Source organism: Arthrobacter globiformis (genome assembly GCF_030818015.1).
Classification (GTDB): domain Bacteria; phylum Actinomycetota; class Actinomycetes; order Actinomycetales; family Micrococcaceae; genus Arthrobacter; species Arthrobacter globiformis_C.
Genome location: NZ_JAUSZX010000001.1, coordinates 850829 through 907213, shown reverse-complemented (window position 1 = coordinate 907213; position 56385 = coordinate 850829). Strand labels below are relative to the sequence as shown.

General features: G+C 66.3%; 51 protein-coding genes, 1 tRNA gene, 1 other RNA gene and 1 pseudogene (1 of these 54 running past the window's edge). 19 read left to right on the top strand and 35 right to left on the bottom strand.

What is annotated here, in order from left to right:
* Window positions 1–10: 10 nt before the first annotated feature.
* A complete protein-coding gene (locus tag QFZ23_RS04275; protein WP_306926656.1) occupies window positions 11–922 on the bottom strand; it encodes a phosphodiesterase in 912 nt (303 codons plus the stop codon).
* Between the two features lie 670 nt (window positions 923–1592).
* Window positions 1593–3188 (bottom strand): M23 family metallopeptidase, encoded by a 1596-nt coding sequence (locus QFZ23_RS04270; RefSeq protein ID WP_306920702.1) that lies wholly within the window; start codon window positions 3186–3188, stop codon window positions 1593–1595.
* Window positions 3189–3384: 196 nt separating this feature from the next.
* Here QFZ23_RS04270 and QFZ23_RS04265 point away from each other — a divergent pair, with 196 nt between their 5' ends.
* Entirely contained in the window at window positions 3385–4293 is a 909-nt protein-coding gene (locus QFZ23_RS04265; protein ID WP_306920700.1) for an oxygenase MpaB family protein, read from the top strand.
* A gap of 78 nt (window positions 4294–4371) precedes the next feature.
* Here QFZ23_RS04265 and QFZ23_RS04260 read toward each other — a convergent pair.
* A tRNA-Ser gene (locus QFZ23_RS04260) sits at window positions 4372–4459 on the bottom strand.
* A 76-nt stretch (window positions 4460–4535) separates the two neighbouring features.
* Between QFZ23_RS04260 and QFZ23_RS04255 the strand changes: the two genes are divergently transcribed.
* The 5 genes from QFZ23_RS04255 (at window position 4536) to QFZ23_RS04235 (ending at window position 10815) form a co-directional block, all read left to right on the top strand.
* Entirely contained in the window at window positions 4536–4859 is a 324-nt protein-coding gene (locus QFZ23_RS04255) for a hypothetical protein (RefSeq protein WP_306920699.1), read from the top strand.
* A gap of 72 nt (window positions 4860–4931) precedes the next feature.
* Window positions 4932–5028, top strand: an RNA gene (ffs, locus tag QFZ23_RS04250) — signal recognition particle sRNA small type.
* Window positions 5029–5060: 32 nt separating this feature from the next.
* A complete protein-coding gene (locus QFZ23_RS04245) occupies window positions 5061–8603 on the top strand; it encodes a DNA polymerase III subunit gamma and tau (RefSeq protein ID WP_306920696.1) in 3543 nt (1180 codons plus the stop codon).
* Window positions 8604–8733: 130 nt separating this feature from the next.
* Complete coding sequence (gene recR / locus QFZ23_RS04240; RefSeq protein WP_190604438.1) at window positions 8734–9333, top strand: recombination mediator RecR; 600 nt, start codon at window positions 8734–8736, stop codon at window positions 9331–9333.
* Window positions 9334–9456: 123 nt separating this feature from the next.
* Window positions 9457–10815, top strand: coding sequence for an aspartate kinase (locus tag QFZ23_RS04235; RefSeq protein WP_306920691.1), 1359 nt, complete (start codon window positions 9457–9459; stop codon window positions 10813–10815).
* 103 nt (window positions 10816–10918) lie between these two features.
* Here the strand turns inward: QFZ23_RS04235 and QFZ23_RS04230 are convergent, their stop codons facing one another.
* The 3 genes from QFZ23_RS04230 to QFZ23_RS04220 form a co-directional block, all read right to left on the bottom strand.
* A complete protein-coding gene (locus tag QFZ23_RS04230) occupies window positions 10919–11128 on the bottom strand; it encodes a hypothetical protein (protein ID WP_306926654.1) in 210 nt (69 codons plus the stop codon).
* A 165-nt stretch (window positions 11129–11293) separates the two neighbouring features.
* Entirely contained in the window at window positions 11294–11488 is a 195-nt protein-coding gene (locus tag QFZ23_RS04225) for a hypothetical protein (RefSeq protein WP_373427921.1), read from the bottom strand.
* 204 nt (window positions 11489–11692) lie between these two features.
* Entirely contained in the window at window positions 11693–14137 is a 2445-nt protein-coding gene (locus tag QFZ23_RS04220; protein ID WP_306920687.1) for a S8 family serine peptidase, read from the bottom strand.
* A gap of 241 nt (window positions 14138–14378) precedes the next feature.
* Here QFZ23_RS04220 and QFZ23_RS04215 point away from each other — a divergent pair, with 241 nt between their 5' ends.
* Genes QFZ23_RS04215 through QFZ23_RS04205 form a run of 3 tightly spaced genes read left to right on the top strand, consistent with a single transcriptional unit; the run spans window position 14379 to window position 16379 of the window.
* On the top strand, window positions 14379–15017 hold the full coding sequence (locus QFZ23_RS04215) for an SSI family serine proteinase inhibitor (protein WP_306920686.1): 639 nt from the start codon (window positions 14379–14381) through the stop codon (window positions 15015–15017).
* Window positions 15018–15021: 4 nt separating this feature from the next.
* Window positions 15022–15978, top strand: coding sequence for a 3-methyladenine DNA glycosylase (locus tag QFZ23_RS04210; protein ID WP_444861244.1), 957 nt, complete (start codon window positions 15022–15024; stop codon window positions 15976–15978).
* Window positions 15975–16379: a serine protease inhibitor gene (locus QFZ23_RS04205; RefSeq protein ID WP_306920684.1), complete on the top strand. Its 405-nt coding sequence runs from the start codon at window positions 15975–15977 to the stop codon at window positions 16377–16379. Before QFZ23_RS04210 ends, QFZ23_RS04205 begins: the two co-directional genes overlap by 4 nt.
* A gap of 154 nt (window positions 16380–16533) precedes the next feature.
* Here the strand turns inward: QFZ23_RS04205 and QFZ23_RS04200 are convergent, their stop codons facing one another.
* Together QFZ23_RS04200 and QFZ23_RS04195 are read right to left on the bottom strand one after the other, a co-directional pair.
* Complete coding sequence (locus tag QFZ23_RS04200; RefSeq protein WP_444861243.1) at window positions 16534–19851, bottom strand: S8 family serine peptidase; 3318 nt, start codon at window positions 19849–19851, stop codon at window positions 16534–16536.
* Between the two features lie 126 nt (window positions 19852–19977).
* The gene (locus QFZ23_RS04195; RefSeq protein WP_306920682.1) at window positions 19978–20193 is read right to left on the bottom strand and encodes a hypothetical protein; all 216 of its coding nucleotides are present in this window, start codon (window positions 20191–20193) and stop codon (window positions 19978–19980) included.
* A gap of 255 nt (window positions 20194–20448) precedes the next feature.
* Between QFZ23_RS04195 and purS the strand changes: the two genes are divergently transcribed.
* The 3 genes from purS to purL are packed head-to-tail and all read left to right on the top strand — an operon-like array spanning window position 20449 to window position 23799.
* On the top strand, window positions 20449–20700 hold the full coding sequence (gene purS / locus QFZ23_RS04190; protein ID WP_003798434.1) for a phosphoribosylformylglycinamidine synthase subunit PurS: 252 nt from the start codon (window positions 20449–20451) through the stop codon (window positions 20698–20700).
* Between the two features lies 1 nt (window position 20701).
* Window positions 20702–21472, top strand: a complete 771-nt coding sequence (gene purQ, locus QFZ23_RS04185) for a phosphoribosylformylglycinamidine synthase subunit PurQ (protein WP_306920680.1) — start codon at window positions 20702–20704, stop codon at window positions 21470–21472.
* On the top strand, window positions 21472–23799 hold the full coding sequence (purL, locus tag QFZ23_RS04180; protein WP_306920679.1) for a phosphoribosylformylglycinamidine synthase subunit PurL: 2328 nt from the start codon (window positions 21472–21474) through the stop codon (window positions 23797–23799). The genes purQ and purL overlap by 1 nt, the downstream gene beginning before the upstream one ends.
* 73 nt (window positions 23800–23872) lie before the next feature.
* Here the strand turns inward: purL and QFZ23_RS04175 are convergent, their stop codons facing one another.
* The 6 genes from QFZ23_RS04175 to QFZ23_RS04150 all read right to left on the bottom strand — a co-directional run bounded on the left by QFZ23_RS04175 (window position 23873) and on the right by QFZ23_RS04150 (window position 27223).
* On the bottom strand, window positions 23873–24814 hold the full coding sequence (locus tag QFZ23_RS04175) for a hypothetical protein (protein ID WP_306920677.1): 942 nt from the start codon (window positions 24812–24814) through the stop codon (window positions 23873–23875).
* 117 nt (window positions 24815–24931) lie between these two features.
* Window positions 24932–25225 (bottom strand): DUF503 domain-containing protein, encoded by a 294-nt coding sequence (locus QFZ23_RS04170; RefSeq protein ID WP_306920675.1) that lies wholly within the window; start codon window positions 25223–25225, stop codon window positions 24932–24934.
* Between the two features lie 24 nt (window positions 25226–25249).
* Complete coding sequence (locus QFZ23_RS04165; RefSeq protein WP_306920673.1) at window positions 25250–25567, bottom strand: putative quinol monooxygenase; 318 nt, start codon at window positions 25565–25567, stop codon at window positions 25250–25252.
* A gap of 73 nt (window positions 25568–25640) precedes the next feature.
* Entirely contained in the window at window positions 25641–26264 is a 624-nt protein-coding gene (locus QFZ23_RS04160; protein WP_306920672.1) for a hypothetical protein, read from the bottom strand.
* Between the two features lie 13 nt (window positions 26265–26277).
* Window positions 26278–26826 carry a DUF1990 family protein gene (locus QFZ23_RS04155; RefSeq protein ID WP_306920669.1) on the bottom strand — a complete coding sequence of 183 codons (549 nt, stop codon included), beginning with the start codon at window positions 26824–26826 and terminating at the stop codon, window positions 26278–26280.
* The gene (locus tag QFZ23_RS04150; RefSeq protein ID WP_306920668.1) at window positions 26819–27223 is read right to left on the bottom strand and encodes an MmcQ/YjbR family DNA-binding protein; all 405 of its coding nucleotides are present in this window, start codon (window positions 27221–27223) and stop codon (window positions 26819–26821) included. Before QFZ23_RS04150 ends, QFZ23_RS04155 begins: the two co-directional genes overlap by 8 nt.
* 45 nt (window positions 27224–27268) lie before the next feature.
* Here QFZ23_RS04150 and QFZ23_RS04145 point away from each other — a divergent pair, with 45 nt between their 5' ends.
* Complete coding sequence (locus QFZ23_RS04145; RefSeq protein ID WP_306920667.1) at window positions 27269–28297, top strand: isopenicillin N synthase family dioxygenase; 1029 nt, start codon at window positions 27269–27271, stop codon at window positions 28295–28297.
* 5 nt (window positions 28298–28302) lie between these two features.
* Here the strand turns inward: QFZ23_RS04145 and QFZ23_RS04140 are convergent, their stop codons facing one another.
* Window positions 28303–28728, bottom strand: coding sequence for a CoA-binding protein (locus tag QFZ23_RS04140; RefSeq protein WP_306920666.1), 426 nt, complete (start codon window positions 28726–28728; stop codon window positions 28303–28305).
* A 106-nt stretch (window positions 28729–28834) separates the two neighbouring features.
* Here QFZ23_RS04140 and QFZ23_RS04135 point away from each other — a divergent pair.
* Window positions 28835–28921 (top strand): annotated as a pseudogene (locus QFZ23_RS04135) (CoA-binding protein); the annotation flags it as partial.
* Window positions 28922–29112: 191 nt separating this feature from the next.
* Here the strand turns inward: QFZ23_RS04135 and QFZ23_RS04130 are convergent.
* From QFZ23_RS04130 to QFZ23_RS04115, 4 genes are all read right to left on the bottom strand, one after another.
* The gene (locus QFZ23_RS04130; protein WP_306920665.1) at window positions 29113–29889 is read right to left on the bottom strand and encodes a hypothetical protein; all 777 of its coding nucleotides are present in this window, start codon (window positions 29887–29889) and stop codon (window positions 29113–29115) included.
* Entirely contained in the window at window positions 29886–30434 is a 549-nt protein-coding gene (locus tag QFZ23_RS04125; protein ID WP_306920664.1) for an RNA polymerase sigma factor, read from the bottom strand. Before QFZ23_RS04125 ends, QFZ23_RS04130 begins: the two co-directional genes overlap by 4 nt.
* 102 nt (window positions 30435–30536) lie before the next feature.
* Window positions 30537–31076 carry a hypothetical protein gene (locus QFZ23_RS04120; protein ID WP_306920663.1) on the bottom strand — a complete coding sequence of 180 codons (540 nt, stop codon included), beginning with the start codon at window positions 31074–31076 and terminating at the stop codon, window positions 30537–30539.
* Between the two features lie 250 nt (window positions 31077–31326).
* Entirely contained in the window at window positions 31327–32616 is a 1290-nt protein-coding gene (locus QFZ23_RS04115) for an adenylosuccinate synthase (protein WP_306920662.1), read from the bottom strand.
* 408 nt (window positions 32617–33024) lie between these two features.
* Between QFZ23_RS04115 and QFZ23_RS04110 the strand changes: the two genes are divergently transcribed.
* Both QFZ23_RS04110 and QFZ23_RS04105 read left to right on the top strand, forming a co-directional pair.
* A complete protein-coding gene (locus QFZ23_RS04110) occupies window positions 33025–34236 on the top strand; it encodes a cobalamin-independent methionine synthase II family protein (RefSeq protein WP_306920661.1) in 1212 nt (403 codons plus the stop codon).
* A gap of 221 nt (window positions 34237–34457) precedes the next feature.
* Complete coding sequence (locus QFZ23_RS04105) at window positions 34458–35093, top strand: uracil-DNA glycosylase (protein WP_306920660.1); 636 nt, start codon at window positions 34458–34460, stop codon at window positions 35091–35093.
* Between the two features lie 94 nt (window positions 35094–35187).
* On the opposite strand, the gene QFZ23_RS04100 is transcribed toward QFZ23_RS04105, so the two are convergent.
* From QFZ23_RS04100 to QFZ23_RS04085, 4 genes are all read right to left on the bottom strand, one after another.
* Window positions 35188–35610 carry a DUF3151 domain-containing protein gene (locus tag QFZ23_RS04100; RefSeq protein ID WP_306920659.1) on the bottom strand — a complete coding sequence of 141 codons (423 nt, stop codon included), beginning with the start codon at window positions 35608–35610 and terminating at the stop codon, window positions 35188–35190.
* Window positions 35611–35612: 2 nt separating this feature from the next.
* Window positions 35613–36632 carry a class II fructose-bisphosphate aldolase gene (gene fbaA, locus QFZ23_RS04095; RefSeq protein WP_306920658.1) on the bottom strand — a complete coding sequence of 340 codons (1020 nt, stop codon included), beginning with the start codon at window positions 36630–36632 and terminating at the stop codon, window positions 35613–35615.
* Window positions 36633–36780: 148 nt separating this feature from the next.
* Window positions 36781–37989, bottom strand: coding sequence for a M20 family metallopeptidase (locus tag QFZ23_RS04090; RefSeq protein WP_306920657.1), 1209 nt, complete (start codon window positions 37987–37989; stop codon window positions 36781–36783).
* Complete coding sequence (locus QFZ23_RS04085) at window positions 37986–39404, bottom strand: MFS transporter (RefSeq protein WP_306920656.1); 1419 nt, start codon at window positions 39402–39404, stop codon at window positions 37986–37988. Before QFZ23_RS04085 ends, QFZ23_RS04090 begins: the two co-directional genes overlap by 4 nt.
* Window positions 39405–39531: 127 nt before the next feature.
* Between QFZ23_RS04085 and QFZ23_RS04080 the strand changes: the two genes are divergently transcribed.
* Both QFZ23_RS04080 and QFZ23_RS04075 read left to right on the top strand, forming a co-directional pair.
* A complete protein-coding gene (locus tag QFZ23_RS04080; RefSeq protein ID WP_306920655.1) occupies window positions 39532–40536 on the top strand; it encodes an Lrp/AsnC family transcriptional regulator in 1005 nt (334 codons plus the stop codon).
* A gap of 45 nt (window positions 40537–40581) precedes the next feature.
* Window positions 40582–41439: an IclR family transcriptional regulator gene (locus QFZ23_RS04075; protein WP_306920654.1), complete on the top strand. Its 858-nt coding sequence runs from the start codon at window positions 40582–40584 to the stop codon at window positions 41437–41439.
* A gap of 160 nt (window positions 41440–41599) precedes the next feature.
* Here the strand turns inward: QFZ23_RS04075 and QFZ23_RS04070 are convergent, their stop codons facing one another.
* Window positions 41600–43003 (bottom strand): purine-cytosine permease family protein, encoded by a 1404-nt coding sequence (locus QFZ23_RS04070; RefSeq protein WP_306920653.1) that lies wholly within the window; start codon window positions 43001–43003, stop codon window positions 41600–41602.
* Window positions 43004–43145: 142 nt separating this feature from the next.
* Window positions 43146–43817, bottom strand: coding sequence for a TrmH family RNA methyltransferase (locus tag QFZ23_RS04065; RefSeq protein ID WP_306920652.1), 672 nt, complete (start codon window positions 43815–43817; stop codon window positions 43146–43148).
* Between the two features lie 52 nt (window positions 43818–43869).
* On the opposite strand from QFZ23_RS04065, the gene QFZ23_RS04060 reads away from it, so the two are divergent.
* Window positions 43870–44700 (top strand): HAD-IIA family hydrolase, encoded by an 831-nt coding sequence (locus QFZ23_RS04060; protein WP_306920651.1) that lies wholly within the window; start codon window positions 43870–43872, stop codon window positions 44698–44700.
* Window positions 44701–44742: 42 nt separating this feature from the next.
* Here the strand turns inward: QFZ23_RS04060 and QFZ23_RS04055 are convergent, their stop codons facing one another.
* The 10 genes from QFZ23_RS04055 to QFZ23_RS04010 form a co-directional block, all read right to left on the bottom strand.
* Complete coding sequence (locus tag QFZ23_RS04055) at window positions 44743–45792, bottom strand: thioesterase domain-containing protein (protein ID WP_306920650.1); 1050 nt, start codon at window positions 45790–45792, stop codon at window positions 44743–44745.
* Between the two features lie 136 nt (window positions 45793–45928).
* A complete protein-coding gene (gene pyrE, locus QFZ23_RS04050; protein WP_306920649.1) occupies window positions 45929–46510 on the bottom strand; it encodes an orotate phosphoribosyltransferase in 582 nt (193 codons plus the stop codon).
* Window positions 46511–46550: 40 nt separating this feature from the next.
* On the bottom strand, window positions 46551–47798 hold the full coding sequence (locus tag QFZ23_RS04045) for an FAD-dependent oxidoreductase (protein ID WP_306920648.1): 1248 nt from the start codon (window positions 47796–47798) through the stop codon (window positions 46551–46553).
* Between the two features lie 141 nt (window positions 47799–47939).
* Window positions 47940–48434 carry a gluconokinase gene (locus QFZ23_RS04040; protein ID WP_306920647.1) on the bottom strand — a complete coding sequence of 165 codons (495 nt, stop codon included), beginning with the start codon at window positions 48432–48434 and terminating at the stop codon, window positions 47940–47942.
* 53 nt (window positions 48435–48487) lie between these two features.
* On the bottom strand, window positions 48488–49717 hold the full coding sequence (gene manD, locus QFZ23_RS04035; protein ID WP_306920646.1) for a D-mannonate dehydratase ManD: 1230 nt from the start codon (window positions 49715–49717) through the stop codon (window positions 48488–48490).
* Window positions 49718–49803: 86 nt separating this feature from the next.
* Window positions 49804–51192: a glucuronide transporter gene (uidB, locus tag QFZ23_RS04030; RefSeq protein WP_306920645.1), complete on the bottom strand. Its 1389-nt coding sequence runs from the start codon at window positions 51190–51192 to the stop codon at window positions 49804–49806.
* Window positions 51193–51248: 56 nt separating this feature from the next.
* Window positions 51249–53072, bottom strand: a complete 1824-nt coding sequence (gene uidA / locus QFZ23_RS04025; protein ID WP_306920644.1) for a beta-glucuronidase — start codon at window positions 53070–53072, stop codon at window positions 51249–51251.
* Window positions 53073–53327: 255 nt separating this feature from the next.
* Window positions 53328–54749 carry a mannitol dehydrogenase family protein gene (locus QFZ23_RS04020; protein ID WP_306926651.1) on the bottom strand — a complete coding sequence of 474 codons (1422 nt, stop codon included), beginning with the start codon at window positions 54747–54749 and terminating at the stop codon, window positions 53328–53330.
* An 8-nt stretch (window positions 54750–54757) separates the two neighbouring features.
* The gene (gene uxaC, locus QFZ23_RS04015) at window positions 54758–56197 is read right to left on the bottom strand and encodes a glucuronate isomerase (protein ID WP_306920643.1); all 1440 of its coding nucleotides are present in this window, start codon (window positions 56195–56197) and stop codon (window positions 54758–54760) included.
* 69 nt (window positions 56198–56266) lie between these two features.
* Window positions 56267–56385: the 3' end of a LacI family DNA-binding transcriptional regulator gene (locus QFZ23_RS04010; protein WP_306920642.1), read on the bottom strand. The gene runs 943 nt beyond the window's last position; 119 of the gene's 1062 nt are visible here — the last part of the coding sequence; its start codon lies beyond the right edge, outside the window; the stop codon is at window positions 56267–56269.

Genomic DNA, 56385 nt, shown 5'->3' with positions numbered 1-56385 from the left:
TGTACTGACGCTACTTCCGTGCGAGCATTGGGCGTTTGGCCCCTTCGGGGATGCGGATTCCGGCTGCTGCCAGACGGCGTTCCGTCTCCTCGGGGCTGACATACTCGCCCACGGTCGGAGTTGCGCCCAGCGGCACTACTGAATGCACCACCGTGTGCTCATAAACGTGCACCAGGTTGAAGGCCTGCCCGCCGTCGCGGCCGCGCGTGCCGCCCACCGGAACGTTCAGGTCCTGGGTGTAGCACGTCGCCGAGGCCACAGACACGGGGATGCCGGCGAAGCTCGCCGTCGTGGAGTAATGGAGGTGCCCGGCGAGGATGCTACGGACATCCGAGTTCCGGACTACGGCTGCCAGGGACGCCTGGTCGCGGAGCTCCACCAGCACGGACAGGTCCAGCACCGACGGAACCGGCGGATGGTGCAGGGCCAGGATGGTGCCGTCCGGCGCTGGGGTCTCCAGCTGCCCGGCAAGCCAGTCCAGCTGGTTGTCACTGAGTTCCCCGTGGTGGTAGCCGGGCACGGACGTATCCATGGTGATGACGCGCAGCCCGTTGACGTAGTAGCTGTGGTCGACGGGATCGTCGTTGCCCGGCTGATCGAACAGGCCGGCCCGGAAGTTGGCGCGGTTGTCATGGTTGCCCATGGCCCAGATGACCTGGGCACCGAGATCCCGGCACGCGGGCTCCACGATCGCGCGGAGCTTTGCGTACGCCTCGGGATCACCTTTGTCTGCCAGGTCGCCGGTGAATATTACGGCTTCCGGGCGCGCGCCCGAGGCCTGAACCTCGTCGAAGAGCTGGATCAGGCGGGCTTCGCTGTCAACTGCGCCGTATAGGGGGTCCGGACCTCCCAACAGGTGGGGGTCACTCAGGTGGAGTAGAAAATGGCGTGGCCGGGGATGCTCGGCCTCGATGAGCTCCATTGCTGCCTTCGCGGTAGTTAGGAAGCGGGCGCCTCCTGTGTCCCTCTCAGTACGTTCCATCCAACCAGATAAAAAGCGAACTATGGGGAAACGGGAGTTTGCATGTTGAAAAATTACAACACCGCCGCCGCTTTCGGGCTACCTTCCTCGCTTTCGTTTCCTCGCACGGTCATCACCCGATGACCGCTTCATTTCTTTGCCGCGCATTGTTTGATTTGCCGCATTCCGCAGGTACCTCACGGACAGTGGGCTATGCGCCCGGCAGCTTCGCCGCAGAGATGAAGGGGGAAATCCCCCGGGCAGTTCCGGGCGGAATGCTCTTCCGGAAAGTGCCCGGCTTACCGTGCCTGGGGCCGCTGGCAACGCGGACGACGGCGTGCTGCAGCGCTGGGCAGGCCAGCCACCCAGCAAATCTGGTACAGCCCGCACATCCGCCGTCGGCGGACGCATCCGCCGCCAGACCTGCATCACCCGTGGGGCATCCGAAACCCGGGCGTGTTCCGTCGGGTGTCGGCGGAATCGTTTGGAGGGAAGTCACAGTGTGCTCTCTCGCCGGGTGCATAGCTGTCACTAATGACAACGGCATTGGCCTCTGTTGCATTCCCTGGACCTCCTCACCATTTGGCTTCCCCGGTAAGCGAACAGCCCGACGTCGGCTGCCCGCCACCATTTACGGCGCCGCCGTGGGCTCCGCCGTCGGAACGGCTTCTGCCGCGGCAGAATCCCCGGTTGGCGCGGCACTTGGCGACGTCACGGCTGCCGGTTCCGACGTGGGAACTGGCGCCGGTGCTGGCCCAGCCGGAACCGTGGTTACGGGGGCCGCCGGCGTGGGGACCGGATCCTGCACAGGTGCCGGAGCGGGCTCGATGGGGGCAACTTCCGTCGGGGCAGGCGTGATCGGCGCGGGAGGTGCGACCGGCTCGGTGGGTGCCGGGGGCACGGGGTCCGCCGGGACCGCCGGGACCGCCGGCTCGATGGGGGCAACTTCCGTCGGGGCAGGCGTGATCGGCGCGGGGGGTGCGACCGGCTCGGTGGGTGCCGGGGGCACGGGGTCCGCCGGGACCGCCGGCTCGGGGGGAGTCGGATCAGCCGGAGCCGGGACCGCCGGCGGCGTGGTGGGAGTCTGCGTCGGAGTGGGTGTGGGGGTAGGAGTCGGCGTCGGTGTGGGAGTTGGCGTCGGTGTGGGAGTCGGCGTCGGCTTGGGTTTGGCCGTCGCAGGAGGCTTCGGCGGCGTTGGCGTGGGGCTTGTCGTACTTGTCGTAACAGTCGGAGTTGCCGCCGTGGGGGAGGTCGATGGACCGGACGAGGTTGGACCGGAGGTCGACGAGCTGGCAACGAGGGTGGTTCCCACGGAGGTTGACGGGCCGCTGCGCGGGTTGGCCACTGCGGCTGCGGTGACCGGCGTCAGGCCGTCATCCGTGTTGCCCGGTCCGCTGTTGCCTGGGATGTTGGGGATGGCCCACCCGGAGGTGGTGGCCGAACCGCTTTCGAAGCTGGTAAAGACGGCGGGCGCCAGTGCGTCGGTCTGCCGGATGGGCAGGAGGGTCCACTTCATCGGGTCCTCGTGCTGACCGTTCTTGATCACCTCGAAGTGCAGGTGGCAGCCGGTGGAGGATCCAGTGGTGCCTACCTCCGCGATGATCTCTCCTACCCGCACCTGGTCGCCCTTTTCGACGGCGATGCCCTGCAGGTGGTTGTACGTGGTGATCAGGCCGTTGCCGTGGTCAATTTCCACCCTGTTGCCGCCGCCCCAGGGGTGCCATCCGGCGGCTCGCACCACGCCGGCGTCGGCTGCGTAGACACGGGTGCCACAGGCGGCGGAGAAGTCCTGGCCCCAGTGGAACTCTCCAGCTTCGCCGGTGATCGGGCTGTGCCGCAGGCCGAACGGGGAACTGGGAGTCAGCACCTCCAGGGGTGCCATGAGGAAGCCTGCCCCGGGCCGCTTCAGCGCGGTGGAAGCCACACCGGGAGATTTGGCGGTGCCCGTCTTTATTGCCTTGACGGCGGTATTCGACACGGTGCGTCCGGTGGGAGCCTTCGCCGGTGCGGCGATGCCGGAGCCGCTGATCGGGTACCCGGGCGGGGTGGTGTCGGGATCAAGGAGTTCCGGCCCGACAACTCCCGAGGGAGGGGCAATTGGGACGGCAGCACCCACGGGCTGCTGGATCGGGGCAGCGGGCCCCTGGAACCCGAAGGCAAAGACGGAGAAGCCGACAACCACCGCCGCGGATAGGCTCCGCAAGGCGATCCGGCCAGGGCCGGTCACCCTCGGTGTATGCTCGGGTCCCCCATGATTTGCCACAGAATTCTCCTGGATCAGTACCCGCCAGACTTCCTGTCTCGACGAGCGTGTCCTCCATTGTGGCCACAGGCTCTAGCACGGCGAAACCCCTAAAACGGGGGGGTCACGTGGCATGCATCCATAGGCTTAACCGGCCAGCCTCGACGCGCGAGAATGAAACATGCGGACTTTCCTGAGGAAATGGCAGGCGGAACTGAAACGCACACTGACCGGCAGCCCGGATGCGCTGCCGGACTGGGTCCGGAAGTTTGCCCAGGGAGACGACGCCGGGTACTTCCTCCCCGGCTCTGCGGTCTGGGCCGTCCACGCCGGCATGCCCACCATCATCGGCGGCATCCGTGCCCTGCTGATGCAGACCCTCCACCCCGGCGTCCTCGCCGGTGTCCACGACCACTCAAATTTCCGTGAGGACACGCTGGGCCGACTGGCCCGGACCACGGCGTGGATCCACGCCCTCACTTACGGATCCACAGCTGTTGCCCAGGCGGCAACCGCGAGGGTGGTCCGGCTGCACGAGTCCGTTATCGGCAAGTACGTCGACGGCGGCGGCACCGTCATCGAGTACTCCGCCAACGATCCTGAACTTCTCCGCTGGGTGCACATCACGTTCACGGACTCGTTTCTGCGCGCGCATGAGCTGTGGGGCGGCACCATTCCGGGCGGCCCGGACGCCTATGTGCGCGAATGGGCGCAGGCTGGCAGGCTCATGGGCGTGGAGTTCCCGCCGGAGAGCAAAGCCGCCCTCGACCGGGAGCTCGGAAAATGGCTTGCTTCCGGGATTCTTCGCGGCGATAACCGGGTTGCCGAAACAGTCGCCTTCATCCGGGATCCGCCCCTTCATCCCCTGCTGAAGCCGGGTTACCGAGTGCTGTTCGAGGCCGCCGTCCTGAGTCTGGAGCCTGAATACCGCCGGCTGCTCGGACTGCATACTGCCCGGCTGGGTCCCCTGCCGCTGCCCGTGAGGCCGGCCGCCAGGGCGACCCTCGCCGTCGTCCGTTTGGCCCTGGGCAGGGCCAGCCCCAGCGAGCTCGCCGCCCGCCAACGGCTCCGCAGACTTGGCGTGGCCTAGCCCCCGTACTCGACGTAGAAAAAAGGACGCAGAAAACAGAAAACCCGGTCCTGACGAAGTCAGAACCGGGTTTTCCGTTGGCGGAGAATGGGGGATTTGAACCCCCGAGGGCGTTAACCCAACACGCGTTCCAGGCGTGCGCCATAGGCCGCTAGGCGAATTCTCCAGCTGCTCTTGAACCAAAAGCAGATACTAGAATACCTGAACTTTCCGGCATCTCCCAATCGGCCGAAAATGGTGCCATGTCCCAGCTGCATGCGCTCGTGGTTTACGTTCCCGAATCCCACGCCGAGGCGGTGCTCACCGCCATTGGAGATGCCGGCGCCGGGAGGCTGGGTGACTACTCGCACTGCTCCTTCACGTCGCCGGGTACAGGACGATTTACCCCCTTGCCCGGAGCCCGACCCTACATCGGCACCGCCGGCGAGCCGGAGGAAGTTTCCGAGGTCCGGATCGAGTGCATCGTGGAAGAGGACGTGCTTGACGCCGTCGTGCAGGGATTGCGGCGGGCCCACCCCTACGAGGAGCCGGCGTTCATGAGCTGGCGCGTGAACGGGCACCGCTAAGACGACGGCGGCGGCCGCCCCAACCCCAGGGGAGCCGATTCGGGCCACGCCCAAAGTTCGGGTAAAGTATCTGACGGCCCCTCATGTGGCGTCATCCTGTTGAACTCCCCCAGGACCGGAAGGTAGCAAGGGTAGATGGGCTCTGGCGGGTGCATGAGGGGTCTCTTATTTAATGTCAGTCCCTATAGGTAGGTTTTCCCTGTGACTGTTACAACTGCCCTTTACCGCAGGTATCGCCCGGACTCGTTCGCGGACGTTATCGGGCAGGAACACGTCACGGAGCCGCTGATGACGGCGCTGCGCAAGAACCGCGTGAACCACGCCTACCTTTTCTCCGGCCCGCGCGGCTGCGGCAAGACCACGTCTGCGCGCATCCTGGCGCGCTGCCTTAACTGCGCGAAGGGCCCCACAGACACCCCGTGCGGCGTCTGCCCCAGCTGCGTCGAACTCGCCCGCGGCGGTGCCGGCTCCCTCGACGTCATCGAGATCGACGCCGCCAGCCACGGCGGCGTGGACGACGCCCGCGACCTCCGGGAACGCGCCACCTATGCTCCGGTGCGGGACCGCTACAAGATCTTCATCATTGACGAGGCCCACATGGTCACCTCGGCGGGCTTCAACGCCCTGCTGAAAATCGTCGAAGAGCCGCCGGAACACATCAAGTTCATCTTCGCCACCACCGAGCCGGACAAGGTCATCGGGACCATCCGGTCGCGCACGCACCACTACCCGTTCCGGCTCGTTCCGCCGGAGCCGCTTATGGCTTACCTCGAGCAGCTCTGCCAGCAGGAAAACGTCCCCGTGGCCCCCGGTGTGCTGTCGCTGGTGATCCGCGCAGGTGCTGGGTCCGTGCGGGACTCGTTGTCCGTGCTGGACCAGCTCATGGCAGGCGCCGGACCCAACGGCCTCGATTACGAACTCGCCGTGGCACTCCTCGGTTACACACACGCCTCGCTTCTGGACGACGTCGTCGAGGCAATCGCCGCTTCCGATGCCGCCACGGTCTTCCGTGCCGTGGACCGCGTCATCCAGACGGGGCACGATCCCCGCCGCTTCGTGGAGGACCTCCTGGAGCGCTTCCGCGACCTCATCATCGTGCAGGCCATGCCGGAAAGCGCCCAGGCCATCCTCCGCGGCATGCCGGCCGACCAGATCGCCCGGATGCAGAGCCAGGCACACAATCTCGGCGCAGCCGAGCTGTCTCGCGCGGCCGACGTCACCAACACCGCGCTGACGGAGATGACGGGTGCCACGTCGCCGCGGCTGCACCTGGAACTGCTCTGCGCCCGCATCCTGCTGCCCAGTTCCGAGCAGACCGAACGCGGCATCGCTGCCAGGATCGACCGCGTGGAGCGTCGCCTGAACTACGGAGGGTCCGACGCCGGTGTTCCCGCCACCGCGTCAGTTGCGCCGGCCGTGCCAGCGCCTGCGGCAGCCGCGCCTGCTCCTCCTGCCACTGCTGCACCTGTTCCGTCTGCCGCTCCTTCCCTGAACGCTCCGGCAGCTTCGGCGAGAGTTCCCGCCGCTCCGGCAGAGGCCGCTCCGGCGTCCGCCCCGGCTCCGGCGCAGGGCGCGCCGCAGAGCCCGCCCAGCATCCAGGACGCACCCGGACGGGAAGCGCTGGCCGCACCACGGATCACCACTGGTGACTGGCCCATGGATGACACCGCCGCACGCGACCACCGCCCGGCCTCGGGCTCACACGACGGCCAGGGCCGGGACTTTGTTGACCAGCGTCCCGCGGCTTCGCAGGCACCGGAGTCCGCCCCGCGGCCTGAACAGGCCCCGCGCCAACAGGCCCAAGGCCCCCAGCTGCTGGCGGCACAGGCAGCCCCTTCGACTCCGGCCCCGCAGTCCCACGCCCAGCCCTCTTCGAGTACAGCCTCTGCCGGTGCAACTCCCGCCGGTGGGCACGCCGACGTGGAGGTACTCCGCCGCGCCTGGCCTGAGGTCCTGCAGACCCTGGCAAGAATCAAGCGGAGCACGTGGGCGCTCGTGGAGCCCAATGCCCAGGTCGGCCAGTTCGACGGCCAGGTCCTGACGCTCGTCTTCACCACCCCCGGGCTGGCCGGTGCCTTCGGCAGGGCAGACCACTCCGAGAATCTGCGCCAGGCCATCCACAAAACGATAGGCATCGACTGCCAGATCACCGCCGTGGCAGGCGCCGGCAGCTCAGCGAGCTCTGAACCAAACCCAAAAGCGCCTACTAGCCGGGATATTCCGGCTGCCACTACGGACGCGGATTGGGGCCTGGCCCCTGCCCCGGGTGGCTCCGGCGAGCCGGAGTCCGTCCCTGCCCGTCCTCCGGCAACAGGTTCGGCTCCGGCGTCGCCAACTGCGTCCACTGCGCCCGCGGCGGGGCATGCCTCTCCTTCTTCGCCGGAGGCTCGAGCGGTTTCCGCGCCGCAATGGTCAGGACCGACCATCACGGCGTCCCGGTCGGACACCGCAGCCCCCGCCGGCGTCGGAAGCGCTACCGCCGCATCAGCCACTACCGCACCCGCTCTCCCTGCCGCACCTGTCGGCGCCGGCGGCGCTGCTGGAGCATCCGGCCATGCACCGACCGTGTCGCCCCAGCAACCCGCCACACAGCCGGTGGCCACGGAGCCGGCTGCTTCACAGGTGCCTGTCCCCCAATCCTCTGCAGCACAGGGGCAGGCACGTGGACCGCAGCAGCAAGCCGGCGACTATTCCCATCCGGATGACGACTGGGGCCCTCCGCTGGACGAGGACGCACCTCCGCTGGAAGAAGAGCCTCCCATGGACTGGGAGCCGCCGCGCCAGTGGCAGGGCAGCCCTGCGCCGTCGTCGGGGCCGGAGATGTCGTCGGCGCCGGAGATAAAGGCACCGGAGGTAACCCAGACTGCCGAGTCCGCACCGTCCGCTCCGCAGACCCGTGCAAAAAATGCTGCTCCGGCACAGGCGGAGCGCCAGCCTGCTCCAGACACCTCGGCTGATCCGTGGTCCCGTGCTGTCGAGCAGACACCTGGCGTTTGGGCTCTCGGTTCAGAAAGCAACGTGGGCAAATACCCGGGCGTGGCTGACGATGGGCGAGACGAGGAGTCAAACGGGACGGCTGCACCGGTGTACGCACCGGCCGCCGCCCAGCCGCCGCACCCCGGCGGTCCCGCCGCTGAAGGCCCGCCGTCCACTGCGCCGGGTGGGAGCGCCCCCGGTGAAGGCGCCCCGAGGGTGAGCGCCCCCGCTGAGACCCCGCCGGAAACTGCCGAGCGCAATGTGCCGGAGTTCGAGCCTGCCTACGCCATGGCATCCGCCCCGGCAGCTCCCAGCCACGAGTACGGAGCACCCACCCCACCCCAGGGTGTCCGCCCACCAGCCGTGACTACTGCCACCGATGCCGCCCCGGTCCGGGTTCCCGTGTTCGCATCACGCCCCGGACCCGCTCAGGCCGGACCAGCAGTTCAGGCCGGACCAGCGGTTCAGGCCGGGCCCGCAGTTGCGGCTGCCCGTAACACTGCATCGGCGCCCGAGACTCCCGCCAGGGGCAAGCTGAGCCTCTACCAGAGGCTCTCCAACAGCCCGGAGGCCGAGGCGGGCCGGGCCAAGGCGCCAGTGCGGAGCACCGAGGAACCGGCACAGTACGTGCAGGACATCCCCAGCGCGGATGACGAAACCATCGAGGAGTCGGGCGTCTTTGGCCGCGCCGCCGTCGAGCGTATTCTGGGCGGAAAGCTCATCGAAGAACGGTCGCTGGACGGCAGCCCCCTGATGCCCCGGTACTAGGCAGTGGCACCCGGCCCTGAAGGGGCTCCGCCCGAAGCGAGGACCCAGGGGCCGGGCAGGCCGCCCCGCGACGTCCCGGTGCCCCGTCTGGGGGCAGCGGCCAACTTTCAACCAAGCAATCGAGGAAAAAGTGTACGAGGGTGCAGTTCAGGAGCTGATCGACGAGCTCGGACGCCTTCCCGGTGTGGGACCGAAGTCTGCGCAGCGCCTGGCTTTCCACATCCTGGAGGCAGACCCCCAGGACATGAAGCGGCTGGTGGAGGCCATCACCACCGTCAAGGAGCGGGTCAAGTTCTGCGCCGCCTGCGGCAACGTGACCGAGCAGGAACTGTGCAACATTTGCCGCGACCCGAGGCGTGACCCCTCCGTCATCTGCGTCGTGGAGGAGTCCAAGGACGTGCTGGCCGTGGAGCGCACCCGCTCATTCCGGGGCCGCTACCACGTGCTCGGCGGTGCCATTAACCCGATCGCCGGCGTCGGTCCGGAGCAGCTTCGGATCCGCGAACTCCTCAACCGGCTCAGTGATGGCGCCGTCCAAGAGATCATCATCGCCACCGACCCGAACCTTGAGGGCGAGGCCACCGCCACCTACCTGGCGCGGATGCTGCAGTCCATCGGGATCGCGGTCACCCGTCTCGCTTCCGGGCTGCCCGTGGGAGGGGACCTCGAGTACGCGGACGAAGTCACCCTGGGCAGGGCCTTCGAGGGCCGCCGGAATGCCCTCAGCTGACTGCAAGGGTCACAATTCCACAGCCGGCGGACGGCGGCGATAAACTGTTGAAACCAGTATGCCGCCGTGCCGTAAGGCCGCCTGGCCTCCAGAACTCCAATTTGATCCAGTGAGGGTGCACGCATGAGTATGCCCAGTACCGATGTGAAAACCGAACTGCAGCCGCAAGAGCTGCCCGCAGTTGCTGCTGTCACCGCGCAGCTCATTGTGCAGAAGTTCGGCGGCTCCTCGGTGGCTGACGCTGAGGGCATCAAGCGCGTGGCCAGGCGCGTGGTCGACGCCCAGAAGGCCGGCAACGAAGTCGTCGTCGTCGTCTCCGCGATGGGTGACACCACCGACGAGCTCCTTGACCTTGCCGCCCAGGTCACCGACTCAGCCCCGGCCCGCGAGATGGACATGCTCCTCTCCGCCGGTGAGCGCATCTCCATGGCCCTGCTGGCCATGGCCATCAACAAGTTCGGTGCGTCCGCGCAATCCTTCACGGGTTCCCAGGCTGGCATGATCACAGACGGAATCCATGGCAAAGCCCGGATCATCGACGTCGACCCGCACCGCATCCGCACCGCCTTGGACAAGGGGCACATTGCCATCGTCGCCGGCTTCCAGGGCATGAGCCGCTCCACCAACGAGATCACCACCCTCGGCCGCGGCGGTTCGGACACGACGGCGGTGGCCCTCGCCGCCGCCCTCGAGGCAGACGTCTGCGAGATCTACACCGACGTTGACGGCATCTACACCGCGGACCCCCGCGTCGTTCCGTCAGCGCAGAAAATCGACCGCATCTCCAGCGAGGAGATGCTGGAACTGGCCGCCTCCGGCGCCAAGATCCTCCACCTCCGGTGCGTCGAATACGCCCGGCGTTTCGGCGTGCCGCTACACGTCCGTTCCTCATTCAGCCAGAACGAAGGCACCTGGGTCCTGCCCAGCGCCGATGACAAGATCACGACTCAAGAGGGAGTTGCCTTGGAGCAGCCAATCATCTCCGGTGTTGCACACGACCGCTCGGAAGCAAAGGTCACCGTTGTAGGTGTTCCGGACATCCCGGGCAAGGCAGCCGCCATCTTCCAGGTCATCGCGGACGCACACTCGAACATCGACATGATCGTCCAGAACGTCTCCACGCACGGCACCGGCAGGACCGACATCTCCTTCACCCTACCCATCGTCGAGGGCGCCGACGCCCTTGCCGCCCTCCGTGCTGCGCAGGCCGAGATCGGTTTCGAAAGCATCGAGTACAACGAGCAGATCGGTAAGCTGTCGCTGATCGGCGCCGGCATGCGCTCGCACCCGGGTGTTTCGGCCACGTTCTTCAAAGCACTGTCCGCTGCAGGCATCAACATCAACATGATCTCCACTTCAGAAATCCGCATTTCCGTTGTGACGCACGCTGACCTGCTCGATGACGCCGTCCGCGCCATCCACAAGGCATTCGACCTGGACAGCGAAGCAGTTGCCACCGTCTACGGCGGCACTGGGCGCTAAGGCGCCTGCCTCAGCGCTGTCACAGCCAGCGCTGTCATAACCTGTGCAGAAAGGAGCCCGGTGCGTTTACGCGCCGGGCTCCTTCACTTCAATAGAGGCGTTATCACTTATCCAGGTCGCTCTTGCGGACAGCATAGTGGTGCCCCTCCGAGTCGGTCTCGACTTCGAACTGGGCCAAATCATCTTCGGAAGCATGCTCATAATCGTCATGCAGGTGAACCACCGGCGCACCTGAATCGCCTACGGCGGCAGGGCCGAACACGAACCGGAGCCTGTCCGTCAGGTTCATAAAGCCAGTGAGCACATGTGCCACAAGTCCCACCCCCTTCCCTGCGTGAAGGCGTCAGAGCGTCTGCCCTTCGATTGCCAGTGCCCTTATTTTACGCCGGGACCCCGAAAAAGACCCCGGCCGGCAATGTTTCAACCGCCGGCATGATTCAGCGACTGGCATGGTTCAACGATGGCTGTAAAACGGCTGCTAGCGCAGGGACTTGTCGTCGGGGTTGCGGGGCACAACGTACGTGCTGCCGTCCGGGCGCCGGACGGTTTCCCACTGCTGCGTCTCGGCCTCACGCTGGGCGAGCAGTTCGCGGTTCTCCTCGGTCATGTCGTGCACCAGCGAGCTCCTGTTGGCGGGCCCAAAAACCGCCCTAAGCTTGCCGGTTGCCCGCATGAACCGCTGTGCGCCGTTCTCTTTTGCCAAGTTATCCACTCCATTTCGGAACTGCTGCCACCATCAATGATACGCGAACGATTAGTGCACTAATGATTGAGCATCCCGCACGTCTCGCCGCCGGCGTTAGGCCGGGAGAAGGACGACGCCGGGACTCACCTCCAGGGGTGAGTCCCGGCGTCGTCCGTCCTGGGATCAACTGCACTATGGCACCGGCCGCACCGCCACCGGTGAGCGGACGGTGTTGTCGCCTGACGTCCACGTCAGGGATCCGGTGGAGTACGCGTTCAGCGGAGCCCCTGCGGTAGTGAACGTGATGGTGAACGTGGCGCTTTCACCCTCCGCCAGCGTCACTTCTGCCGGGCTGACAGTGGCGGTGATGCCCGGAAGGGTAATGGCGGCCCGGTATGTTCCTGCCGTCACCGCCGTCACCGACCGCGTGACGGTCTGGCTGCCGGACATGGCGCCCAGCGCCACGGAGGGAAGGTTGACGTCCTTGGCTGCGATAGGTGCGACGCCAAGGTCGATTCCCTGTCCCTGGAGGAAGCCCATCCAGTCACTGATGCCGGCGTCGTAAACGAGCCCGGGGGAGTCGAACCGGGCAGGATCAACGTGGCCGGCGCCCTGGGCAAAGACGTCATGCACGTTGGTGCCCTTAGCATTGACCAGATCGTAGGCAGTAGTCATGATGGCGGATTTCACGGCCGCCGGGGACCACTGCGGGTTCTTGCCCAGCAGCAGCGCACCCGAGCCGGCGATGTGCGGCGACGCCATGGACGTGCCGGACAGGAAGCCGAAGTTCTCGCCCTTAAAACCCACGGGCGAAACCGCGGCCAGCACTGCCACACCGGGAGCCGTAACGTCAGGCTTGAGCAGGTCCCCGTTGGATGCCAGGGTGGGACCGCGTGAGGAGAACTCCGCAATCTGCGGCACCGGCGGAGGTTCGGCCCCGGTGGTGTCGGTCGCCTTCAGGCTTGCCGTCATACCCGGGGTCGCCGCCACCAGGTCCTTGATCTTCGGGTCGCCCACGTGCACCGTGGGCACGCTGTGCAGGTCGGCGTCGAGCGAGCCGGGCGTCAGGTTGACCAGGACCATGCCCACGCCGCCTGCGCGCTTGACCTCGGCACTCTTGTCAACGCGTGCCACAACGCCGCGGTCACAGACCACGATCTTGCCTGCAGTTTTGGCCGGGTCCAGGGAGTTCGGCGCGCACAGCGCCGCATCAGTTGCCAGGGCGGCGGCTGCCTTCACGTCCACGGCCAGCACGATCGGCTTGGAGTCCACCTCGCTGCTCATGACACTTGCACCGGCGAACTTGCTGCCGTCCGACAGTTCCGCGGTTCCGCGGAGCGTGTTGTCGAACGTCGAGGCTGCCACGCTGGTGATCCAGGGACCGGCGTGGTTGACGGTCGAGGCCGTCGGGCCGGAATTGCCTCCGGAGGCAGCGACAAAGATCCCTGCGGCGGCGGCGTTGAGGAACGCGAGGGAAACGGCATCGACGGTGGAGTTGTTGTTTCCCGAGATGGAGAAGTTCAGCACGTCCACGCCGTCGAGGACGGCATCCTGGATGGCGTTGAGAATGTCCGAGTCAACGCACCCGGTGGCCTCCGGAATGGCGCCTTCCCAGCAGACCTTATACACGGCAATCTTGGCCGCCGGTGCAACGCCTGAGCTCTTGCCGAAGTCGCGCCCGCCTGCCGTCTGGGTGACGTCGGCGTTTCCGGCTGCGGTGCTGCCGGTGTGTGATCCGTGGCCGCTAACGTCCAGCGGCGAGAACTTCTCATTCGGGGACCGGAATTCCGGTGGAACCGCTGCCTTGTAGGCCTTGTCGTAGAACCTGGCACCGATGACTTTGCTGTTGCATTCCGTGCCGTCGAACCCGTCGCCGGCCACGCAGTCGCCCACGAAGGTCCCGCCGTTGGCCTTGCGCATGGCGATCACGTTGCCCTGGAGGCGGAACGGCACGCCAACGTCCGGCGTGCCGGACAGCGGATCGACGGTGTCCCCGGCGAAGAACGGGTTGTCGGGCGTGTAACCGGTGTCCACCATGCCGACCACGATGCCCTTGCCCGCCTCATCCGCGCCACCGAACTGCTGGTCCCACACGCCGTCGCCGCCGGGCAGTCCAAGGAAGTCCGTGCTCGAGTAGTCCGGCTTGCGGATGCTGTCCGGGACCACGGCCAGAACGTTGGTATCACCGGCGAGCGCCTTCGCCTGGGCTGCGGAGAGAACTGCGCTGAAACCGTTGAGGGCCAGGGTGTAGCTCCTGTTGATGGTCACACCCTTGGAGGCTGCCGCCTGCCGCTGCTTGGCTTTGAGGTGCGAATCGTACTTGCGCGAGTTGGGGCCGGAGGGGTTCAGCTTCTTCCCCTTCGGCACCGCCGTGCCGGGGATGCCCGGGACGCCGCCGGAGTAAGTGGCCAGCGGTTTGTCCTTGAGCATCACGATGTAGTGGCCGTCGTCGAGCGGGGATGCTGCCGGCTGGGCAGCCACTGGCTGTAGCGTGGCCGGCTGCACCGATGCAGGTGCAGGAGCCGCCGCGGTTGGACCGGCGAGGCCCTGGCCAATGACCATGGCAAGGGCCACGGCGAATATGGCCGGCAGCCTTCTGCTATGTCCGGGGCGGGTAGTGGATTGCTGAGGGATCATGGGGGATGCCTTCCTTGGTTCAGGACCTGTAGACCTTCGGTCCCACGAACTGGACGCTCTGCCCCCCATGGGCGTCATCACTATATGGTTATGCCGCGCACCCGTTGATGTCAGAAACATACCGCGGACGCCCGCAAGAATCGATACCCTTCCGTTAGCAATTGCCGGGTACCGTTATCCGCCCGTACCGGACGGGCCGGGGCCCCGACGGTAGAATGGGAAAAACTTGAGGAGACCCGGCATGCGCAAGCAACTGATTTCTGTGCTGCTCGCCCTCGCGGCGACGGGCGGTCTCGCGGCCTGCACCCCGGACACCGGAACCGGCCAGCCTTCGGCCTCCCCCGGGACCACCACCGGCTCGACGGGGACCTCATCGCCCGGCACCGAAACCCCAGGCACCGAGACTCCGGGCACTGAAACCCCCGGCACCGGCACTCCCGGTACCCCGACGCCCGGGACAACACCGCCCGACGCCGAAACGACAGTCCCAGCGCCCGCACCCCCTGCCGCTTCTCCCCTGCCATCCGGCCCCGGCGCCGGCAATGCCGAACTGTCCATCACGGTCAAAGCGTCGAAGGACGGTAAGGCCGTCAACTACACGCTGGTCTGCAAGGGCGGCGCGCCGATGGCAGAAAGCCAGCACCCCAACGCCGCCGCAGCGTGCACGGCTCTGAAGAACAACGCAGCCATCGTGAACGGCGCCGCTCCGCCGAAAGGCATCTCCTGCACGCAGCAGTACGGCGGGCCGCAGGTGGCCACCGTGACCGGCGAAGTCAATGGCACCCCGGTGGAGACCTCCTTCGCCCTGCGGGACGGCTGCCAGATCGGTGCCTGGAACGCCGCCAAGGACATCCTCGGTGCCGCAGGCGGGGCGCTTTAGCACTGTGGCAGGCACTGCTTTGACGATCCCCGTTGCCCAGGTCCTCTCCCCCGCCGACTGGCGGGAACGCGAAGCCGCTCACGCGCGCAGGGTGCGCCGGTACGCCGATCCCTACCTTGCCCGCCGCTCCGCGGGGCGGAAGCATCCCGTGGAGGACTTCCTCTTCACGTACTACACGCAAAAGCCAGGCCAGCTGCTGCGCTGGCATCCCGGGGACGGCGTGGTCCTCTCCGGAACAGAGGCTGCCGCCCGCAAGGACTGGAAATACTACAAAGCCCTCGACGGCGGCGAGCTGGCCAGCGCGGGCCTCCCGCACGGCAGCACCGCGGTGGCGTTCGACCGGGAGGCATTCCTGGCCGAACGGCGCGACGCCCTCCTGTTTGCCCGGGTCATCCTGGCCGGAACGGCCGCGCGGCCGGCGCAGTTCGGCTGCTTCGGCCTGCATGAGTGGGCCATGGTCTACCGGCAGGAGAAGTTCGAGCTGCGCCACGAGTACCTCAAGCTGCGGCTGGGCGGCGCGGGCACGGACAAGGTGGTTGAAGACAACAGGATCCGTTGCTCCCACTTCGACGCATTCCGGTTCTACACACACGACGCCGTGCCCCTGAATGAGCTGTCACCCAGCCGGGAGAACCAGCGGAGCATGGAGCAGCCCGGGTGCCTGCATGCCAACATGGATCTCTACAAGTGGGCGTACAAGCTCTCCCCGGCCCTGCCGAGCGAACTCGTGATGGACTGCTTCGAGCTGTCGTGGCGGGTGCGGGCCATGGACATGCAGGCCTCCCCCTATGACCTCACAGACTGGGGCTACCCGGCCATTCCGATTGAGACCCCCGGCGGCAAGGCTGCTTACGTGGAGCAGCAGCGGGCCTTCTCGGCCGAAGCCCAGGCGCTGCGCGGCCGGCTGATGGCCGCCCTCGCGCCGCTCTTCGACCACTTCGGGGCGGAGGCGGAACGATGAACGCTACACCTGCATCCCCGGGCCCGGGCCCGGGCCCGGACCTGCCTCCGGACCCGGACCTGGAACTGACCGTCGCCCTCACCCACGCCCCCGGCGGCCCGGAACACGTCTTTACCCTCGTCAGCCGTTCCGGCCAGCTGGTGGAATCAACGCTGCCGGATCCGGCGGCGGCGATTGCCGCCGTCGGCCGCTTCGGCGAACGGATCTTCTTCCCCGAGCCGGGCCCGCCCAAGCTCTGCACCCAGCAGTACGGCGGCCCCCAGGTTGCCGTGGTCACCGGCACCTTCAACGGCCGTGCTGTGAACTCCCGGTTTTCCCTGACGGACGGCTGCGAAATTGCCCGCTGGCGGGCGCTGTCCCCACTGCTGGGCGGAGTAGCCGGGTCCACGGGCGCCATCTGATCCCGGCGCCATCTGCTGCCCGGTATCCAGCTGCAGGGGATGCCGGCTGGAACAGGGCAGGGCACGGCGAAGGCCGGCGGGACCCTGGCATTTTGCGCCACGCTCGCCGGCCTTCGCTGTGGGGCCCTTTCGGGAGCCCGGTTCCGGGACCTTCCTAGATGGAGTTATCCGGTGACCGCATCAGGTCCTCGTTCTGGACCTTCCCCTGTTCCTTCTTTTTCTTCGGATCTTCCGAAGCCGGTGCAACTGCGACGGCGCCGCCCTCCGCCACCACAACGTTCACAAACGTCGGGGAGCTCGCCCCGTCGAAGGTGATCCGTCCGATGTAGGAGCCGGGAGCCAGGTTCTTCCAGGTGAGGGCAAGCTTCCCGCCGAGCCCGTTCGCAAGGCGGACCGGATCAGGCGTCACGGTGGCGTTGCCCTCATTTGCCCCCAGGACCGCAGCATCCACGGAGGCCCTGGTTGCCCGGTGGCTGGGACTGTCGTAGAGGTTCACGAACATCCGGTAGGTTCCCGCAGCAGGGTTCGGTATCGAGACGGACTCGCTCGCTGAGGCCGTGGCGACGACAATTCCCTCACCGTCCGGGGTGATGACCACCATGTCGAAGTCGGCGTTCTCATCCGCAGAAATCACGGACAGCTTGGCCAGCGGTACCCCGGCCGGAACTTCCACGGTCTTGACGAAGTTCGAGGCATCCGCCTCGTACCGGAACGGCCCGGGGACAAGTTCGATGGGTGAGGAGTCCGCCTTTGACAGGCCGTCGAGCGTCACGTTCGTGGGCGAGTTCGAACCCGAGACGATGCTGATGTTCCCGGAACCGTTGGCTCCTTGGGAGGTGAACGAAATGTTCTTGGGAGCCACCACCGACTGCGGCCGGACCGCAATGGGTGATGTCACGGTCTTGTTGGCCCCCTGCCACGTGAGCGCACCGGCGGCGAACTCACCCAGCTTGGCGCTTTGGTTTTCAAAGGCCACCTTGAACGTGCGCTTCTCGCCGGCCGCGCCGAAGGACAGGACCGACGGCGTGACGGTCACCTTCACTCCCGGCACGCTGGCCTTGGCGCTGTACACGCCCGGCGTCAGCGCTGTCACCGTGCGGGTGACCTCGATCCTGCCTGCCAGGTTTCCGAGCGAGACGGACGGGACGTTCATGTCGCGGGGCCGCGTGGTGCGGAGGCCGGGCATGCCCAGGTCGACGCCGGTTCCCTGGATGAACCGCAGGTAATCATCGGTGCTGGCGTCGTACACGAGACCCGGATCCAGCACGCGGGCGGGATTGACCTGCCCTGCACCGGTGGCCAGGACGTCCGTGTTCTTGCTGCCGTCTGCGAGCTTGACGTCGCTGGCGGTGGTCATCATGGCCGACTTCACGGCGGCCGGGGACCAGATGGGGTTCTTGCCCAGGATGAGGGCACCGAAGCCGGCCACGTGGGGCGACGCCATCGACGTCCCGGACATGAATCCGAATTCGTCGCCGCCGGCGCCGATCGGCGATACTCCGGCCAGGACAGCCACGCCGGGCGCGGCGACGTCGGGCTTCAGCAGGTCGGAGTCGGTGGCGAGGAGCGGTCCGCGGGAGGAGAAGCCGGCGATCTGTGGCTGCGCCTCTGCGGGCAGTCCCGTGGTGTCCTTGTTGACCAGGGAAACCTTGATGGCCGGGTTCGCCGCCACCTTTGCCTTTATGGTCGCCGTGGCAGGCGGATTCACGTGCACGGTGGGGACGGAGTGCTTGTCGGCGTCGAGCGACGATGCTGTCAGGTTGACGAGGATCATGCCCACCCCGCCACCCCGCGCAACCTCGGCGCTCTTGGCCACCCGGTCGTAGACGCCGCGGTCGCAGACCACCACCTTGCCGGCGATCTTGGCCGGGTCGAGTGAGCCCGGGGCGCACAGTGCAGGGTCGGCGGCCTGCCCGGATGCTGCATTGGCGGCAAGCACAACGCCTGCGCCGGCAACTTCACGGTTCATGATGCTGGCGCCGCGGAACTTGCTGCCGTCGGAGAACTCGACAGTTCCCTGCAGTTCCTGCGAGAAGCTGCTGGCCGCAACGGTGGTGACCCACGGTTCGCCGTGGTTCACGGTGCTGGCTTCAGGGCCGGAGTTGCCCGCGGAGGTGGCCACGAAGATGCCGGCTGAGGCGGCGGACAGGAACGCCATTGACACCGGGTCCGTGGTGGTGGAGGTGGTGCCCGAGATCGAGTAGTTCAGGACGTCCACGCCGTCGAGTACGGCTTGGTTGATGGCGTCCACGGCGGACGAGGTGTAGCAGCCGCCGGTGTTGGGATCGTTGTCCTCCCAGCAGATCTTGTAGATGGAAAGCTTGGCTGCCGGTGCGATGCCGCCGGTCAGGCCGAAGCTGCGGCCGTCAACGAAGGTCTCGACGTCGGCGTTGCCGGCGGCGGTGCTTGCCGTGTGGGTTCCGTGGCTTCCCACATCCACTGGCGAAATCAGTTCCTCCGGCGCCCGGTCCTGCTTGGCCACGGACTCCTCGAAGGCGTCAGAGAAGTACCTGGCACTGAGGACCTTGGAGTTGCAGGCCGTTCCGTTGAACTTTTCACCCTTCTGGCACTCGCCCTCGAAGGTGCTGCCGTCTGCCTTCAGCATCGCGATGTTGCCGCCGGCGGTGCGGTAGGGAACGCCAACCTGCGGATTGCCCTTGAGCGGCGCAACGTCTTTGCCGGCGAAGAACTGGCTGCCAGGCGTGTAGCCGGAGTCGATGACGCCCACCACAACGCCCTTGCCGGCGCCCGCCTTGCCGCCGAACTGCCTGTTCCACGTGCCGTTGGCGCCGCTGAGCTTGAGGAAGTCCGTGGTGGAGTAGTCCGGGGCCTGCTGGGTGTCCGGCGCCACCGCGAGGACCCCAGGGTTCTTGGCCAGGTTCACGGCCTGGTCGGCGGTGAGCGTGGCGCTGAAGCCGTTGAGTGCCGCCGTGTACTTGCGACGGATCTGCACCTTTTCCTTTTCGGCCAGCGCGTCCTGCTTCGCCTCAAGGTGGGCCTGGTACTTGCGGACCTCCGCCCGGTCGGCGTCGAGTTTGCGGCCGGACCGCGGCTTTGTGGCCTGCAGGCCCGGCGTGCCGCCCTCGTAGGTGGCGGCGGGCTTCTCGGTCAGGACCACGATGTAGCGGCCGGCCGAGTAGTCGTTGGGGTCGACGTTCTTTTGCTGTGCGGCCGGAGCCGCACCCTGCGACGGCGCCGCACCCTGCGACGGCGCCGCGGTTGCGGGCAGCGCGCCGACTGACGAAAGGAGCAAAGGCAAGCCGACAACCAGTGCCGCTGCTTTCCGGGCCCCCCGGCTTCGGAAGAAGCTTTTTCCTGCTGATTTCACGAGTGGTTTGAACCTTTCATAAGGAACAGCCCCGGCTACATTGCCGGGCGCAGGCGGCAACGACACGTGAAGATGACAGGTCCTGTCGATCCCAGCAATCGTCGACCGGTCCCCACAGTACCTACTGAGAGCCGCATATGACATAGGGCACAAACCAGAATTTACATTTTTGTCACTTCCTTCGACATTCCCATCACAAAGCGGCGGCGGGCACCCTAAAGGGCACCCGCCGCCGGGGAGGTAAAGCTGCGCTGCCGCGGCGCGGTGGAGTTACTGCCGCGGAGTGCGGACCACTTCGCTGATCCACTGGCGCGTCTTCTCGTCCACAGGACCGGCCACCCGGTCCTGCCCGGCGGCACCCCGGCCAACACGATTCTGACGGGCCGCACGGTCGGCCTTGATCTTCTGGAACACCATCCGGCCGAGGCCGGCGAACACGGCGACGGCCATCACCGGCAACAGGACAGATTTCGGTTTCTCAGCCATTCCGCAATCCTACTGAGGCTGCCCACGGCGGGCCAGAGCCGGCGTCGTTCTTCCCATGTTCAGGCGTCCGCCGCACCGAATACGAAAGTGGTGCGCCGCGGCCGGTAGAATAGGCATGCAAGCTCGCGGAGCGCCCGTCCACACCATGCCATTTGAATGCCTGCCATTTGAACCGGCCAGGCAACTTCAGGAATGGCGTGAGACGGCACCACTCCGCTGCGCCCTTACCCAATGCACATGCACAGGAGTTGCCGGATGCCCCGGATCGTTGTCGACGTCATGCCCAAACCCGAGATTCTGGACCCGCAGGGGAAGGCCATCGTGGGAGCACTCCCCCGCCTGGGCTTCACCAGCTTTAGCTCTGTACGCCAGGGCAAGCGTTTCGAACTGACCGTTGACGGCGAGGTGACCGAGGACATCCTGGCCCAGGCCCGCGATGCCGCCGAAACTCTGCTGTCCAACCCCGTGATCGAGGACGTCGTGAACGTCGAGGTCGTCGAGGCCTGAGATGACTGAACTTCCCCTGATCGGCGAGGCAGTCGCCGTCGCCGCGGAGCCGCGCTTGGCGGGCGCAAAGATCGGCGTCGTCACTTTCCCCGGAACTCTGGATGACCGCGACGCCGCACGCGCGGTGCGCCTGGCAGGCGGCACGCCCGTGCCGCTCTGGCACGCGGACACCGAACTGGGTGACGTGGACGCCGTCATCATCCCCGGCGGTTTCTCGTACGGGGACTACCTCCGTGCAGGTGCCATCGCACGTTTCGCCCCGCTGATGTCCAAGATCATCGACGCCGCCAACTCGGAGGCGAAGCTGCCCGTGCTCGGCATCTGCAACGGCTTCCAGATTCTCACCGAGTCACATCTGCTGCCCGGATCGATGATCAAGAATGACCACCTGAAGTTCATGTGCCGCGACCAGGTGCTGCGTGTCGAAAACAGCAGCACCTACTGGACCGGGGACTACGCCGCGGGCCAGGAAATCACGGTGCCGCTGAAGAACCAGGACGGCCAGTACATCGCCGACGAAAAGACCCTGGATGCGCTTGAGGCAGAGGGCCGCGTGGTGTTCCGCTACGTGGGCTTCAACCCCAACGGCTCCCGCCGCGACATCGCCGGCATCTCCAACGCCGCCGGCAACGTGGTGGGCCTCATGCCGCACCCGGAGCACGCTGTGGAAGTTGGCTTCGGCCCCGAATCCCTGGACGGCATCGGCGGGACGGACACCGACGGCCTGGGCTTCTTCACCTCGGTACTGAACAAGATTGTGGGAGCGAACTAATGACCGAGATTTCGACAAGCTCGATCACCGAGACCAAGAAGTTCAACATCGACACCGTCGAGAATGCGGCCAAGACGCCGGACACCGAGCTGCCCTGGGCCGAGCTGGGCCTGAAGCAGAACGAGTTCGACGAGATCGTCAAGGTCCTGGGCCGCCGCCCGACCGGCGCGGAACTCGCCATGTACTCAGTGATGTGGAGCGAGCACTGCTCCTACAAGTCCTCGAAGAACCACCTGCGCCAGTTCGGCGAGAAGGTGACCGACGAGATGAAGAAGGACATGCTGGTGGGCATCGGCGAAAACGCCGGCGTCACCAACCTTGGCGACGGCTGGGCCGTGACCTTCAAGATTGAGTCCCACAACTCGCCGTCGTTCGTTGAGCCGTACCAGGGTGCCGCCACCGGCATCGGCGGCATCGTCCGCGACATCATCTCCATGGGCGCCCGCCCGGTTGCCGTGATGGATCCGCTGCGCTTCGGCGCCATCGACCACCCGGACACCGCCCGCGTCATGCACGGCGCGGTCGCCGGCATCGGCGGCTACGGCAACTCGCTGGGCCTGCCGAACATCGGCGGCGAGATGGTCTTCGACTCCGTGTACCAGGGCAACCCGCTGGTCAACGCCCTGGCCGTGGGCGTGATGCGCCACGAGGACATCCGCCTGGCCAACGCCTCCGGCAAGGGCAACAAGGTGGTGCTGTTCGGTGCACGCACCGGCGGCGACGGCATCGGCGGCGCCTCCGTGCTCGCCTCAGAGTCCTTCGACGACACCAAGCCGTCCAAGCGGCCTGCCGTCCAGGTGGGCGACCCGTTCGCCGAGAAGGTCCTGATCGAGTGCTGCCTTGAACTGTTCAAGGGCTCGCTGGTTGAAGGTATCCAGGACCTCGGCGCCGCAGGCATCTCCTGCGCCACGTCCGAACTCGCCTCCAACGGCGACGGCGGCATGAACGTCGAACTCACCTCTGTCCTGCTGCGCGACCCCACCCTGACTCCTGGCGAGATCCTGATGTCCGAGTCCCAGGAACGCATGATGGCCGTGGTGACGCCGGAGAACGTCGAGGCCTTCGAAGCCGTCATGGACAAGTGGGCCGTGGAGTACGCCTGGCTGGGTGAGGTGACCGACAGCGGCCGCCTGATCATCACGTGGGAAGGCGAAGTCATTGTCGACGTCGACCCGCGCACCGTGGCCCACGACGGCCCGGTCTACGACCGCCCGTTCGCCCGCCCGGAGTGGCAGGACGCCGTCCAGGCCGATCAGTTCACCGGTTCCGCGCAGGACGCCGGCCGCCCCTCCGCCCCGGCGGAGCTGGCCGCAGCCGTCACCGAGCTCGTTGCCTCGCCGAACATGTGCGACAAGTCCTGGATCACCAACCAGTACGACCGGTACGTCGGCGGCAACACCGCCATGGCGTTCCCGGACGACGCCGGCGTGGTCCGGGTGGACGAGGAATCCGGCCTGGGCGTGGCCCTTGCCACCGACGCCAACGGCCGCTACACCTACCTGGACCCGTACCACGGCGCCCAGCTGGCACTGGCAGAGGCCTACCGCAACGTGGCCACCTCCGGCGCCGTGCCGATGGCCGTCAGCGACTGCCTGAACTTCGGTTCCCCCGAGGACCCGGACGTCATGTGGCAGCTGGCCGAAGCCATCCGCGGCCTCTCCGACGCCTGCATGGTGCTGGGCATCCCGGTGACCGGCGGCAACGTCTCGCTGTACAACCAGACCGGCACCACGCCGATCCACCCCTCCCCCGTGGTGGCAGTGCTGGGCAAGCTCGACGACGTCGCCCGCCGCACGCCGTCGGGCTGGCGGGAAGACGGCGCCGCCATCTACCTGCTGGGCACCACGGCTGCCGAGCTGGACGGCTCGGAATGGTCCAACCTGCGCGGCCACCTCGGCGGCCTGCCTCCGAAGGTTGACCTCGAGGCCGAACGCGCGCTGGGCGAGATACTGATCAACGCGTCCCGCGACGGCATGGTGGACTCGGCCCACGACCTCTCCGAAGGCGGCCTTGCCGCGGCCCTCGTGGAATCGGCGCTGCGCTACGGCGTGGGTGCCCGGATCGCATTGCAGGATGTCCTGGACCGCGACGGCGTTGACCTCTTCACGGCGCTGTTCTCCGAGACCCAGGGCCGCGCGGTCGTCAGCGTTCCGCGCTCCGAGGAAGTCCGCTTCAAGGACATGTGCACCGCCCGCGGCTTCGAGCACCTCCGCATCGGCGTGGTGGACGCAGCCAGCGGACAGCTGGAGATCAACGGCGTGGACACCCTCTCGCTGGACGCCCTCCGCGAAGCCCACGAGGCCACCCTGCCGAAGTACTTCGGCTAAGCTCCAACCCCGTCGATTGCTCCGTAACTGCCCTTTTGACCCGTCAGAACGGCAGTTACGGAGCGGTCGTTGCCTAACGGCCGGGCCGCCAGCCGGCTTGGACCAGCGCGTTGCGGACCTTGGCAACCGCGGCCTTGGCATCGTTGACCGTGTGGCGCTTGGATATCCGGACTTCCGTCCAGCCCAGAGCAGAGTACCGTTCCGATCGCGCGATGTCCCGGACGATCTGCAGCTCGTCACCGTGCTGTTCCCCTTCATACTCGATGCCGATGCGGTACTGCTTGTAGGACAGATCCGGCTCATGGTGACGCCTGCCGTCTTCGGAAAATATCGGCACGTTCAGCGCCGGCTCCGGAAGCCCCGAGCGCACCAGCGCCAGCCGAAGCAGAGTCTCCTGCGGTGAGTCCGAACCAACTCGGATGAGCCTGACGGCCTCCTTGGCCTTGCGCAGCCCCCGCTTCCCCTTGTGCCGGTCAATCATGCGTTGCAGATCCGGCAGCGCACATAACGGCTGGTCGCGGCCTTCAAGCTCCAGGCGCGGAACACGCACACAGCCGTCCCCCGCCACAACAAGCTCATCCACGCTCAGCATTTCGGCGAGATCTAGCCACGTACGTTCCGGCGTGGTGACGGGGATGCCGTCAACAACCGTGACTTCGTCGTCGTAGAGCTTCATCCGGTGCACGACGACGTGCGGCCGGTTTAGATGGGCTGCCCCCTCGGGCCTGATGATGTCGAACATATCGGACGCTTCCTTCTGCCGTCGTCGCGGCAGGTTGAGGAGCTCCGCAGCCGTGAGGTGCGATGCGGCGCACCGCTCATTGATCTCGATGAAGGGACGCACCCTGACAGCCAAGGCGAGTTCCGCCGTCGGGCCTTCTGCACGGATACCCCGGCCCAACGCTGTGAGCGAGCGGTGCCGGAGTCGCTTTGAGGTGATGCCCGCGCGGCCGGCCTCACCAACGGTGAAGGGCCTGTCCTGGAATTTGTTCGGCAATGGGCGTGGGGTCTTCATGGCTACATAAGAACAGAAAGAGCCACGGCGCCGCAGGAGTTATCCACAGACTCCATCGATTGCTCCGTACCCGCCGTTTCGGATGGCCAAAAGGCCAGGTACGGAGCAATCCATGGGTTAATCCTCGCTGTGGATCTCCCGCTGCCGGGCGCTCAGCAGCTCCAGTTCGGGGCGGAAGGCCACGAAGCGTTCGACGGCGGTGAGCACCTCCACGAGGTGCGCGCGGTCGGCGGCGACCAGACCGGCGCCGATCCTCGTGCGGCGGTACTGCTCGTGGTCCCCCACCTCGGCCACGGAGACCTCATAGCGCCGTTTCACCTCGGCCAGGAGCGGCCGCACGACGGACCGCTTTTCCTTGAGGCTGTGCACGTCGCCGAGGAGGATGTCGAACTCGATCCAGCCGATCCACATGACGTTAATGCTAGCGACAGGGGCTTAGACCGTGAGTTCGCCCATCCTTTCCCAGCCTTCACCGTCGAGCTGGCGGCTGATGATGCGCGGGGTCTCGGCGAGGGCCTGCGGCATGTCCGCCATGGCCTTCTCGAAGTGAGCGCTGTTGACGTGGTCGCCGGCGGCATCGTCCTTGAACGCTTCAACGAGGACGAACTCGTTGGGGTCGTCCACGCTGCGGGACCAGTCGAACCAAAGGTTGCCCGGCTCCTGGCGGGTGGCCTCGGTGAAGTCGGCCACGAGGCCGAGCCACTTGTCGGACCAGTCCGGCTTGACCTTGAACTTAACGACGATGAAAATCACGGGTTTCCTTCCGTTCCTGGGCGGGTCGGCTCGAACGAGCCAATTCTTCAAGTGTGCCGTCGTGGGCGTGCACTCAGTGGGCGGCCAGCGCCTGCTCGCACTCCTCGATGGCCTCGCGGGCGTACTTCTGCTGGGCCGGGGTTCCGACGCGTTCCGCCCACTGCTCAGCCAGCTGGAACTCCACGAGCGCCTCGGTGAGCCGGCCCGCAGCATGCAGCGTCCAGCCCAGGTTGTTGTGCAGGGCCACCATCCAGCGCTTGGTGCGCTCGTCGTGGACGGTGGAGGCGTACTCCAGCGCACTGCGGGTCCAGAGCTCGGCGTGGGCGGAGTCGGCTATGGCCAGCATGTGCAGCGCGTCCACCGCAAGGAACTCCTCGCCAAGATGGTCGCCGAGCTCGGCGGCCTGCTCAAACAGGGGCACCGCCATGGCCGCGTGCCCGCTCGAGTTCAGAACCCGCCCGCGCTCCAGCAGTATCCGGACACCTACCGTCGGCTCGTCCCCGTCGATCGCGTCGAGCAGCGCGTCAGCCTCTTCGAAGCGGCCATGGAGCCCGATGGCCCGCCCCAGCTGCGTGGCGAGTTCGGCGCGCTCGTCGGCGTCGTACCGGGGGTCGGCGAGCGCATCCCGGAAACGCTGCTCCGACAGCTTCGGATCCTCAAAGTTCCATAAAAGGTCAAGGCTCTTTTGGTCCAGCATGTACCTCTCCTGATCAGCTTTCACCTGCGGCGAGTTGGCGTGCACCCTCAATGTAACGGGAAGTCATGAGACGCTGCGCGCGGCGGGCAAGCGCGCCGCCCGCAGCGTAGAACCAGTTGGACGGCCGGCTGAATGCGGTGATGTTGAGGTAGACCCGGCCCTGGGCATCAATCTCAGCCTCGAACGACTCCTCACCGCGTACCGGATGGCCCGGCAGGGAGCCGTAGCCGAAGCCGGCGGACTGCGGTCCTCGGCCCGGAACAGGGCGGTGCACCCACACCACTTCACAGGGAACGTTGAGTCGGAAGGGCCCGACGCCGAATCCGCTCACCACGCGTGCGCCGGGAACAGCGACGCCGGACTCGGTCCGGACCCGCAGGCCAGACCGCCGCTGCAGTTCCCAAGCCAGGATCCCCTGGGCCACCCGGAAGTAGACCTCTGCCCCCTCACCGAGATAGGTGCGGGACGCCACACGGCGGTAGCCCGCCGGAGACCCGCCGTGCTCGGTGGCACCGATCTCCGAATAGTTGAGGGCACCCCGGGCCAGGCGCTTCTCACTCATTGCCCGCCAGCCTGGCCCAGCCAAGCTGCTCCCGCTGTTTCCGGCTCAGCGAGGCAACCACAAGGTCGTAGGAGTCCTCCACCATGTCCCGGACCATGTCGTCAGGCAGGGCCCCGTCCAGGCGGACGCCGTTCCAGTGCGTCTTGTTCATGTGCCACGCGCCGGTGATTTCCGGGTGCACGGCCCGGAGCTGTTCGGCCAGGGCAGGCTCGCACTTGAGGCTCACCGACCAGTCGTCAGGATCCATCGCGGACGCCGCGAACATCTTGGCCTCCTGCTTTGCCCCGCCGGACACGGCCGCCCTGACCTTGAACACCGACGTTTCGGGACCGAACGGGAAATCCTCGAAGGTGCCCGGAAACGACAGGCAGATTTTTCTCAGTTCGGCTGGGTCCATGCTGCGAGCCTACAAACCCTTTCCGGGCGGTGCTAGTCTGCGAACATGGCAGCTGCCCGGGAGACCATACCTGTACTGGATCTCGGCTCCGCACGCCGGGCCGACGGTTCGTTCAATCCGGAGTTCATTGAGGCGCTCCGCGATGCCACGCACCGCATCGGTTTCTTCCAGGTCATCGGCTACGGCGGTGCCCCCGGCCAGGCCAAGGAGCTGCTCGCGACGATCAGGCGCTTTTTCGACCTGCCCCTCGAAGAACGCATGAAGCTCGACAACCGGCTGTCACCGCATTTCCGTGGCTACACCCGGATGGGCACTGAGGTCACGCAGGGAAGGGCGGACGCGCGCGAGCAGATCGACTACTCACCCGACCGGGAGCCTGTGAAGGACTATCCCCCCGAGCAGCCGTACTGGCTCCTCCAAGGCCACAACCTCTGGCCGGACGAGTCGATGCCGGAGCTGAAGCAGGCGGCCATGGCCTGGGCGGAGCTCATGTCCGAGGTGGGGGCGGAGCTCATGCGGGCCATCGCTGTGTCCCTCCAGCAGCCGGAGGACTATTTCGATGAGCCGTTCAGGGATACTCCGGCCTGGATGGGGAAGCTGGTCCATTACGTCGGCGGAGTGGTGGAAGCGGCGGGCGACCAGGGAGTGGGCTCCCACGCGGACTACGGATTTGTGACCCTCCTGCTCCAGGATGAGGTGGGCGGGCTTGAAGTGCTGCCGCCGGGCGCGAGCGGGTGGGCCCCTGTGGAGCCCACCCCTGAAGCGCTGGTCGTGAACCTCGGCGAAATGCTGGAAGTGGCCACCGAGGGCTATCTGGCGGCCACCATCCACCGGGTCAAGGCGCCGCCACCCGGTGTGGACCGTTACTCCGTCCCGTTCTTCTGGTCACCCCGGCTCGACGCGGTGATCGATCCGGTACCCCTCCCGGCAGAACTGAAGGCGCAGGCGCGCGGCATCTCGGACGACCCGTCCAACCCGATGCTCGCCTCGTTCGGCCTGAACATGCTCAAGGGCCGGATGCGTGCCCACCCGGACGTCACCGAACGTCACTACCCTGAACTGATGAGGCCCTGAACAGGCTAAATGCCTACGCGCCAGCCTTCGCGCGCGGGGCACGAGTCCACCACGACGTCTAGCCCGGCGGCCTTTGCGCGTTCGACGGCGGCGTCGTCGAACACGCCCAGCTGCAGCCACACCGCCTTGGCGCCGACAGCGATGGCCTGGTCGATGACAGCCCCCACCTTCTGCGAATTGACGAAACAGTCCACGACGTCGATAGGGTGCTTTGACGCCGGGATCTCGGCGAGGCTCCGGTAGCCCTTCTCCCCGTGCACGTCGTCGCCCGGCAGGTTTATGGGGATGATCTCCATGCCCATGCGGTCCCGGACATACAGCGAGACGTCGTATGCCGAGCGCCACTCATTCCGGGTCAGGCCGACAATGGCCCAGGTGCCCTTCGTTCGCATGAGTCGGTCAATAACCCCCGGATCATTTTCGTGAGCCATGCCTCAACTCTACTCCTGCGGTGATTTGGCGTTATTTTCCGAATATTTGAATGCCGCACAGCTACCGAGGCCGCGGTCAACGGAATATTACAGCCGCAGAAGCACCGTCGAGCACGCCCGCTTCCACGGCGGCCCGCACCTTGCCGGCTTCGTCACGGGGGTTATCTCCTCGAAGCGGCAGGTCCTGGCCTAGCAGCCAGCCGGCCGCGCCGACGGCATAAAAATGCCGGGCTGGAATTTGATGGGGGACAATTTCCAGCCCGGCAGCACTCTCACTTGGGTAATCGACGGGGAACCCGAAAGGGCTACGCTGATTCCAAAACTTTTTATAACCTTTTTTGGCCGCCCGGTTAGGCGTCCGGCGCCGCTCCTTTTTAGGCTTCCTTAGGGCGTGCCGGGGACCGGCTTGGCCGGGACGGTCGGCATGCCGCCGGGCACCGTGGGCACCGCCGGCAGCGGCTTGGCCGGAAGCTTGGGAGCCACACCCGTTCCCGGGACCGTGGGCAGCTGGCTGGGCCTGGCGGGCGCCGGAGTCTGGCTCTTCGTCGCTCCACGGGAACCTGATGAACCGTTCGCTGCGGATGAGTTCGACGAACCATTTGAGGAAGCCGGATCCGTCTGGGCCGGCGTCGCGGGGGCCGACGAAGCGGCCGTTCCCGTGACCGACGGTTTGGGTGCAGCAACCGTCGGCGCGGGGGCCGCCGGAATGCCGGCGGGCGATGTGGGCACCGGCATCGGCGCGGTTGTCTGGCTGGTGGGCTGGAAGATCCGCACCACGGTGTGGCTTACGCTGTTGCGGAAGTCCTCGCTGGAGGCTGCGACGGCGCCAGCTCCAAGGCCCATGGCACCGACCACCGCGGCGCCCACCACGATGCCCATCCTGCGTTGCCGGTTGCGGCGGTGCAGTTCGAGGCTGGCGACGTTGGATGCGCGCCGCATGGAAGCGCTTTGAGGGGTTTCGCCCTGGGCGGGTACGCCCGAAGCGGATGCCCCGTCAGCGAGCAGCGCGGCGAGATCCGCGCGGGGCTGGGGTGCAGGGTCCTGGGCGAGCCCACGCAGTTCTTGGAGGGACCTGCGGAGATCGGCGTCGTCTTCGAGCCCGGAATCCAGGAGGATCGCCTGGATCTCTCCTTCTTCGCGGCCTGCGGGCGTGACACTCATGATGCTGCGTGGTCCTTTTCCTTGACGAGTTCGCGAAGGGCGATGAGCCCGCGGCGCTGGAGCTGTTTGATGGCCCCGGGAGTCTTGTCCATGATGCCGGCCACCTGTTCGACCGAAAGGTCCGCGACGATCCGCAGGACCAGCACTTCCCGCTGGTCGTCGTTGAGCATGGCAAGTGCGGAAGTTATTCCGCCCAGCGAACCGAGGACCTCGTCCTCGGCGGAACCAGACCGCCGCTCGTCCAGAAGTGGATCGAATTCGGTGAGCTGCGGTGTTCTCGCGGACCGGCGCCGGTAGTCCACGAGCCGGGCGTGCGCCACGGAGAAGATGAATGTCCGCAGCCCGGAGTGACCGCCCCTGACATTGCTGAGCTTGGGGAGGACATCCACGAAGACGTCCTGTGTGAGGGCTTCGGCGTCGTCCACTCCGCGGGCCCGGAAATAGCCCAGGACGGCGGGGGAAATGACGCTGTAGACAGCGCTGAAGCCGGAGGGGTCGCCAGAAAGGGCTGCTGACAATTCGTCATCGGTCAGCTGAGCTGCCAAGGAGCTGTCCTTCCCTATACTGCAGGTGTGCGGCGGTAGTAAGCCTAACCGCCGCACACCTCACGCCCCTATTCGGAGAACGCCTGTTTCGCCTGCTGTGTACTACTTGCCGGCAGGCAGGTCCGCAGCAGCGTCAGCCTTGACATCAGCGTCTGCAGCGACGGACGGCGCGGCCGGCTTGGCGACGTGGTCCGTAACGTCCGGCACAGCCGGGGTGGCGGGAACGGCCGGCGTGGCCGGAACACCGGCGCCACCGGGAACAGCGGGAGTGGCGGGGATTGCTGCAGTCACGTCGGCACCGGCAGCCTTGTCCCCGGCGGAGACGTTGGCGTTTGCGGCGGCGTTGTCCTTGTCAGCTTCCACTGCGGCGTCGGCTGCGTCCGCAGCTTCGCCGGCAGCCTTGGCCTTGGCGGACGGGACGGCCGGAACCGTCGGCGTTGCCGGGGCGGCCGGGACGGCGGGCACAGCCGGGACCTCGGGGGTGGCAGGAACGGCCGGCGTGGCTGGCGTAGCGGGGGTCACCTGTGCATGCTGCGAGCTGGATACCTGGGCGGCGTTGGCCAGTCCGATGCTGGAGAAGCCTCCAACAGCGAGGATGGCGGCGCCGACAGCAATCTTGGTGGTCTTGCTAACACTCTTCATCAGAAAAAAGTCCTTTGGTTGATTGAAGGCCGGGCCGGAAGCCGATGGGGGACAACCCCCGGCCCGGCGCTTACATATACGTAATCGCAGCGGCGGGCCGGCAGGTTACGCGGTCGCGGAAACTTTTTTCAGACGGGCGCGCTCCCGAGCCAAAAGGAAACGGAATAACGACGGCGGCGGGCCACCATAAGGTGACCCGCCGCCGTCAGGAACTGCTTGCCTGGGCTGTTGTTGCCGGACGCTTCCGGCGTCAGTCGTTGATCAGGTCGTTGACCACGATGGTCTGGTCGCGGTCCGGTCCCACGCCGATCGCGGAGAAGCGGGTGCCGGACAGCTTCTCGAGGGCCAGCACGTAGTTGCGGGCGTTCTCGGGCAGGTCCGCCAGCGTGCGGGCCCCGGTGATGTCCTCGGTCCAGCCTTCGAAGTACTCGAAGATGGGCTTCGCGTGGTGGAACTCCGTCTGGGTCATGGGCATCTCGTCGTGCCGGACGCCGTCGACGTCGTAGGCCACGCACACCGGGATCTGCTCGATGCCGGTGAGGACGTCAAGCTTGGTGACGAAGTAGTCGGTGAAGCCGTTCACGCGGGACGCGTGGCGGGCCAGGACGGCGTCATACCACCCGCAGCGGCGCGGGCGTCCGGTGTTGACGCCGAATTCTCCGCCGGTCTTCTGCAGGTACATGCCCATCTCGTCGAAGAGTTCCGTGGGGAACGGGCCTGCGCCGACGCGGGTGGTGTATGCCTTGATGATGCCGATGGAGCGCGAGATGCGGGTGGGGCCGATGCCCGAGCCCACCGAGGCGCCGCCGGCGGTGGGGTTGGAGGACGTCACGAAAGGGTAGGTGCCGTGGTCGACGTCGAGGAACGTGGCCTGGCCGCCCTCCATGAGCACCACCTTGCCCTCGTCAAGGGCGGCGTTCAGCACGAGTGTACTGTCGATGACCAGGGGGCGCAGCCGGTCGGCGAAGGAGAGGAAGTAGTTGACCACTTCGTCCACCTCGATGCTGCGGCGGTTGTAGATCTTGACCAGAAGCTCGTTCTTCTGGCGCAGCGAGCCTTCCACCTTCTGGCGCAGGATCGACTCATCGAAGACGTCCTGGACGCGGATTCCCAGGCGGGCAACCTTGTCCATGTAGGTGGGCCCGATGCCGCGGCCGGTGGTGCCGATGGCGCGGCTGCCAAGGAAGCGTTCGGTGACCTTGTCCAGCACCTGGTGGTACGGGGCCACGAGGTGTGCGTTGGCGGAGACACGCAGCTTGGAGGTGTCCGCGCCGCGGGCTTCGAGGCCGTCGATTTCCTGGAAAAGTGCCTCAAGGTTGACGACGCAGCCGTTGCCGATGATGGGGACGGCGTTGGGGCTGAGGATGCCGGCCGGAAGGAGCTTGAGCTCATACTTCTCACCGCCTACGACGACGGTGTGCCCGGCGTTGTTGCCGCCGTTCGGCTTCACTACGTAGTCGACGCGGCCGCCAAGCAGGTCGGTGGCCTTACCTTTTCCTTCGTCGCCCCACTGGGCTCCGACGATCACGATTGCTGGCATGGGATCCTCCCCCATTCGTTCGGGCCTAGCCCGGCTGGATCACCGAGGTGCTTCAACCGGAGGTCGGCGCCGTTCATGAGAATGCCCCGAATTCGTCGCCCGAACCCGCGGCGCTGACCGGGGAAAGGACGCAAGAGTTCCGGGGCTCTTACCACCCAAGTTTAGCGGATGGGTGACAAAAGTATGGCTTTTGGTATTTCGCCCGTGCGGCAGATTCAGGCGACACATTGCGCCTGTGATTTGCCACTATCTCCGTCTGGGGACTTAAGTGAGAGTGAACCATCCCGAGCGGCCGAGAGACCTGGATCGCTGATGCCGCAGCAACCTTGCCACCGAAGGGTAGCGCCCCGTGCGCCCTGCCGTCCGTAAAGGTGCTACCGCCAGGACCGATGGAAAGGAAATCCTGCCTTGTCACTGAACACCGACCACATCCGCGTCACCCACGCCGGGTCCCTGCCCCGCAGCCCGGAGCTCATCGCCGCCAACGAAGCCAAGGAAGCCGACGGCATCACGCCGGAGTTCCTGGACCTGCTGCAGACCTCGGTGGTGGACATCGTCCAACGCCAAAAGGACCTGGGCATCGACATTCCCAACGACGGTGAATACGGGCACGCCATGTCCAACAGCGTGGATTACGGCGCCTGGTGGAACTACTCGTTCGCCCGCCTCGGCGGCCTCGAGCCCACCAACGTGGACCGCTGGGCCGATGCCGAGGTGCACCGTTCCACGCCGGGCAACATCGTCCTGACCTCCTTCCCTGACCGCCGGGACCGGCAGAAGTTCAACGATGCCTACAACGACCCCTCCTCCGGGATCCTCGCCCACCGCAAGAGCGTGGCACAGCCCAAGATCGCCGGCCCGCTGACCTACACCGGGCAAGACCTCGTGGCCTCAGACGTCACCAACCTCAAGACCGGCCTGCAGGCAGCCGCCCTCACCGAGGGATTCGTCGCGTCGCTGTCCCCCGGCTCCTGCGCACGGGTGGCCAACGAGTACTACAAGACGGAAGAGGAACTGGTCTACGCCTGCGCCGACGCCATGCGCGAGGAATACAAGGCAATCATCGACGCCGGACTGACCGTCCAGCTCGATGACCCGTCGCTGGCGGAGAGCTGGGACCAGATCAACCCGGAGCCCAGCCTGGAGGACTACCTCAACTTCATCCAGCTCCGGGTCGAGGCCACCAACTGGGCCCTCCGCGACCTGCCCGAGGAGCAGATTCGGCTGCATGTCTGCTGGGGATCCTGGCACGGCCCCCACACCACCGACATCCCGTTTGCCGACATCATCAGCTCCGTCCTGCAGGTCAACGCGGGCGGCTACTCGTTCGAGGCAGCCAACGTCCGGCACGAGCACGAATGGCGTGTGTGGGAAAACACCAAGCTTCCCGAGGGCAAGGTCATCATTCCGGGTGTTGTCTCGCACGCCACGAACGTCGTGGAGCATCCGGAACTTGTGGCGGACCGGATCGAACGCTTCGCCAGGCTCGTCGGACGCGAGAGCGTGATCGCCTCCACCGACTGCGGCCTCGGCGGCCGTGTCCACCCGCAGATCGCCGTCGCGAAACTTGAAGCTCTCGGGGAGGGCGCACGCCTGGCCACTAAACGGCTCTGGAGGTGATTTAGCCCTCATTGGCGGTCCTGCGGGCCCTCTCCTGCGCGACTCTGCCACGGAGTCGGGCAGGGGCGGGGCCTCACGGTTTCGGACGCCTTGCTAAACTGGGGAGGATCGGTCAAGCACCGGTCCACATCTCATTTCACACCACGCCGCACTCGGCATGCCTGCGGCGTGCCGGCCTGCGGCGCGGCGGCGCGACCCACATGCAGGAGACACAGCACCATATGACAGCCCTGGCTACCGAATCCTTCCATGAACAGCTTTTGAGGCGCCGTTACGAGCCCAACGTTGCCGCTGTCAATGAGCTCTGCGACACGTTGCAGAGCGCCAAGCCGGGCACCCAGGTGCCGTACGTCGACCCCGCGCACGACGTCGACGAATGCCGCATCATCAGCCTCTTCTCCAACATCGGCACGGCATCGCCCACCGGCTTCATCGTGCCGGGCGACGACGATGCCGCCGCCCGTATGCTGGGCCTCCAGTGGAAGCTGGGCCTGCGGCCGGAATACATCATGCCGTGGAACGTGCACCCGTGGCACACACCGGGCGAGCCGAACGGCAAGTTCACTCCCGACCAGATCCAGGCCGGCCTCAAGCCGCTGCTGAAGGTCCTGGCCCTGGTGCCCCGCGCTTCGGTCATCGTGGCCCACGGCACCGAGGCCAACCGCCTCGCCGGCCTGCTGCTCAAGACCGAAGTTCCGCTGCTCTGGCGCCGGGGGCTGAAGACCTACAAGGTCCGTTCGCTGAGCGGCCGCTCCTTCGCCGGAAGCCCCGAGCGGCAGAAGCAGTACCTGGACGAGATGCAGGTTGCGTACGCCGACGCCATGGCCCGCACCGGCCTGCAGAAGTCCCCTAGCTAACACCTTTGATTGAGCCTGGGCCCTAACAGGCCACAAGTACAACGGCGGGCGGTCACCTTCCTTGGAGAAGGTGACCGCCCGCCGTCGTACTTAATTACTTGCCTTCGATGGCTGCCTTGGCCGCGGGGTCCGAGTCGTTGAGGAACTTCTCGATGCGCTCGGGTTCCTCCGCCTCGTTGATGGCGGCGGAGGCGCGACCCAGCGAGTAAAGCGCCCGCAGGAAGCCGCGGTTGGGTTCGTGCTCCCACGGGATGGGCCCCACACCCCGCCAGCCGTTGCGGCGGAGCGAGTCCAGGCCGCGGTGGTAGCCGACCCGTGCGTAGGCGTAGGAATCAATGGTGCGGCCTTCCGCCCATGCCTCCTCGGCCAGGACGGCCCACAACAGCGACGATGTGGGGTGCTTTTCCACGAGGTCCAGCGCCTCAGCGCCGAGCGCGAGGTGCTGGTACACCTCGGTCTCGGCAGGCAGGAGCGTGGGCTCGGGGCCCAGCAGGTTCTTGCGGAACTCGTCGGACATGACTAGAAGGTCTTGCCCGCGGAGCCCAGCTGCTGGGTTGCCTCAACCACGCGGGCGGCGAGGCCGGCTTCGGCGGAGGCGCCCCAGACGCGGGGATCGTAGGTCTTCTTGTTGCCCACTTCGCCGTCGACCTTCAGCACGCCGTCGTAGTTGCGGAACATGTGGTCCACCACCGGACGGGTGTACGCGTACTGAGTGTCGGTGTCGATGTTCATCTTGATCACGCCATAGGACACGGCGTCCGCGATCTCCTGGTCCGAGGAACCCGAACCGCCGTGGAACACCAGGTCAAACGGGTTGTCCTTGCCGATCCGGGCACCGACCTGGGCCTGGATGTCCTTCAGGATCTCCGGACGCAGCTTCACCCCGCCCGGCTTGTACACGCCGTGCACGTTACCGAAGGTCAGGGCCGTGATGTAGCGACCGTTCTCACCGGCACCGAGCGCCTCGATCGTGGCCAGCGCGTCATCGACCGTGGTGTACAGCTTCTCGTTGATCTCGTGCTCGACGCCGTCCTCCTCGCCACCAACCGTGCCGATCTCCACCTCGAGGATGATCCTGGCGGCTGCGGCACGCTCGAGCAGTTCCCGGCCGATGCGCAGGTTCTCGTCCAGGGTCTCGGCCGAACCGTCCCACATATGCGAGTTGAAGATCGGGTCCTTGCCCGCCTTCACCGCTTCCTCGGAAGCGGCCAGCAGCGGCAGGACGAAACCGTCCAGCTTGTCCTTGGGGCAGTGGTCCGTGTGCAGGGCGATGTTCACGTTGTAGTTCTTGGCCACCTCACGGGCAAACGCGGCGAAACCCAGCGACCCGGCAACCATGTCCTTCGTGGAGGCACCGGACCAGTACGCCGCACCACCGGTGGAAACCTGCACGATGCCGTCAGACTCGGCCTCCGCGAAACCGCGCAGCGCCGCGTTCAGCGTCTGCGAGGACGTCACATTGACGGCGGGGAACGCGAAGCCGCCCTTCTTTGCGCGATCGATCATGTCGGCATAGATCTCTGGGGTTGCAATGGGCATGCTGACTCCTAAATCGAATTTCGTCTGCGGGTTGGGTTGACCCTGGAGTGAACCTCGTCGGCTAGGAACCATCCTAGCCATTTCTTTGCGCCGGCCGTGGTTCGCGTCACCCGGCCGGGTAACACTTTGCACTGCAGGATTTCCCAAACTACGCCCCCGCTCGACGGAGCAACCGCCTCCTCTGCCCCGGATCGGCGGCCGCCGCACATGCCGCTGCGGCCAGTCCGAACGATCCGTCAAGCACCGCATTGTCTGCACCCGCGGAAGCACCGAACGCAGCGAACTCTGCGGTGTGGTGCGCGGCGCCCCGCACGTCGTAGCCGACCATGGGATGAATGCTCGGCACGAGCTGCGAGACATTTCCCATGTCCGTGGAGGCCACCGGCTCGGCGCTGAACGCAACGTCCCTGCCCTTGGCCGTCATCGCTGCCCGGTAGGCCTCTGACAAGAAAGTGTCCTGGCGCAGTTCTGCGTAGTCGTTGCCCGTGGGTGTGACCTGAAGGGTGCTGCCGCTCGCGTGGGCACCGGCCTCAAGGCAGCGCCTCACTTTGTCCTGGATCAGACGGAGGTTTTCGATGCTGGCGGCCCGCATTTCAATGTTGGCCCGGGCACGCTCCGGAATGACGTTGACGGCACTCCCGCCTTCCGTCACGATCAAAGACACGATTGAACCCGCCGGCAGTTGCTGCCGAGCCAAGGCGATTGCCGTCTGCGCGACTACGAGCGCATCGAGGGCGTTGACACCTTCCGAGGGAGCCGCGGCGGCATGGGCGGGGCGACCCTCGAACAGCACGTCCCACATGCTCATGGCCAGGGACGAACCACCCACTACGTCCGTTGCCGCAGCGTGCGCCATCATGGCCAGGGATACGTCGTCGAAAAAGCCCGCGTCGATCAGGTCCACTTTGCCGCCGGTGGTCTCTTCCGCGGGCGTTCCGAGCACTTTGACGGTGAGGCCGAGTTCGTCGGCCACGGCCGCCAGCGCCAGCGCTGCCCCGACTGCGCTGGCCGCGTTCACGTTGTGCCCGCACGCATGACCGATCGCGGGCAACGCGTCGTACTCAGTGCAGACTGCCACCACAAGCTCACCGGATCCGAATCGCGCGCTGAATGCCGTGGGCTGCGCAGGCTGCGCCTCATCGAAGCTGAACCCGGCCATCCGCAGTACCCTGCTCACCCGCTTGGCGGCACGGAACTCATGTCCGCCTAATTCCGGATCCGCATGGATGGCGTGGCTCAGATCCAGAATCTCCGGCCTCCAGCGTTCCACGGCGGCCTCGAGTCTCGCTTCGATATCGCCCCGGGTTACGGGAACGACGGCGGCCCCTCCCCTGTTGCTGTTAAGTCCTGTGATCATGCCGCCACCCCGGCAGGCTGGCGCTTGGGGTAGCCTGCACTCGCGGCGGCCGCAATCAAGGCCGCCATAGCCAGGGCGCCCCAGATAGACAGCAGTCCGGGCTCCGTGATGTGCCCCGCCTCGGCCGAGGCTGAGGAGATGAGCTTGACCACCGCAGCCCCCACCGCGATGCCGACAGACAATGCCAGCTCATTGAGTCCGGCCGCCGTCGAGGTCTCCTCCAGGGGGACGCCTTCGACGGACAGCGCCCGGGTCCCCGCCTGGTACATCCCCAGGCTCAGGTTGAACATGGCGAAGCCGACGCAGTAGCCCGGGAGCGATCCGTGGGCAACCGCCATCACCAGGAAGCCGCCCGCCAGCAGGACACCCGCGAAAACGAGGGTGGCGCGTTCACCGAACCTTCTAAGTGCTTTGGCCGTGAGCAGTGAGGAGACCAGGGAAAGAACCGAGGCCAGCGCGAGGACAATCGCGATCAAAAGCGGGCTCAGGCCAAATCCGTAGCCGGTCTTGTCCGGGTTGGAATGCAGGAAAATGCCGTTGGTACCGAAGTAGCTGATGGACGCGAAACCAAAGAAGAACGTGGCAAGCGAGATGGCGCGGATCCGGGGATTCACCAGCATCCGCAGGTCCATGAACCTGCGGCCCTCGGGGGCGCTGAAGTCCCGCTTGGCCCAGTAAGCCAGCAGGGCAATCCCTGCCACGCCGGCCGCCAGCGTCCGGACGTCGAGCCAGCCCCACTCAGGTGCCATCGAGAGCGCCACCACAAACCCAATCAGCCCGAGTGAGCAGGCCAGCAGCGGCGCCAGGGCGATGCCCTCACGCGTCGGGATCCCGGCGTCGGGCAGTACGAACGAGCAGATGAAGGCGACCACGGCGAACGGTACCGCCACCCAGAAGCCGAGCGTCGGATCGGTGACACCGATGATGCCGGCGAGCAGCCCGCCAGCTCCCACCATGATCATGAGCATGCCGATCATGACGCTCACGCCGGTGCGTGTGTGGGCCGGGCTGCTGACCCGCAGGATTCCCATCATGAGCGGGATGAAGCCCACGACGCAGGTGAGCATGACGACACCCACCGTCACCGTCCACAGCGACGGCCAGAGCGCCATTTGAAGCACGCCGGCCGTCACAACACCCGTGGACCAGCGCAGCACCAGCCGGTATCCAAAGCTGTCGCCGAGCCTCGAAATAATCGGGGTGAGGACGGCGAAGCTGACGTTGGAGATGAGGAAGATGCCGTTGATGGTGGGGTCGTCTATCCCGAAGACGGGCCCCAGCGCGGGCAGGATGGGATTCAGGTACCCCTGTGTGACGCCGCTGAGCGACTCAATGAATGCCATTGCCAGGATCATTCCCGCAATAGTCCTGCGCGTGGTGACCGCCATCGGGGGAGGTGCTGTCTTGCTTGCCATGTGATTCCTTGTGGTCCAGGGGGATTTGCCGGTGGTGATGCGAGTCACAACGTTAGGACCTTCGTTTACACTGGCTTAGAAAATGTTCGAAACTCACCTGAGGCAGCAAATATTGAACGAAACGGCCATGATTTCGGAGATCGACCTTGAAATCGTGAATGCCCTGCAGATCAATCCACGCGCCGAATGGAGCCGGGTGGCGGACGCCTTGAGCCTGTCCGGGCCCACGGTGGCAAGGCGCTGGAACGCCCTTGCGGAGCAAGGGCAGGCATGGATCACACCGGCTCCCGGACAGCGCTACCTCAGTGCCGGCTGGTCCGCGTTCATCCACCTGTCGTCTTTGCCCAGCGAGGGTGAGGCGCTCATCGAGCGGCTTTGCGCCGAGCCGGCGTTCGGCACCGTCTCGCTGGTCACCGGCTCGCACGACCTCTTTGTGGACTGCTTTGCGTCCAGCCATGCCGAACTGATGGACATAGTCACCGGCTCCTTCCCTGGGCTGCCCGGCGTCACGCATCGTGAGGTTGTTTTCGTCACCAAGCTGTACCGCCAGGCATCCGAATGGCGCAGCGGGACCCTGGAACCCGCACGCGCCCGGCAGGTGTCAGCGGACCCCCTGCCTATGCAGCCTGCGTACGCTCCGGACCGGCTGGATGCGGCGCTGCTGGAAGAGCTCGCCAAGGACGGGCGGGCCAGCTGGGCGGAGCTGGGTGCCGCATGCGGTGTCTCGCCCCAAACCGCACGACGGCGGGTGGAGCGGTTCCTCGCCACCGGTTACATAGCGCTGCGCTGCGATACTTCGACGGCGGCCCAACAGGGACTGCGGGAAGTCACCCTGGTCCTGAACGTCCCCGCACAGTACGTTGACGACGTCGGCCACTACTTCGCCGCGCTCAGCAACTGCCGCCTCAGCGCCCAGGTTCTGGGGGCGCAGAACCTGCTGGTCACCATGTGGGTCCGTGACTACCTGCAAGTCCAGGCCTACGAGCGCGAACTGGCCGATCGGGCTCCGGGAAGTGCGGTCATGTCCCGGCAGGCCGTGGTCCGGACATTCAAGCGCATGGGCCATCTACTGGATGAATCAGGATGCAGCCGCAGCGTGGTGCCGCTGCCGCTGTGGACGGAAGGTCTGTAGCCCCGTGTCCGGTATGCCGGACAACCGCGGGCGTATTCTGGGAGAGTGAGTAGCTCATCGCTGCGCCCCAAAGCCCCTGCCGCTGTGCAGGTTCTCGCCGTCCTTAGGTACGTCGCGGAACAGGCCGGCCCAGTGGCCGCCTCGGTCATCGCCCGAGATGTGGGAGTGCCGCGGTCAACAACGTATCAGTTGATCGCAGCCTTGGTTGATGACGGGTTTCTGGTCCATCTTCCGGAGGAACAAAAATATGCGCTGGGTGTCACGGCACATGAACTCGGGACCGGCTATTCACGGCAGGCCCCTCTCCAGCGCATCGCCCGTCACCCGCTCGCGCGGCTGGTGGGGCGAACTCGTCGTACTGCCCACCTTGCGGTGATGCATGGGCGTGACGTCGTTTACGTCATCGAAGAACGCGCTCCGCGCCAGCGCCCTCTGGTGACAGACACCGGCGTCCGGCTTCCGGCGCATCTGACGGCCAGCGGCAGGGCGATGATGGCGCAGATGGATCCTGCCCAGGTCGCAGCCTTGTTTCCGGGCCCGGAGGCCTTCACGGTCCGCAATGACAACGGGCCGCAGTCCTTGCCGGCCCTGCGGGATTTGCTGTCGCGGGCGCGGTCCCTGGGCTACGCGTGGGAACAGGATGAAATCACTGTTGGTTACTCTTCCGTTGCTGTTGCCGTCCTGGACCGGGAGCGCTATCCCGTGGCTAGCGTGACATTGACTGTCTCCAACCGGGCGTTTCCTCCCGGCGGTGCGCGCCGCGCCAAGGATGCCGAGACGCCGGAGGAACGGGCAGTGCGGATTGAAGACGCGGCCCGTGAGTGGATTCCGGAGGTAACCCGTTGTGCCCGCGAGATATCGCGCAGGCTGGGGATCCGTGGCCGACTTCCCATAACCGGATGAGTGCCCCGGCCACCTGTGGCCGGGACACTCGTCAGGCACCAATACTGTTTGTTGGGTGCAGGCGCATCAGGGCCTGCCAGGGCTGCCTAGACGGCTGGGCTGGCGGGTGCGGAATTCGCCACTGGCTCCAGGGCTTCTTGGCCCGTTTCAGCCGGGTAAATCATGTGGGATGGTGCGTTGGAGTTCCTCTTGGCCAGCGGGTAGTACACCAGGGCTGTGACGACCAGCCCCACGAGCCAGGAGATGTCAGACCACCCAGGAGCTTCGTCATGGGCCCGGTGTAGAGGGCTTGGGCCAGGAACGGAATCTGTACGATGATGCCCGCTGCGTAGGTGATCAGGGCGGTCTTGTTCCAGCGCCCGTAGCGGCCGTTCAGGTCGTACAGGGCCGGGATATCCACCTTTTCTTTGGAGATCAGGTAGTAGTCGACCAGGTTGATGGAGCTCCAGGGGATGAAAACCATGAGCAGCAACAGCACGAAGTTCTTGAAGTTGGCGATGAAGTCCGGCGACGCCAGGACGGCGATTAGCACGGACAGCCCGATGAAGCCGACGACGTACGCGAACCGCGTCCAGGTGGCTACACCCGTTTTGCGGGTGAACGCGGTCACCGAGGTCAGCATGGTCATGTAACCGCCGTAGGCGTTCAGGGTGTTGACCGTAAGCTTTCCGATCACGATGACCAGGTAGATGACCACAGCGATGAGGCCTCCGCCGCTCATGTGTCCGAGGAAGGCCACCTGGCCGTCCAGGAACCTCTCCCCCTTGGGCAAAGCAAGGGCGGCGAAGAGAGCTCCGAGGGTCATGGACCATTGCGAACCGATCACGGTGCCGAAGTAGGACGCTTGGAACGTCTTGCGGGCTGGGGTGTTGGAGGGGAGGTAGCGGGAGTAGTCGGCCACATAGGGGCCATAGGTCAGTTGCCATCCGGCGCTGAGGGAGATGGCGAGCAAGAAAGTGGGAAATTCGAAGTTCCCGGCCCCCAGGAGGGCTCCTACATCCTGGCTGATGAGCAGCCTGATGCCGAGGTAGGTGAAGCCGAGCACTCCGACGATCGTGGCGATGCGGCCCATCATGTGAATGTATTTGTAACCCAGCGTCGCGACGAGGATGGTCAGCGCCCCGAAGAGGATCATTCCCACGGCCGGTGCGCCGGTGTGCAGGATCTGGTCCACGGCCTGGCCGGCCAGGACGGTGCCAGTGGCGGCGAACCCAAGGTACATGATGACCACCAGCACCAGCGGGATAACGGCACCCAGAATGCCGAACTGTGCCCGGCTGGAAATCATCTGCGGAAGCCCAAGTTTGGGGCCCTGGGCCGCGTGCAGCGCCATGACAGCCCCGCCCAGAAGGTTGCCGATTAGCAGGCCAACGATCGCCCACAGGGCATCAGCTCCGAACAACACTGCGAGGGCGCCATCGACGATGGCGGTGATCTGCATGTTCGCCCCGAACCACAGGGTGAACTGTTGTGCCGGGGAACCGTGACGTTCGTTTTCCGGGACGAAGTCGATGGAGCGGCGCTCAACGCGCGGCCCTGATCCCGTTTTTGTTGTGGCCTGCATGCTCTTCCTCACTTTGACGACCGGATCGAGGTCCCCCAACCTTCCAATCAATCTGAGCACGGGCTGTGAGCGGCATCACCCGAAAGCCGCCACGTTCCGTCCGGGGTTTCGGACAATGGGAGCAAAACTGTGATTCAGCTGATCAGACGTGCTGGCCAAACACGTGCCGGCGCACCCAGGCGTGCATGGCGATCGCCGCGGCCGAGCCCGCGTTGATGGAGCGGGTGGACCCGAACTGCTCGATGGACAGTGTTGCCTCCGCCGCCTCATGCACCTCCGGAGTCAGCCCCGGACCTTCCTGCCCGAAGACCAGCACGCACTTCTGCGGCAGCTCGTAGGTCTCCAGCGGCACGGAATCGGGGAAGATGTCGATCCCGATGATGGCCAGCCCCTCCCCCTGCGCCCAGGCCACGAAGTCCTCCACGGTGGGGTGGTGGCGGACGTGCTGGTAGCGGTCGGTAACCATCGCCCCGCGGCGGTTCCACCGCCGTCGTCCGATGATGTGGACCTCCTTGGCGAGGAACGCGTTGGCGGTGCGCACCACGGTGCCGATGTTGAGGTCGTGCTGCCAGTTCTCGATGGCGATGTGGAAATCGTGCCGCTTGGCGTCCAGGTCCGCGACGATCGCCTCGTGCTTCCAGTACCGGTACTTGTCCACGACGTTGCGCCGGTCGCCGTCGGCCAGCAGGTCGGGATCCCAGTGGTCGCCCGCCGGCCATTCGCCTTCCCAGGGCCCGACGCCCACCTCCGGCTTTGCCTCCGGCGTTTCGTTTTGGTCTGGTTGGGGTTCGGGTGTCCCGGGCGTTTGCGTCACCCCTCAACACTAGACTGGGCTCCGAACGCAAACATCTCGGTGAAGGAATGACATGGCAGAAGCGGACAAGGTAAAGACATCGGCGGCCGTCTACCGCAGCGGCCAGGAAATTGAGTGCTGGCTCACCGACATGGACGGGGTCCTGGTGCATGAGAACCAGGCCGTACCCGGAGCAGCGGAACTGATCCAGCGCTGGGTGGACACCTCGAAGCGGTTCCTGGTCCTGACCAACAACTCGATCTTCACACCGCGCGACCTCGCCGCCCGGCTGCGGACCTCCGGCTTGGAAATCCCGGAGGAGAACATCTGGACGTCGGCCCTGGCCACCGCCCAGTTCCTGAAGGACCAGGTACGGGGTTCGGAGTCCGGCAACCGCGCGTACACCATCGGCGAGGCAGGGCTGACGACGGCGCTCCACGAGGCCGGCTTCATCCTCACCGACCAGAACCCCGACTTCGTGGTGCTCGGCGAAACCCGCACGTACTCCTTCGAGGCGATCACCATGGCGATCCGGCTGATCCTTGCCGGGGCGCGCTTCATCGCTACGAACCCGGACGCCACCGGCCCGTCCAAGGATGGCCCGATGCCCGCCACCGGCGCCATCGCTGCCCTGATCACCAAGGCCACGGGGCGGGAACCGTACATTGTGGGCAAGCCGAACCCCATGATGTTCCGCTCGGCCATGAACCAGATCGACGCGCACTCGGAGACCACCGCGATGATCGGCGACCGCATGGACACCGACATCATCGCAGGCATGGAAGCCGGGCTGCATACCGTACTGGTGCTCAGCGGCATCACGCAGCGCGACGACATTGCTTCTTATCCGTTCCGCCCCAACCAGGTGCTGACCTCCGTGGCGGACCTCAAGAACCAGATCTGACGCCGGCCGCACTGGTCCCGGTTCCGGGTCACGACCGCGTCGTCAGAACGGTGTCATCTTCCCGCCGCCTCCGGGCAGCGGGAAGATCTCGTTCTCCAGGTCCTCGAGGATGGGCCGGTACACGAACGGGTTCCAGCCCGGGCTGGCGTGGGCCGGCAGCGCCCCGTCGGTCTGCCGGTCGGCTGAGACCATGTTGGCGGCGAAGGTGTGCGCCCAGGAATCACGGGCCGTCCGGTAGTTGACTGTCTGGTCCCGCGGATTTCCGATGTACGCCATGCGGGTATCCCCGATCTGGTCCGCGAAGCGGGTGGCATCGAAGTGGTAGATGTAGGCGGATTCCGTCTGGATCAGCACGCTTGAGGGGGCGATCGGGGACAGCTGCTCCAGCGTCTGGTCGAGAATCTGCCGCCACGTGCGCTCGTCCTTGTGGACCACCCGCTCCCCCAGTTCGTAGCCCCCGCGCAGCACGGACGGGATTCGGAAGCCGCTTTCGTAGAGGAACACCACGCCGTCGAACCAGCTCTGGTCCAGGACGTCGAACTTGCTGTAGGGGCTGCAGTCGAGCACGATCAGCTCAACCTTGACGCCATGCAGTTCCAGCAGCCGGGCGGCCACCTGCGTCGCCACCATGCCACCGAAGCTGTGGCCGTAGAAGTAGAGCGTGGTGAGGTTGTGCGCCCGGACGTGCTCGATCACCGCGATCACCAGCTGGTCGATGTCCAGTCCCAGGTTCGAATATCCGGCCGCCGCGAGCTGGCCGCGCAGCCTCAGGCTGCCGCGGAGCGAGTTGAGGATCCACTGGGCCTCTTCCCAGCTGGTCTTGTAGCCGGGGAACAGGATCCAGCTGGCGTGGGGGAAGTAGCTCTGCGCGAAATCGTCCTCCACCACGAGGATCTTGTGGACCTGCCGCTCCTCCTGGACGCGCTTCGTGAACAGCATGTCCGCGGCAAGGATGGTGGACGCGCCCGCTCCGGAGAGGAAGGTCCGGCGGGAGAACCGTTTCAGGTCGGCGGCGCGCCGAAGGAGCCGGGCAGCCTCCGCGCCCGGCGCCCTCTGCCGTCCCGTCTGGCCGGCGGCCCCTTCATATGGCACTGGACTACCCTAGGCACACTCCATCCGGGCAGCACAAGCGGGCCACGCCTCTGGCCCAAAGTCTTAGGGCCCAAAAGTGGAGCGGACGACGGCGGGACCTGCCGCCGTCGTCCGCCCCAGCTCCGATCAGCTGGGCTCAGCTCAGGCCGAGCTCGTCCTTGCTGAAGGCGTAGAGGTAGGGCACGCCGGCCTCGGCTTCGATCTTTTCCTTGGCTCCGGTGTCACGGTCGACGATGACGGCCACAGCCACGACGTTGCCGCCGGCGTTGCGCACGCCCTCGACGGCGGTCAGGGCCGAGCCGCCGGTGGTGGAGGTGTCCTCGAGCACCAGGACCTTGCGGCCCTCGACGGAGGGACCTTCCACCTGGCGGCCCATGCCGTAGGACTTCTGCGCCTTGCGGACAACGAAAGCGTCGATGGCCCGGCCGGCGTCGGTGGCCGCGTGCATGACGGCGGCGCCCACCGGGTCGGCCCCCATCGTGAGGCCGCCGGCGCATTCAAAGTCAATGCCGGCGTCGTCAATCAGGGACAGCATGACCTGGCCCACGAGCTTGGAGGCCTCGTGGTGAAGGGTGATGCGGCGCAGGTCGATGTAGTAGTCGGCCTCGGCTCCGCTGGACAGAATGACCTTGCCGCGGACAACCGCGAGCTCCTTGATCAGTTCCAGAAGTCGGGCACGGGCAGCGGTGTTGGAAAGCGAGTCCGGGGTGGCAGTCATGGGGTCCAGTTTAGTGGCTGACCGGGTTGTGACGGACCGCCTAGGCAGTGGGCCGCCGGGCCTCCCGGCGGGCGAACGCCGGGGCGTGCTCAGGCCGGAGGCCGATGGCGATGAGCCGCGGCAGAATGCGCCGCATGGCCGGGAAGTGCCGCCCGACGAACTGCACGAAGGGAGGCGCGCCGGACCGCTTTCCGCTGAACAGGGGAATGAACACGGCCCGGTGCATGCCCCGCTGGACGGTCTGGATGATGACCGTGGGCGGCATCCGGCGCCGCTGCACCGCCGCAAGATCCTTCACCGTGACATTCCGGCGCAGCAGCGCGGGCGCCAGCCGGGCCGCCGCCGCGACGGCGTCCTGGATAGCGAGGTTGATGCCTACGCCTCCGGCCGGGGACATGGCATGAGCGGCGTCGCCGATGCACAGCAGCCCGTCCACGTACCAGCGCAGCAGCCTGTCCAGCCGGACGTCCAGCCAGTGAAGGTCCTCCAGCGACCTGACGGCCTCGAGACGGTCGGCCAGGTCCGGGCGCAGCGCGGCGATCCGTTCGCGGAACCGTTCCACGCCCTCGGTCTTGATGCGGTCACCGGAGCCTTTCGGTGCGAAGTAGCCCATTTGGTAGTAGTCGTCGCGGAACAAGGCAATCACGGCGTCGCGTTCCCCGAAGGCGGGAACGATGCCGGCCACCTCACCCTGCTCGGACGCGAAGCGCGGCAGCTTGAACCACCACGTGTCGAAGGGCACCGGGTATTCCCTGGACTTGAGCCCCGCGGCCTGGCGCAGCACCGAATGCCGGCCGTCGGCGGCCACCACGAGGTCGGCGCGGAGGGCACCCTCGGTGCCCTCCTTGGTCCGGTAGCGCACGCCCGCAACCCGGCCGCCGTCGTACATCAGCGACGTCGCTGTGTGCTCCATCAGCAGCGTGAACGAGGGCTCGTCCGCTGCGGTCCGGGCCAGGAAGTTCAGAAAGTCCCACTGCGGCATCATGGCGATGTAGTTGTACGGCGGCTTCAGGCCGGAAAAATCGCCGAGCGTGATCATGCCGCCGCCGGGAACGGGGAAGGCAACATTGCGCAGCCTGCTTTGCGGCAGTTCCCGGAACTCGGCGCCGAGCCCGAGTTCGTCAATGAGCCTGATGGTGGAGGCATGGACCGTGTCGCCGCGGAAATCACGGAGGAAGTCGCCGTGTTTCTCCAGTACGGTGACCTGCACGCCGGCCCGCGCCAGCAAGAGGCCCAGCATCATGCCGGCCGGGCCGCCGCCCACCACCGCGCACCCTGTACTCTCCATGAGCCATACGGTACGCCTCCCGGCCCACGGGAGCACAGAGCGCGAACAGACACTTAAGCCCCTTTCGCAGAGTGGGATCGCGGGGCCTCAAGTGTCCGTTCGCGGCTAATGACGCGGCGTGACTAGCTCGCTGGGCTGTGCCTAGCTCGCTGCGCGGAAGCCCAGGCGGATGAGACCGGACATCGTCTGTTCGACGACGGCGTTTACGGGCGCGGCGATGTCGACCACCACGCCGGCCTCATCCGCCTGCAGCGGTTCGAGGGTGGCCAGCTGCGAGTCGAGGAGGGCTGGCGGCATGAAGTGGCCGGTCCGCCCCTCGGTGCGGGCGGTCAGGACCTCTTTGCTGCCGTGCAGGTGCAGGAAGACGGCGCCCGGGGCCTGTTCCCGGATTGCGTCCCGGTAGCTGCGCCGCAGCGCAGAGCAGGCGAGGACCAGTCCGTCCGGGCCGGCACCCGCCAGTTCCCGGCCCACGATCACCAGCCAGGGCCAGCGGTCCTCGTCCGTCAGCGGCGTGCCGGCGGCCATCTTGGTGACGTTCTCCACCGGGTGCAGCGAGTCGCCGTCGAGGAAGGGCGCGCCCAGTTCGCGGGCCAGGAGATCGCCGATGGTGCTCTTGCCGCAGCCGGACACGCCCATGACAATTACGCGAAGGCCTGGGGCCTGGGGATGCCCGCCTGAACCGGGCCCGTTCACCAGTCGTGGACCGTTCCGTCGACGAGGCGGTTGTAGGGCAGGTAGGCCTGCTGGTAGGGGTAGGCGGCTGCGGCTTCCTCGTTGAATTCGACGCCGATGCCGGGTTTGTCGCCCGGGTGCAGGTAGCCGTCGGTGAACGTCATGGACTGCTCGAACACCTCGTTGGTCTTGTCCGAGTGCTGCATGTATTCCTGGATGCCGTAGTTGTGGATCGCCAGGCCCACGTGAAGCTGCGCGGCGAACCCGACCGGGGAGATGTCGGTGGGGCCGTGGAAGCCGGACTTGATCTGGTATTGCGCGGCGAAATCCATAACCTTCTTCAGCGGCGAGATGCCGCCGAAGTGCGTCGAGGCCGCCCGGACGTAGTCGATCAGCTGTTCCTTGATGATGGTCTGGTAGTCGTACACGGTGTTGAAGATTTCACCGATGGCCAGCGGGGTGGTGGTGTGCTGGCGGACCAGGCGCAGCGCCTCCTGGTTCTCCGCCGGGGTGCAGTCCTCCAGCCAGAACAGGTCGTACGGTTCCAGCGCCTTGCCCAGCTTTGCGGCCTGGATCGGCGTCATCCGGTGGTGCCCGTCGTGCAGCAAAGGCAGTTCCGGGCCGAACTCGTTCCGGACCGCCTCGAACACGGTGGGCAGGTGGCGGAGGTAGGCGCGGGTGTCCCAGTCCTCCTCCACCGGGAACGCGCCGCGCCCTGCGGGTTCGTAGTCGTACCGCTCGCCCGAGGCCTGCGCCTGGGCGGCCACCCCGTACACGGCCTTGATCCCGGGCACGGCGGTCTGGATCCGCACCGACTTGTACCCCAGTTCCAGGTGCTCCCGGACGGAGTCGAACAGGGACGGGATGTCCGAGCCCGAGGCGTGGCCGTAGGCCCTCAGCCCGTTGCGGGATGCCCCGCCGAGCAGCTGGTACACGGGCATGCCGGCCAGCTTGCCTTTGATGTCCCACAACGCCATGTCCACCGCAGCGATCGCCGCCATCGTCACCGGTCCGCGGCGCCAGTACGAGGACCGGTACAGGAACTGCCAGGTGTCCTCGATCCGGTGCGGGTCCTTCCCGATCAGCAGCTGCGCGACATGCTCCTTCAAATACGCGGCCACGGCGAGCTCGCGTCCGTTCAGGGTGGCGTCACCGATGCCGGTCACGCCGTCCTCGGTGGTGATCCGCAGCGTCACGAAGTTACGGGACGGGCTGGTCACGAAGACTTCCGCGGCAATGATTTTCACAACAGGTCCTTTCGGATGGACTGGGTCAGGGGTCAGTAGGTGGGCACTGCTTAGTTGGCAGGCACTGCCCAGTTGGCAGGCACTGCTCAGTTGGTGGGCGCTGTGAGCGGCCCGACGGCGGCTCCGGACGTTTTGGGGGCATCGCCGCTTTCCCGGCGGGCTGTGATGTCCGCCAGGATCTGGGCATGCATGGTGTCCGTGAGCTTGTACTTGGCCATCACCAGCACGGCAAGGAGAGTCATGACAGCGGGCAGCGCACCGGCAGCCACCTGGATTCCGAACACGGCCTCAGCCGTCTGGACAGCGCCGGACTTATAGCCGCCCAGGGCCAGCGCATAGGCGGCGAGCGCTCCGCCTACCGCCTGGCCGCTCTTGCGGGTGAACGAGAAGAGCGCGTAGGTGATGCCTTCCGTGCGGACGCCGGTCTTCCATTCGCCGTATTCCACGGTGTCGGCTTCCAGGGCCCACACCACGATGCTCACTGCGAGGACGCCCATCACGCTGATCACCAGGCCGGAGAATCCGATCCACACCTGGCTGGCCGGGGTGAAGAAGACGATGGCGCCGCCCGCAGCCGAGACCAGCGACGAGACGATGTAGACGCGTTTTTTGCCGACGCCGCGGACCAGCCTGGGCATGAAGGCCGCCAGCACGAAGGTGAGGACCAGCTGGATGATGGAAAGCACCGGGTACAGGTCCAGCCTGCCCAGGACGTCGCGCAGGTAGTACAGCTGCACCGAGGTCAGGGCAAGGTAGCCGGTGAGGAAGAAGAACGAACTCAGGCACAGCATCAGGAGCGGCTTGTTGCCCCTGAGCGTGTCCATGCTCTGTTTGAAGGTGACGTTGGGAACGGCGCGGTGCACCCGCTCCTTGGCGGTCAGGGCGGTGAAGAAGTACAGGCCGGCGCCGATCACCACAAACACCAGCGTGAGGGTGGTGAACGTTGCCTGCAGGTCGGCGCCCGGTTTGATCAGCGGAGCCACGAAGATCCCCAGGGAAGAACCCACCAGCAGGGCCCCGATCATGCGGGCGGAGCCGAGCTTGGCGCGGTCCCCCGGGTCCTGCGTCATGGCCCCGGCCAGCGACCCGTACGGGATGTTGACCAGGCTGTAGGCCAGGCCCAGGGCGGCGTAGGTGACATAGGCGTAGAGCAGGCTGCCCGATTGACCGAGCTGCGGCACCGAGAACGTGGCCACGCTGAGCAGCAGGAGCGGAATGGAACCGAACATGATGAACGGACGGAATTTGCCGAACCGCTTGCTGTATGAGCGGTCCACGATCCGGCCGGCAAAGACGTCCGCGAAGGCATCGAAGATGCGCACCGCCAGGAGCAGGGTGCCGGCCGCCGCCGCAGAGATGCCGGCGACATCCGTGTAGTACACCAGCAGGAACATGGTGGCGGTGGTGAAGGCGAGGTTGTTGGCGGCATCACCGGCTCCGTAGCCGATGATGCTGAGCTTGTTCAGCTTTTTCAAGAGTGGGCTCCTTTACCCGGGTGCCGGCCCGAGGCCGGCACAAAATGTGAAAAGCGTTAGGGGTTGGTGAGGGCTTTGCCGCTGACGTTCTTGGTGCCGGCGAGCGCTGTCCAGCGCTGGCGCAGGGCGAAGGCGGCGGGCTTGGGACGGCGGTCCCGGGTGAACACGCCCTTCTTGTTGCCGTCCACGCGCATAATTCCGTTGGACGTCTGGAAGTCTGCGAAGTTCCACACCTGCTCCCCAACCATGGCGTCCACCCGGTCGAAGACGCGGTGGTACATGGCGAGGAACGCGGCCTGGTACTCCTCGCTCCACGGCTGTTCGTAGATGGAGTGGAAGCCGGGCATGGTGTCCGGACCGTACTCGGTCATGATCATGGGCTTGCCGTACTTGGCTTCCCATTCCCGCAGTTCCTTTTCGAGAACCTGTTCAGCGGTTTCGAGGTCACCGTTGTGCAGGTACCAGCCGTAGTAGCGGTTGAGCATTAGAACGTCGAAGAGGTCGGCCAGCACTTCCTTCTCGGGGGTGTCGAACATGACGTTGACGTAGCCCACGGGACGGGTGGGGTCCAGCTCGCGGGTCAGTTCCGCCAGCGGCTGGAAGTACTCGCGGGCGCCTTCCTCGGAGCCGTTGGGTTCGTTGGCGATGGACCAGATCACCACGGACGGGTGGTTCTTGTCCCGTGCCACCAGTTCGGTGATGGCCTGGCGGTGGTTTGCCGCGGTGCTGGCGTCCACGCCGCCATCGACATAAGTCTTTTTGTTGATGCCGCCGAACACGGCCCCGAAGCCGAGGTGCAGCCCCACGGCCGCGGTCTCGTCGATCACCACGATGCCGTGCCGGTCGGCGAAGTCCATGACCTCTTCCGCGTACGGGTAGTGCGAGGTGCGGAACGAGTTGGCGCCCACCCAGTCCAGGAGCTGGAAGTCGTTGACCATTTGGGCGTTGCTGTGGCCCTTGCCGACTGTCACGTGGTCCTCGTGCATGCCGAAGCCGGTGAAGTAGAACGGCTCGCCGTTGATCAGGAACTCCTTGCCGCTGACCTCTACGGTCCGGACGCCCACCGGCAGGGTGTACGTGTCAACCAGCCGGCCGCCGTCGTGAATTTCTGCGGCCAGGCTGTAGAGGTAGGCGGCACCGGGCTTCCAAAGTACGACGCCGTCAATCGCCAGGCTGCCCGCGGCACCTTCGGCGGTGGCCACCGTGGCACCGTCGGCGTCTTTCAGCGTGACCTTCACTTCTTCGCTGCCGGTGCCGCCCGCGGTGGCGATCCGGTAATCCACCGAGCCGGTGGTGGCTTCGAAGCCGGTCACCACGGTGATGTCCTCCACGGTGACGGCGGGCGTGCTGTAGAGCCAGACGCTGCGGTGCAGGCCGGCGTAGTTGTAGAAATCGTGGAGGTAGCTCTGTTGGCGGCGGCCGTCCGCAGTGACAGTGATGGTGCCCGGCGGGATAGTGGCCTGGGTCAGTTCGTTATTCACGGCAATGGTGAGGCGGAACGCCTGTCCGGCGGCGACGTGGTCGGTGATGTCCGCACTGAAGGGCATGTAGCCGCCGGTGTGTTCGGCCACCAGGACGTCATTGACCCAGACCATGCCCTCGTGGGTGGCGGAGTCCAGGCGAACGTGGACCCGCTCCCCTGCCCAGCCGCGCGGCACGCGTACTTCGCGCTGGTACCAGACGTAGCCCACGTGGTCGCGGATGGCCTTATCCGGGAAGACGTCGTTGTAGCTGGCGGGAACTCCCATTTCGAGGTCCGTGGCCAGCGGCGCCCTGAACCATTCCTGCCGGTGCCCGGCCCGGTCAAAGTCGACCTTGAAGCGGTAGAGGCCGTCGAGGTTGATCAGCTCTCGGGTTTCGTTTGCCTGTGGCTTAAGCATTGCGCTGGGGTCCTATCGCGTCTTTGCGGACTGAGCCTTGTAGGGACTGAGCCTTGGGTTGTCAGTTCCGGGAAAAAATATCGGGGCCGGCGGTGCCGGGTTTTGCTCTTGTTGTAATGCTAGTCACTTGGCAATAAAATGGCAAGCGGTTGCCAAATATTCCTTGAGGCTTCTACAAAACAGCACTGCCAGGAAACCGGCACTGCCCGGCTCCTGATGGTCCGAGAGCCGGGCAGTGCCGCATGTGCGCAGGCGTTATGGGGAGACAGCCGGCGCCCCGAACCTTCCGCACAGGTCTTCGATCAGGCGCACGACGGCGGCGTCCCCGGCCAAGGCCGGGTCCACCACGGCCAGCAGTGCACGGATTCGCTCCGCGCCGCTGAGCCCGTTGGCTGCGGCCACCTGGTCAGCCAGGGGATCCTGGAACGCGGCGGCGGCCGCGCTGTAGTCCATCCAGGCAGCGATCAGGAGGGCGGCGGCAGCCCCGGACCTGCCAGCGGCACGCTCGGCGTGCAGCACCGGCACAGCCCGCATCCGCAGCTTTGTACTGCCGTCCATGGCGATCTGGGCCAGGTGGTGGGCGATGCGCGCGTTGCCGAAGCGCGCCAGGAGGGCCTCGCGATAGGCGGGAATCTGCAAGTCCGCGGGATTTTCTTCCGGTCCGCGCAGGTTGCTTTCCGCCTCATCCCAGAACCGCTCCACGGCCTTCCTGCACAGCGGGTCGGCCAGGGCCTCGGCCACCGTCGCGTGGCCGCGCAGCTGGCCCGCGTACGCCAGCAGCGAGTGGGCGCCGTTCAGGAGCCACAGCTTGCGGTTCTCATACGGTTCGATGTCCGCCACGAAAACCGCGCCAGCGTCTTCCCAGCGCGGCCGGCCTGCCGGAAAGTCCCCACTCAACACCCAGTTGGCGAACGGCTCCGCCACCACCGGCGAGGTGTCGCGGTAGCCGCAGGACGCTTCGACAGCCGCCAGGTCCGCATCCGTAGTCCGGGGCGTGATCCGGTCCACCGAGGTGCTGACGAAGCTGACGTTGTCCTCAATCCACGCCGCGAGCGAAGGGTCCCATGCCCCGGCGATGCCCGCCGTGGCATGATGCGCCACGGTGCCGTTGCTGGAGAGGTTGTCACAGCAGACGACGGCGAGCGGACCCGCGCCGGAGGCCCGGCGGGCGGCGAGTGCAAAGACCAGCCGGCCCAGCGGCGTCGTCGGATTTCCGCGGCCGGAAGCCAGCAGCGCAAGGTCCGCCACGACGTCGGGAGCGCCGCGGTCAAGCTGCCCGTCGGAGCCGAGCCGGTAGGCGGCTTCGGTGACGGTCAGAGTGACGACGGCGGTCCGCGGGGCCCCGACCAGCTCCGCCAGCCGCTGCACGTCCGCACCGTCCACTGCCTCGACGATGCTGCCGACCACCTCGAAGGAGTCGCCGCCATCGGCACGTTCCACCAGCGTGAAGAGCCCGTCCTGTTCGGCCAGGGCCAGGGCCGCGTCTGGGCGGCGTCCTGTAAAGGCGGCGATCCCCCAGTCCTCGGCGTCGCCGGCCCGGTGGGTGTACCAGGCCTGGTGCGAGCGGTGGAAGGCGCCCAAACCCAGGTGGACGATGCGGATTGGAGCCTTGGCTCCCGGCCGGAGGGTGCGGTTGAGTCTGGCGATGTGCACGGCAGCTTCCTTTGCGGGCTGCATTCCGGCGCTCACAGCTTGAAGACCCTTCGCGGCGATCCGTCCACGACGTCCACGATGAGTTCGTGGGCCCGGTTCTCGCTGACGCGGTGCTCCGCCACGAGCCTGGCCAGGAAGGAGGCCTCGATCCGGCGGGACGCATCGTGCCGGGCCGGGATGGAGCAGAAGGCCCGGGTGTCGTCGATGAAGCCGGACGAGCGGGAGAAACCGGCGGTCTCGGTCACTGCCGAACGGAAGCGCAGCATGGCGTCCGGGGCATCCAGGAACCACCACGGGGCGCCGAGGTAGACGGACGGGTAGAAGCCGGCCAGTGGGGCGAGTTCGCGGGAGAACACCGTCTCGTCCAGGGTGAAGAGCACCAGGTGGAAATCCTTGGCCGTGCCGAAGTCCTGCAGCAGCGGGCGTATGGCCTCGGTGTAGTTGACCGCGAACGGGATGTCGTGGCCAGTGTCCGCGCCGAAGGCGTTGAACGTTGGCTCGTGGTGGTTCCGGTATGAGCCCGGATGGATGGTCATCACCAGGCCGTCCGCCACCGACATCCGCGCCATCTGGTACATCATGTGCGCTTCGAACGCGTCGCGGTCCTGGGCCGTGGCCTCACCGGAGCGGGCGCGGTCAAACAGCCGCGCGGCGTCAGCGTCGTTGAGCTTCAGCGTGGCAGGGGTCCGGACGCCGTGGTCTGCAGACACAGCGCCGTGCTCGACGAAGTAGCGGCGCCGGTTTTCCAGTGCGGTGATGTAGCCGGCATAGCCGGTGCCACCGTCCCCCGCCGCGGCAATGAGCCGGTCCACGTTCGCAGACCATGTTGGGTGTGCGATGTTCAGGTAGGCGTCCGGGCGGAACGTCGGCAGGACGCGGCCGTGGAACGTGGGGTCTGCCGCGATGGCCTTGTGGCTGGCGAGGCTGTCCAACGGATCATCGGTGGTGGCGAGCACCTCGATGTTGAAGTCCTTGAAGAGCTGGCGCGGACGGAAGCCCGGTTCCAGCAGCTTGGCGGAGATCGCGTCATAGCTGGCATCGGCGGTCTCGGCACTGATCTCGCAGTCAAGGCCGAAGACGCTGCTGAACTGGGTGCGGAGCCAGTAGCCGGAGGCGGTCCCCTCGAACAGCGGCCAGGCCTTGCAGAATTCGCGCCAGATGGCCCGGGAGTCCGGCTCCGGGGAACCCGCACCAGTGGCGTCCGCTGTCTGGAGCGCGTCCGGTTGCCGGAGCCGGTCCATGGGCACGCCACTGGCGTGGATCAGACGCGTGACGTAGTGGTCCGGGCTGACCAGGAGCGCCGCCGGGTCGGGGAAGGGCGTGTTCTGCTCGACGACTGCGGCGTCAACATGCCCGTGGGGGGAAATGATGGGGAGGTCCTGGACGCGCTGCAGGAGGTCGCGCGCAATGCTGCGCGTTCCCGGGTCCGCAGGCAGGAGCCTGTCTGGGTGGGCGGCAATCGACTGTGACATAGCTCAATGGTCTGGCTTCCGGCCGCATTTTGTCAACCGGTTGCCAAAAATTGCCACTCTGGTTGCGGGTTACTGCGCTGGAAGGAGCCTTCCGCTCGAACCGCGCAGCACGAGTTCCGTCTCCACGCGCAGGATGGCGGCGGGTTCGCCGTCGCCGTGCAGCAGGTCGAGAAGGAGTGTGGTGGCGC

Excerpts from the sequence above, each read along its gene's own strand:
- QFZ23_RS04275 (WP_306926656.1), bottom strand. The coding sequence starts at position 922 with ATGGAGCTCATCGAGGCCGAGCATCCCCGGCCACGCCATTTTCTACTC.
- QFZ23_RS04265 (WP_306920700.1), top strand. The coding sequence starts at position 3,385 with ATGCGGACTTTCCTGAGGAAATGGCAGGCGGAACTGAAACGCACACTG.
- QFZ23_RS04255 (WP_306920699.1), top strand. The coding sequence starts at position 4,536 with ATGTCCCAGCTGCATGCGCTCGTGGTTTACGTTCCCGAATCCCACGCC.
- QFZ23_RS04235 (WP_306920691.1), top strand. The coding sequence starts at position 9,457 with ATGAGTATGCCCAGTACCGATGTGAAAACCGAACTGCAGCCGCAAGAG.
- QFZ23_RS04225 (WP_373427921.1), bottom strand. The coding sequence starts at position 11,488 with ATGCGGGCAACCGGCAAGCTTAGGGCGGTTTTTGGGCCCGCCAACAGG.
- QFZ23_RS04220 (WP_306920687.1), bottom strand. The coding sequence starts at position 14,137 with ATGATCCCTCAGCAATCCACTACCCGCCCCGGACATAGCAGAAGGCTG.
- QFZ23_RS04215 (WP_306920686.1), top strand. The coding sequence starts at position 14,379 with ATGCGCAAGCAACTGATTTCTGTGCTGCTCGCCCTCGCGGCGACGGGC.
- QFZ23_RS04205 (WP_306920684.1), top strand. The coding sequence starts at position 15,975 with ATGAACGCTACACCTGCATCCCCGGGCCCGGGCCCGGGCCCGGACCTG.
- QFZ23_RS04200 (WP_444861243.1), bottom strand. The coding sequence starts at position 19,851 with ATGTCATATGCGGCTCTCAGTAGGTACTGTGGGGACCGGTCGACGATT.
- QFZ23_RS04195 (WP_306920682.1), bottom strand. The coding sequence starts at position 20,193 with ATGGCTGAGAAACCGAAATCTGTCCTGTTGCCGGTGATGGCCGTCGCC.
- purS (WP_003798434.1), top strand. The coding sequence starts at position 20,449 with ATGCCCCGGATCGTTGTCGACGTCATGCCCAAACCCGAGATTCTGGAC.
- purQ (WP_306920680.1), top strand. The coding sequence starts at position 20,702 with ATGACTGAACTTCCCCTGATCGGCGAGGCAGTCGCCGTCGCCGCGGAG.
- purL (WP_306920679.1), top strand. The coding sequence starts at position 21,472 with ATGACCGAGATTTCGACAAGCTCGATCACCGAGACCAAGAAGTTCAAC.
- QFZ23_RS04175 (WP_306920677.1), bottom strand. The coding sequence starts at position 24,814 with ATGAAGACCCCACGCCCATTGCCGAACAAATTCCAGGACAGGCCCTTC.
- QFZ23_RS04170 (WP_306920675.1), bottom strand. The coding sequence starts at position 25,225 with ATGTGGATCGGCTGGATCGAGTTCGACATCCTCCTCGGCGACGTGCAC.
- QFZ23_RS04160 (WP_306920672.1), bottom strand. The coding sequence starts at position 26,264 with ATGCTGGACCAAAAGAGCCTTGACCTTTTATGGAACTTTGAGGATCCG.
- QFZ23_RS04155 (WP_306920669.1), bottom strand. The coding sequence starts at position 26,826 with ATGAGTGAGAAGCGCCTGGCCCGGGGTGCCCTCAACTATTCGGAGATC.
- QFZ23_RS04150 (WP_306920668.1), bottom strand. The coding sequence starts at position 27,223 with ATGGACCCAGCCGAACTGAGAAAAATCTGCCTGTCGTTTCCGGGCACC.
- QFZ23_RS04145 (WP_306920667.1), top strand. The coding sequence starts at position 27,269 with ATGGCAGCTGCCCGGGAGACCATACCTGTACTGGATCTCGGCTCCGCA.
- QFZ23_RS04140 (WP_306920666.1), bottom strand. The coding sequence starts at position 28,728 with ATGGCTCACGAAAATGATCCGGGGGTTATTGACCGACTCATGCGAACG.
- QFZ23_RS04130 (WP_306920665.1), bottom strand. The coding sequence starts at position 29,889 with ATGAGTGTCACGCCCGCAGGCCGCGAAGAAGGAGAGATCCAGGCGATC.
- QFZ23_RS04120 (WP_306920663.1), bottom strand. The coding sequence starts at position 31,076 with ATGAAGAGTGTTAGCAAGACCACCAAGATTGCTGTCGGCGCCGCCATC.
- QFZ23_RS04115 (WP_306920662.1), bottom strand. The coding sequence starts at position 32,616 with ATGCCAGCAATCGTGATCGTCGGAGCCCAGTGGGGCGACGAAGGAAAA.
- QFZ23_RS04105 (WP_306920660.1), top strand. The coding sequence starts at position 34,458 with ATGACAGCCCTGGCTACCGAATCCTTCCATGAACAGCTTTTGAGGCGC.
- QFZ23_RS04100 (WP_306920659.1), bottom strand. The coding sequence starts at position 35,610 with ATGTCCGACGAGTTCCGCAAGAACCTGCTGGGCCCCGAGCCCACGCTC.
- fbaA (WP_306920658.1), bottom strand. The coding sequence starts at position 36,632 with ATGCCCATTGCAACCCCAGAGATCTATGCCGACATGATCGATCGCGCA.
- QFZ23_RS04090 (WP_306920657.1), bottom strand. The coding sequence starts at position 37,989 with ATGATCACAGGACTTAACAGCAACAGGGGAGGGGCCGCCGTCGTTCCC.
- QFZ23_RS04085 (WP_306920656.1), bottom strand. The coding sequence starts at position 39,404 with ATGGCAAGCAAGACAGCACCTCCCCCGATGGCGGTCACCACGCGCAGG.
- QFZ23_RS04080 (WP_306920655.1), top strand. The coding sequence starts at position 39,532 with ATGATTTCGGAGATCGACCTTGAAATCGTGAATGCCCTGCAGATCAAT.
- QFZ23_RS04070 (WP_306920653.1), bottom strand. The coding sequence starts at position 43,003 with ATGCAGGCCACAACAAAAACGGGATCAGGGCCGCGCGTTGAGCGCCGC.
- QFZ23_RS04060 (WP_306920651.1), top strand. The coding sequence starts at position 43,870 with ATGGCAGAAGCGGACAAGGTAAAGACATCGGCGGCCGTCTACCGCAGC.
- pyrE (WP_306920649.1), bottom strand. The coding sequence starts at position 46,510 with ATGACTGCCACCCCGGACTCGCTTTCCAACACCGCTGCCCGTGCCCGA.
- QFZ23_RS04045 (WP_306920648.1), bottom strand. The coding sequence starts at position 47,798 with ATGGAGAGTACAGGGTGCGCGGTGGTGGGCGGCGGCCCGGCCGGCATG.
- QFZ23_RS04040 (WP_306920647.1), bottom strand. The coding sequence starts at position 48,434 with ATGGGCGTGTCCGGCTGCGGCAAGAGCACCATCGGCGATCTCCTGGCC.
- uidA (WP_306920644.1), bottom strand. The coding sequence starts at position 53,072 with ATGCTTAAGCCACAGGCAAACGAAACCCGAGAGCTGATCAACCTCGAC.
- QFZ23_RS04020 (WP_306926651.1), bottom strand. The coding sequence starts at position 54,749 with ATGCAGCCCGCAAAGGAAGCTGCCGTGCACATCGCCAGACTCAACCGC.
- uxaC (WP_306920643.1), bottom strand. The coding sequence starts at position 56,197 with ATGTCACAGTCGATTGCCGCCCACCCAGACAGGCTCCTGCCTGCGGAC.